Consider the following 57,671-nt stretch of genomic DNA (forward strand, 5'->3'; position numbering starts at 1 on the left):
CATCATCCCTGTATCTTCATGCTCTAAGAGATGGCAATGAGCCATATAAGGGTGCTGTTGTGTTGCAGGGTGTTTAAATTCAACTAAAATTTCACTCACCTGCCCTTCTACTTTGACAATATCTTTCCATCCTTGACGATGAGGCTCTACGGCTTGGCCGTTTTCTTTTAGGATACGAAAACGCGTGCCATGAACGTGGAATGGGTGCAACATCATATCACCACGCCCTGAAACGACCCAAATTTCTTGTTGATTCATAGGAGCGTTGAATGCAGGATGCGTCATTGAGAAAACTTGCCCATTTATAGTATTCGCATTATGAATATCCAAGCCATCAGAGCCTGTACCACAATGGCCGCCACTTCCCATTTTGCTATTCATATTTCCATGATTCATATTTCCATGATTCATATTGCCTGCATTCATGTTGCCGTGGTTCATATTCCCCATCATTGCACCATGACCGCCCATGTTACCCATCGCCTGATCGCCATATTTTTCACGCAACATCATCATGCCTTGCATATCTAAGCGCATATCCATCATTAAATGGAAACGACGGCGATTTAAGCCAGCAAGAGAAGGAATAGCGGGTATAGCTGCAAGTGTTGATGGCAAGTCGCCTTCCCCTTTCGTCAACGTTGTTTCAATACGCAGTACGGGCAAAGGCTGGTCAAATGGTGCAATCGTCATTCCCATTTGCCCGACAGGTAGCGTTACCAAATCAAATGCGCGGCCATCGGAGGCATCAATTAATACCTCAAAACGCTCTCCCATCAAGATAGGTAACTCGGTTAACGCAATCGGCTCAGCTAATAAACCACTATCACTCGCAACGACATACATTTTACGTCCGTCACTGGTGGAAATATTTAAACTTCTAGCATTACAGCCATTTAATAACCTTAATCGTATCCAACCTTTCGGGGCAACATGTTTAGGATAAACAGCACCATTCGTTAGCATGATATCGCCAAACCACCCCACTGCTGCACTCATCACATCAAGTTGATAATCAATTTGGCCATCATCTTTTAGCCGTTTGTCTTGCAAAATGACTGGAATATCATTAACACCCCAATCGTTTGGTAAACCATGCTTTGTACTTTTATCATCTTTAATTAATACAAGGCCGGCTAATCCCATAGCCACTTGATAGCCGGTTTTTCCATGTGTATGAGGATGAAACCAACATGTCGCTTCACTTTGGTTTACCGTAAAATTCACTTTGCGGCTTGCGTTTGGTTGGATTATTGCTTGGGGGCCGCCATCTTGTTCACCTGAAATTTCTAAACCATGCCAATGAACTGTCGTGTCTTCTGCCAGTTGGTTAACAATATTGATATTAACATTCTGTCCATTTTTCAAGCTAATTGCAGGGCCTAATAAATTGCCATTATAACCCCATGTCGTCGTTTGCTTTCCAGGAACAAATTGTGATACGCCCTTCTGAATAACCAACTGAATGTTACCTTGCGCATCAGGCTCCAATAAGGGGGGGATCGCTAATGTAGGATAATTTCCCGCTGCGACCGCGATGCGGCTCCAAATAGGCAGCGCACTTGCAGCATATGTGATAGCACTTAATTTAAGAAAATCGCGACGTAGCATTGATAACCTTCCTTTTATTTATCAAATCAATAATCATTAATAGTGTAATTTATGGCAAATTACACTTTCGAAGCAAAACATGGTTTAATGAAGGTATGATAAAGCCTCCCCTTACAGGAAGGTCAATAAAACCACTCTATAAATGTGGGTTTATTACATGGATTTAAGAAAAATATAGTTGACTAACAATTCTATTCTTATGCTAACGTAACTTGACATAGAAAACAGATAGAATAAAGAATGCGCAAATTTATATTAATGATGTCATGCATAATGACTCTGTTAGGGATAACCAATTCTGCCAGAGCTCTTGCCCCTAACGAAGCTGAAGATCTGGCTGATCTGACGGCTGTTTTTATTTACCTAAAATATGACTGTGGGTACTCACAAATTCCCGATAGAGAAATTGAACGCGCTATCGTGTACTTTGCGAAAAGCAATAAATGGGATTTGAGCAACTACAACTCTGAAAAAATGACTCAGCTAAATAAAGAAAGTTATAACGACTTGAAGGGAATACCACTCACACAAGAGTTTAAATGCCAGTCACTTGCACGGGATTCACTTGGCCTTTTCGCCTACGTAAAATAACCCCATGCTCTAAGTCAAGAAAACATGCAAGGATTTAAGTGCATGTTTTCTTCTCCTACTAAGCACATTTATTGCATTTTTTTAGCCCTACGTTCTTGCCAAAATAAAACAACAGATGGAATGCTTTGAATAATCACCATGCGGATAATATGATTCGACATGACAAATCCTGCATCCAAATTCATTGTAATTGCAGCAAAAGTCATCGCTTCCATACTACCTGGCGCCCAAGCAAGTAATAATACCGAAATATCATACCCCGTTAACCATGCTGCAAATACCGTAATCAAGAATGTCAAAATAATATTGATGACGACAACTTGCGCAGAGGAGTAAATATTTTTAATTAATGATGAAAGCGGAAAAACTACAAAGTGATTACCGATATTCATCCCAATTAATACCATACTCAGTTCAGTCAGCATTAATGGGAAGTTTAATGGAATATCAACCCAACTTTGTATTAATGTTGCTGCGGCTAATGATGTGAGCATATAAGGTGCAGGAACTCTAAAACGCTGCAATATCAAGCCTGTAATCACCCCAACAACAACAATGAGCAATAACCACATTGTTGCAGCCAGCGTTAATGAAGGAAACTCAATAATCGGTTGCGGATCGCCATCGCTCCCAACCACAATCCCAGCTAATAAAATTAATATAATAAGGCGAATAGTATGGGAAATAACAATCTTCTGTGGTGGTGTGTGGGTATGGTCAGTTAAGGCCAAAATGGCAGCCATTGCCCCTGGTACAGACCCCAACATAGCTTCTTGTTTTGTCCAGCCAACCTTGCGGTAAAACCAAAAAAAACTAAAGGAAAATTGCACAGCTAGGCACACAACTAACATCAATAACAGCAAGAATAAATTATCAGCCTCATTGAGCGAAACCTGGTTAAACATCAAACCAACCGAGGTACCTAATGTCACTTGAACAAAAGAAATTGTGTGTTTTGGTATAGCAAAAGAAATGCCAAAGCGATGAAAAATGATAACAGCGATAATTGGGCCAAACATCAGTGCAAGTGGGACACCAAGGTAAGTTAGCCCCCCTCCAATCACTGCGCAAACAACGATCCCAATTATCATATTAAATAATTTCATCATACAACATTAACCGTTAAGATTATTTATAGTCTTAATTTATATCATATTATTAATGCCTGATGACCTTAGTTTTCATTTATTTATTATGATAGTGATCATTCACTGCGGTTTTACCATTATTAGTTTTTGATTTCCTTATTTTTACTGCCTCCCAATCTGTCTTTAAAGAGCCTTATTTTGACATTTAGCATTATCGGTTATGGCTTGGTTAATTATCGCTTTTGCCATCCATTGTGCTAATTCAATGACCTGCTCATTATCCATCTTCCAAATATCCTTTAGCACTAAGAAAATCTCCGAGCCATAAATAACGGAAAATGCTTTGATTACCTTATCAATAATTTCTTGCGGATATTCCGATTTCATCGGTGCTGTGACCATTGTTAAAATATCTTTGCGGTTTCCCCGTTCGAATTGCTTATTTTTTACCTCTTGCGGAGCAGAACGCCCTTGTGCCCATTGCTGCAATGAGGCTTGTAATGCAGCTCTTAAAGCGCCTTCATGCTCAAACATTCTTGGAAAAGCGAAGGCCAGCAGTTCATCAATACGCTCTTCCGTTTTTTCACTCTGAGGCCGCCATGTTAAAATGGGCCCTAAGCTTTCATTAACAGTTGCCGTGATTAAATCACTTTGAGTGGGAAAATACCGATAAGCGGTTGCACGGGAAACCCCCGCTTCAAGTGCTAGCTCAGAAACGGAAGGCATTGCCCCTTTTTCAAATAAATCTAAAGCCGTTGTTACCAATAATAGATAAGTCCGTTTTCGCGTTCCCTTATATCCCTGAGCCGAATTAGTTTTAGGCATTTTATTTATCCTTAAAATACTGTCTCTTACATCAAGTCTAGTCAATAATACTGAGAAAACACAAGCAAAAATAAGTTATCCTTCTCAGTGACATACCGTTAAATGTTTAATCTCCCAAACTATCCTGTATATACAATTAAATATTGTATCCCTATCACAAATTTAGCAACCCTATGATACAAAGCACTAATAATATTTCTGATGTTTTATCAATATGATATGCATAATATCAACTAATTGTTTCTTCAATAAACCCAAAATGAGACTGCAATCTCATTTTACAAACGCAAAAAATGATACTATAGTCTCATTACGGTGAAAAATTCAACGCGAACTCTAATCTGAAAGGATTTTTATATGAAAAAACACCCTGGTTTTATCTATATTGCCACAACGCTGGATACCAAAAGTGCTGAAATATTTTATGTCAGTGAATTAATTAAAAGCGCTGGGTTAGCTGTTCGCACCGTTGATTTAACCACTCAACCAACGCAATTAGAAAAAGAGGCAGATGTCAGCGCACACACCATCGCAAGCTTTCACCCTCTTGGTGTGGATGCGGTTTTTTGTGGTGACCGTGGCAAAGCGATTGAGGCGATGGCTCACGCTTTTAGCCTTTACCTTGCTGCACAAACTGATGTCGCGGCAATCCTTGGTTTAGGGGGCTCGGGCGGGACCGCATTAATCACCCCTGCAATGCAAGTGCTCCCTGTTGGTATTCCTAAGTTAATGGTCTCCACTATGGCGTCTGGGGATATCTCAGGTTATATCGGTGCAAGTGACATCTCGATGATGTACTCAGTCACCGATGTTTCAGGATTAAATATTATTTCTCGTAAAGTGTTAAAAAACGCAGCAAATCAAATAGCAGGTGCCGTCTGGTTTAACCAAGAAGAAGAAAATATTGATATCAAACCTGCCATCGCCCTAACTATGTTTGGCGTAACGACACCTTGCGTTCAACAACTTACCGCACAATTAGAAGAGCAATACGACTGCCTCGTGTTTCATGCCACGGGGAGTGGTGGTAAAGCGATGGAAAAACTGATTGATAGTCAATTACTGCATTCTGTGCTGGATATGACGACAACAGAAGTGTGTGACTATTTATTTGGTGGCGTTTTAGCCTGTGATGAAGACCGTTTTGGTGCCATTCAACGTACACAAATACCTTGCGTCATGTCTTGTGGTGCGTTGGATATGGTGAATTTTGGTCGCCCCACCACAGTACCTGAAAAATACCAAGACCGCTTATTTTACCATCACAATGCACAAGTCACATTGATGAGAACAACCAAAGAAGAAAACCAACAAATGGGTCGTTGGATTGCTGAGAGATTAAATCGCTGTGATGGCGAAATCCGTTTTATTGTTCCAACATCAGGGTTTTCCGCATTAGATACCGAAGGTGCACCGTTCTGGGATCCTATTGCGGACCAAGCGTTTATCGATGCACTGAAAGAAAATTTGATAATAACAGAAAAAAGACAGCTTATTTTGAGTCCTCACCACATAAATTCCCAAGATTTTTGTGAACAGGTTATTCAGCTACACCAGGAAATTTTGAACAAATAATAGAGGTTAATATGAAACATAACCGCGCAGAGTTATTGAAAAAATTCAGAGAAATGATTGCTCGTGGAGAACCAATTATCGGCGGTGGTGCAGGTACAGGTTTATCCGCAAAATGTGAAGAAGCTGGTGGCATTGACTTAATCGTTATCTACAACTCAGGCCGTTACCGCATGGCGGGTCGTGGTTCACTTGCAGGCTTGCTCGCTTATGGCAATGCCAATGAAATCGTTATGGACATGGCAAAAGAAGTCTTGCCTGTTGTTAAGCACACTCCTGTTCTTGCAGGTGTTAACGGTACTGACCCATTTTGCCAGTTTGATAAATTTTTAGATGACATCAAAGCGACAGGCTTTGCGGGCGTGCAAAACTTCCCGACCGTTGGCCTGATTGATGGTAATTTCCGCGCTAATTTGGAAGAGACGGGAATGGGCTATGGCCTAGAAGTAGATATGATCCGCATGGCACACGAAAAAGATTTATTGACCACTCCGTATGTTTTTAGTGCTGATGATGCTGTTGAAATGACCAAAGCAGGTGCGGATATCATTGTGCCACATATGGGGTTAACAACAGGTGGGAATATTGGTGCCGAAACAGCGCTAACGCTCAAAGACTGTGTACCTCTTATCAATGAATGGGCAAAAGCAGCTAAAGCGGTGCGTGATGATGTCATTGTCCTTTGCCACGGCGGCCCTATCGCAACACCTGAAGATGCCGAGTATATTTTAGCAAACTGCCCTGACTGCCATGGTTTTTATGGTGCAAGTTCAATGGAGCGTTTACCTACCGAAGTCGCACTAACAAAGACTACACAGCAATTTAAATCAATAACACGTTAATTTTTTTATTTTTTGCCAACACCAGGCGCCTATTTCGATAGGCGCTTTTTTTATCTCTTTTTTGGGTTTAAAAAACGCCACAAAACCCAAAGTAGCGATGTTGAATAATACAAAACACCGAATTGAATAATCATAAGCGGTTTTTCCGTCATCCCTGTCATTTTTAACATGCCATAATAGTTATTATCTTCAAGGTATTGATCCGTAAGCCCCCCTTCAGGCAAATAATGCGTTAAAAATACAGCAATAATAAAACACGCAACATAATGACGTAATTTAGCAATCCCTTCATCGAAGACATTAAAATTATCAAACTCATTCCCTTGCTGACGCCCAATAATAATTCGGTTTATTAACGTAGCCGCGTAAATATAAAGAATGGCGGAAGAATTAATTTGCGTAGTATGAAAAATATAAGCCACGCCACCTAAAATAGCGGCCACAAAAATAAAGAAAAAACCACGCTGAAGTACTGCCATCATTGTGCCCATATGCACTAGAATAAACTCAAACAACAGTATCAATACCATATTGTAAACCACTTCAACACCTGACCAATCAGGGGAAAACCACAAAGACAATAAAAAACCGATATAAAAAATAGTTAAGCCGTGATCCACCAGAGAAGGTAGAAAGTGCATAACACCTTGAGGTTTACCTGATGCAATAAAATGGCGCTTCCCTTTTACTGAGAATGATGATGAATGCTTATTGGTATTTTTTTTGTTTCTTATCTTCCTTGCCACGAACTTACTTTCCTTTTTCTCGGTAAATAGAGTGACCTTTACACAAGAAATTCATTAAACAGGCCATAAAAATGGGTAACCCAAAGTAGAGCACTCCAAACGCAAAAGCGACATGAGGTTTGTCAGGAAACTCTCCTCCCGTGGAAATACTGGCGTAATAACCAATAGACCGCAAATACTCAGGTGTTAACCCACCATAAGGCACAAGGAAAGATAAAATTAATACGAGAAAAATACAAAACATAAAATTGAGCGCCATTAGCGCCGAATAGCCCATATTTTCATTGCGTTCTTGTTCGCTACGGCTGGTTAAACCAAATAGCATCCGGTTCGCGACTGTCGCACTATATAAATAAAGTATCAAGGGTGAATCCCCTAATACTGACATATTAATTACCAATGCAAATAAGCCATAGAAAAGCGCAAATAAGGTTAATATTCGCCAATCACGAAATACCGCCATAAAGACGCCAGAGTGAATCAAAATAAATTCAAAAATTAGAATAATGGTCAGGTTATAAATAATTTCCACAGTGTAGTACTCAGGAAAGAACCAAACGGATAAAATAAACCCAACATAGAAAAGGGAAAAACCGTAATTAATTATTTTAGAAAAAGCACGAATAAGGCTAAAAGAGTGCGAGCTTTCTTTCACACTTTTTACTGAGGGTTGTTTTGGGAAGAAACCTTGATTTTTATTTTTTCCTGTTTTTAATTGCTCATTCCCTGACGGCTTAACCATGATCTCACTCCAGATTATCAATTTTACTTTCTGAATAAGCTACTTGATAACGCAAAAAATAAATAGTGGCCAAAATCCGAATGACAAAGTACAACCAAGATAAAGTGTAAAAAACATCAGCAAGATGGCATGAACTTAACGTTTCATGCCACAAATAGAAGCGTAATTAGACGAGTTTGGCAATCAATGTGTCTAAATCACCTTGCAGGAAATTCACCGGTGGGATTTCAATTACAGTATAAGCACCCGCCGCCTGCTTCATTGAAGCGCGCGCAGCTGAAACCATAAATTGTGATGTTAATGCAGGGTTATTGATACGCATTGAATATTCGAACAATTGGTTGTGTGTAGCACCCGAAACGCCTTTGTGCGTCATGTGTACACCGTGCCCAACGTCTTTTAATGCGTCAATGCTATCGACCTGGCGAATATGGGTTTCATCAGAGGCAAAATAGCTATCCGCTTTAATCGCTTGAGCAACATCATCAAATTTTGCGCCTGCGTCTAATTCAATGTACACCATACGGCGATGTACCCCAGTTCCTAATGGAATCGTTACCGATAACGCATCTTTCACGCCATCAATCGCTTTTGCCGCAACACTGTGCCCCATGCTCATACCTGGTCCAAAATTGGTGTAAGTCACCCCTTTTGGCGCCATGGCTAACATTAAAGTACGCATGATAGAGTCAGAACCTGGATCCCAGCCAGCTGAGACAACGGCGACGCTATTATGCTGCTTGGCAACATCATCGAGGCTTCTTTTCAGCGCCACAATGTCTGAATGCACATCAAAGCTATCAACAGTATTGATGCCTAATGCTAAAATTTTTACCGCAAGTGGCCCGATTGCACGGGTTGGTGAGCACAGGAGCGCAACATCCACTTTCCCTAGTTTTTCAATATCATCGACGACTTTATACGAGGCAAGTTCAGCAGGGATATCTTGTGTATTGCGACGAACGATACCAACAAGCTCAAAATCATCAGCGGCCAGAACAGCTTCTAGCGCATAATGGCCAATATTGCCATATCCCACTATTGCTGCTTTAATTTTTGTCATTTTTACTCCTATACAGTTCTGATGTTGCTTATTAATTAATTTATAGCGAAATTAAATCTAACAGATTAATTAAAAGTAAACAAAACATTCACTTTACGAAATTGGGGGCATTTTAACCCTATTTTCATTAATGAATTCCATGTAGAATTCCCAGTTCAAACGACTATTCTTAATTCTCATAAATATATAAAGGTTCTCAATGCATCAGTCTGATGTGACTGAGCGGTCACTCTTTTCGCTCAGTTGGCCAATTTTTATCGATATTTTTCTGCATTTGGCCACATTATTAATTAATACTTACATGGTTAGCCATGTATCGACGGCTTACCTTGCTGCAATGGGGGTGGGTAACCAAGTCTTTGATCTTTTTATCACTATTTTTAACTTTATTAGTGTGGGATGCAGTGTGGTTATCGCACAATATTTAGGGGCAGGCCGCCGTGAAAAAGCCAGCCAAGCGATTCACATCTCCATCGCCTTTAACTTTATTCTGGGTTTTTCCAGTGCATTAGTCGCGGTATTCTTTGGCTATACCATCCTAAAAATCATGAATATGCCATCCCATTTAATGGCGGATGGTTATACTTATTTACGTATTTTAGGGATTTGTTTAATTCCTGAAGCAATTTCCATTATTTTAGCGGCATGTTTACGGGTTTATGGCAAAGCACAGCCTGCCATGTGGGTAACATTGATTGCCAACCTGATTACTGTTGTTGGTAATATCATTGTACTTTATGGTTTCTTTGGCTTGCCACAATATGGTTTAGAAGGTGTGGCATGGTCAACCGTAGTCGGACGTATTGTTGCTGTCATCTTACTTTTCTGCTTATTATTCTATGGGTTACGAATAAAGTTTGTCCCAATGATGCTCATTCATTGGTCACGTAAGATGCTCGGTAAAATTTTGCATATCGGTTTACCTTCAGCGGGGGAAAACCTTGTGTGGATTTTACATTTTATGACAGCATCTGCCTTTATTGGGTTAATGGGAGAAACTTCCCTCGCTGCGCAAACGCTTTATTTCCAATTATCTTTATTTATCATGCTGTTTGGTATTTCTGTCAGTATAGGTAATGAGATCATGGTGGGTCATCTGGTTGGCGCAAAACGCTTCCAAGATGCCTATATTCGCGGTATCAAGAGTCTAAAAATGGGCTTTTATGTCACTATCGGTGTTGTTATTGCTTTCTGGTTACTTCGCGATCCTATTCTAAACAACATTACCGATGACCAAGGTATTATCGATCTCTTATTACCCTTATTTTTACTCTCAGTATTTTTAGAGCCAGGGCGCACCATTAATATTGTCATGGTGAATGCGTTACGTGCCTCTGGGGATGCGCGCTTCCCATTATGTACTGCCATTATCTTTATGTGGGGAGTGGCGATTCCACTCGGCTATTTTTTAGGGATAAAAATGGAAATGGGCTTGCTGGGAATTTGGCTCGGCTTCTTTGCCGATGAATGGCTACGTGGCTTAACTAATGCATGGCGCTGGCGCTCACGGAAATGGCAAAGTAAACGCCTTGATGTAGAGAGTTAATCGGTAAAACAATCACAATGTCCTGCCCTGTTTTATAGGCAGGATTTTTGTGACAAAGCTCAAATTTAAAAATATTTTATTTTTATCTCAACATTTGGAGATTTTTTTTCTCCCTCTCCCCAATATATCCCCGAACATAGTGAAGTTTTTCTCCAACAGGTTGTTTAAAATAATAAAATCAAAGAAGATTTCATTAAGGGAAGCTGCCATGTATGCGCAATCACAACCATTACTTTGGCAATATTTTATCAATGCGGTAAAACAAGAAGTTAAGCCAGCTTTAGGTTGTACCGAGCCAATTTCACTGGCTTACGCTGCAGCAAAAGCAGCGTCCTTCCTTGACGGTGACATCACTCGCGTTTGTGCCTTTGTCTCCCCCAACCTGATGAAAAATGGTATGGGTGTCACGGTGCCAGGTACAGGCATGGTAGGGTTACCTATCGCTGCCGCTTTAGGTGCGGTTGGCGGCGATGCGGATGCGGGTTTAGAGGTTCTAAAATCTGCTTCGGCCGATGCCATTGCATTGAGTAAAACTATGTTAGCACAAGGACTAGTGACTGTTGATATCAAACACCCTTGCGAAGACGTTATCTATTCCGAAGCGACGGTACATACCCAAACAGGCTCAGCGACTGTGATTATCACGGGTTCACATACCAATATTGTGAAGATAAGCCATAACAATGAAACTGTGTTTGATACCTTATCAAGAAAACCCCTAGAGGATCTTCCTGTTGATTGTGCAGCAGATATCCCTTTACCGCCCGTTACCGCAAAGGCCGTCTACCAATTTGCAACTGAAGCCCCATTAGACGATATCCGTTTTATTTTAGAAGCCGCCCAGCTAAATGAAGCCCTTTCCCAAGAAGGTCTGCGTAATGTCTATGGCCTACATATTGGGAAAACGTTGCAAACTCAGCGTGATCGCGGTTTGTTATCGAAAGACTTAATGTCCGAAATTATGATCCGCACCTCTGCCGCATCCGATGCCCGTATGGGCGGCGCGGTTTTACCTGCAATGAGCAACTCTGGCTCAGGTAACCAAGGTATTGCCGCAACCATGCCTGTTGTGGTAACTGCAGACTATTTACAATCCTCTGAAGAACAGTTGGCTCGCGCGTTGATGTTATCCCACCTAATGGCTATTTATATTCATAATCAGTTACCTGCGTTATCTGCACTGTGTGCGGCAACAACCGCTGCTATGGGTGCAGCGGCTGGGATTGCATGGCTATTGGAATCACGCTATGAAGTCGTCGCAATGGCGATTTCCAGCATGATTGGTGATGTCAGCGGGATGATTTGTGATGGTGCATCAAACAGTTGTGCAATGAAAGTCTCCACCAGCGCCAGTGCAGCCTATAAAGCTGTCCTCATGGCCTTAGATAATAGCTGTGTGAGAGGATCTGACGGTATTGTGTCGGATGATGTTGACCAGTCGATTGCTAATTTGTGTGCATTAGCAGCAGGGTCAATGAGGCATACTGATGTGCAGATTATTGAGATTATGGCGTCAAAAGCTCGTCCGTAGCGTTGTTGGCTGCATTCACCAACCCTAGTCACATATGGTGTATGCTTCTAGGGCTTGGCTCTTTTGCCGCCTTGCTACGCCGCTAATTCTTCGTCCTTAACGCCGTAGCGTTGTTGGCTGCATTCACCAACCCTAGTCACATACTTGTGTATGCTCCTAGGGATTATTTCTTTTGCCGTCTTGCTACGCCTCTAATGACTTTGAATTTTTTTTGAATTTCTTTTTTTGAATTTCTTTTTTTGAATTTCTTTTTTTAATTGTTCTATTTTGAATTAACTTCTAGGGCGGCGAATTTTTCACGGATCATATCTTCGGGTAGGTCAATACCAATAAATACCAATACACTGCGGCGTTGTTCATCAACTTCCCAGTCTCTATCCCAGTCTGCACTATAGAGGCGCTGAACCCCTTGGAATAACAGACGTTTTGGTTCGCCTTTGATGGATAAAATACCTTTGTAACGCAATAAATTATCCGCAAAGCCGAGCAGTAAATCTTCCATTACCTGTGAAACTTCCATTAATTCAACAGGATAATCGAATTCCACGACAATAGATTCCACTTCATTTTGCTGTTTTGGTGCAAAACGGAAAGTCGGTTTATTCACCTTCAGTTGCGAGTCTAATAAAAAACCTTCAATATCTAATAAAAGCTGTAAGTTAATGTCGCCATGAATAACTGGGTAAATTGGCGCTCTGGCATTAATACGTTGCAATCGCTCTAACAGGGCATCAGTATCTGGATTGATATCGGTTTTGGTTAATAAAATTCGGTCTGCATAGCCAATTTGGGCTTGAGCAATCGCAAAATCATTCAGTTGTTTCTCTGCATGAACTGCATCCACCAACGTAATAATGCCATCTAATAAAAATCGTTCGCATAACACGTCATGGGAAAAAAAAGTCTGCGTAATAGGGCCAGGATCTGCCATTCCTGTACATTCAATGACTAGGCGGTCAAAATCCAATTTGCCACTGTCGAGGCCATCTAATAAATCCAATAATGCATTTTCTAATTCGCTTGAACGAGAACAACAAATACAACCGTTACTCAAGGTAGTGATTTGTGTGGCTCTGTCACCAATAATGGCATTATCAATGGGGACTTCACCAAATTCATTTTCAATGACTGCAATTTTATGCCCATGTTCTGCATGAAGAATATGGCTAAGGAGCGTGGTTTTACCCGCACCGAGAAAACCGGTTAGGATTGTGACATTAATTGGTTTCATTATTATCCTCTTTGCATCATTGTTTCACTGTGAGCATCAACAGCAGCGGAATCCGCCTTTACCACTTCCACCATACCGCGCATCTTGTCTTTCACGAAAAAATTCTTTGTAAGTCATGACAGGCTTATCAGGGTGATTGTCACTCATATGTTGAACATAAGTATCATAATCAGGAATACCAATCAGCATACGAGCTGCCTGCCCTAAATATTTGCCTGTTTTACCAAGGTTTCCAAACATCAGCCTCTCCAAATACAAATGCCCTACATCATGAACACACAATGTAGGGCTACCGTTCAGTTATCGAGCCACATTAGCCGCTCGATGGTGTCGAATGGTCACTAGTGTGTAGATGAAACTTTCACGCCCTCTTTCGGTACAGGGACATATGGTGTTTCTTTGTCTGTACGCTCTGGGTTTTTGTGTGCTTTCATTCCCACGCGGATACCATAGAAAATGATACCGTAAACAACCACTAAGAATAGGATACTCAGGCCAGCATTGGTGTAGTTATTAATAATAATGTGATTCATATTAGTAATTTCTTGTGCTGTCAGCTCTGCACCACCTGCGGCAATCTTATCTTTATAAGATTTCGCTAAGTACAGGAAGCCTTCAAGCTGCGGGTTATCACTGAATAATTTCAGTCCTAACGCCCAAGTGGTACAAATCAATAACCATACCGCAGGTAATACTGTCACCATGATGTATTTACTGCGTTTCATCTTAATCAGGACAACCGTACTTAAGACTAACGCAACTGCGGCTAACATTTGGTTCGAGATACCGAACAGTGGCCACAGGCTCTTAACGCCGCCCAGTGGGTCAACAACGCCTTGATACAGTAAGTAACCCCATAAGCCAACACAACCTGCCGTACCAATGATCCCTGCAACCAGTGAGTCAGTTTTCTTCAAGAATGGAACGAAGTTACCCAATAAGTCTTGCAGCATAAAGCGGCCAGAACGGGTTCCTGCATCCAATGCAGTTAAGATAAACAGCGCTTCAAACAGAATACCAAAGTGATACCAGAAGCCCATATTTGCCGCAGGCATGATTTCGTGGAATACGAATGCAATACCAACAGCTAATGTTGGGGCACCACCTGCACGGTTCAGAACAGACGGTTCGCCGATATCTTTCGCCGTTTGCATGATTTGCTCAGGTGAAATCACAAAGCCCCATGAACTGACCGTTGCCGCTGCGTGAACAGAAACATCTTTCAGTTGAGCCATAATAGCCGCGCCATCTGGGCCACCCAATTCATGCAGGTTAGGCATTGTAATGCCTAATGCTGCTGGTGGGGTGTTCATCGCAAAGTATAAACCTGGTTCGATAATCGATGCAGCAACCAATGCCATAATCGCAACGAAAGATTCCATTAACATTGCACCGTAACCGATGTAACGTGCATCTTTTTCGTTTGCTAACAGTTTCGGTGTTGTACCGGAAGAAATTAAGGCGTGGAAACCAGATACCGCACCACAGGCAATGGTAATGAACAGGAATGGGAACAGCGTACCTTTCCAAACTGGACCTGAACCATCAACAAATTGCGTCACAGCTGGCATTTTTAACTCAGGGTTTAGAATAACGATACCAATCGCTAATCCAACAATAACCCCTATTTTCAAGAAAGTCGCCAGATAGTCACGAGGTGCTAAAATTAGCCATACAGGTAATAGTGCAGAAACAAATGCATAACCAACCAGCGCATAAGTGATCGTAGTGTCTTTAAATGTCAGTGCAGGACCCCAGTATGGGTCGTGAGCAATAACGCCACCGAACCAAATGGATGCCACCAGCAACACGATACCGATGACGGAAACCTCACCAACACGCCCTGGTCGGAGATATCGCATGTATATCCCCATAAACAAAGCAATTGGTACCGTCGACACCACGGTGAATACACCCCATGGACTTTCTGCCAAGGCTTTTACGACGATCAACGCCAATACGGCAAGGATAATGATCATAATGAGGAAACAGCCAAAGAGTGCTAGCGTTCCTGGAATTGGGCCTAACTCTTCTTTAACGATTTCCCCGAGTGAAGCACCATTACGGCGAGACGAAATAAACAACACCATAAAGTCTTGTACCGCACCCGCTAATACAACCCCTGCCAGTAACCATAGCGTACCTGGTAAATACCCTACTTGCGCTGCCAGTACAGGCCCAACTAATGGCCCTGCCCCTGCGATTGCCGCAAAGTGGTGACCGAATAGGACATTTTTATTAGTTGGAACATAGTTTAAACCGTCATTATTAATGACCGCTGGAGTCGCACGGGTTTCATCCAGCTTCATCACTTTTTTCGCGATATACAAGCTGTAATAGCGATAAGCAATAAGGTAAACCGCCACCGATGCGACGACTATCCATAGCGCACTAATGTGCTCGCCGCGCCTTAGCGCAACAACCCCTAAACAAATTGCACCGATGATCCCAAGGATCATCCACGGAACGTGCTTTAAAATACCATTTTTGTTCATAGAACACCCTTCTGAGGTAAAACGAACATGCCTTTGATTTTGTATTTACCATCACGCTAACAACATCATAGTGCTGCTTGTCATTGATGGTTTTTTAATTGGCAGTGGTTGAACTGTATTAAATCGAAAATTTTGAGCTCTGCCATGGTGTCTATGGTAAGAAATTACACTCTGCAAATGACTAAAGTTACACTAAGCGGTGCCATACAGAATTAAGCGGTTTGAATTTTGCCGTGAATGGTTTTAAGGAAGGTTTAACAGGATGAAAACTGTGATCTACATAACAATAACAACTGTTTTTCAATAAGTTAAGTAATATAAATAATATGGTTAAAATCGAATTAATTGTAAATAAATATCATAAAAATCGTAAAAAACGTCTTAGATACCCGGAAAAAGCGTATCTAAGTACTTAGTCCCCTTAGGGTAGTGTGATTGTTGTCCAATCCCCGCCAACCCACCAGCTGTGTTCACCATCTGTTTGCGTTTTACACCCTACCCCAACTTTAGCTTTGCCGTCTTCAAAGGGATAGGCGCAATCATATGTTGCCTCAATAACCACCTTCCCTGTTACAGCATCTGCAAAACCAATTTTATTTCCCTTTCGAATACGATAAACCCCCTCTTGGGCTTCGTCAGGCCAATTATCAAAATAGTAAATTTGATAAACTTCTTGATTATGTTTATCCGCAACAATTAACTTGCCATCTTCTGATTGTTGTAAACAATATTGAAAAGGCGATTTGGCTTCAAAGCAACGAATTTGGCTTTTTTGGTCATCCACCCATAGGCTGTACTGTTGATCCAGATTTTGTGCAAACAAAGGTGCAGAGCCAAATAAGGCAAGTAACACAGCAATTTTAGATCGGTTCATCCTATTCCTTATTCCTTTATGGCTTATAATTTAGCGAAGCATCGCTGGATTGGTTAAAAGTCACTGGAATTAATAACACTTTATTTTGAGACGCTGAATTAAACCGCCACTGATAGGCAACTGAAATTAAATCATCATCAAAATAATCCACACCACTACTCTGCTGTAACATGATAGAGCTTGGCACGCCCCCTTTTGGTACATCAATTTTCAAAATTGCTTCACCTTGCTTATTCCCCACAAATTCGGTTGAGATAATAGGAAGTTTCAATGTTTTTTCTTGAATACCAAAAGCCGAAGCATCTACATTTACTATCACTCTGTCAGTCAGGTTTTCATTTCTCATAGGCGAAATGCGGGGGGATGAAACAAAAGGTACTGCCGCAGGCATCACTTGTTGAGCCAACGCCTTTTGTTCTTCAAGCTCTTGACGTTCCTGCTCTGTAGCTGATGCAGGCAATTCACTTTTACTATACAGCAGTGCCATACGCGCATTAATAATATTCACCCGCGCTTTGGTTTCATCAGGCAAACCAAATAAAAAGAAACGAGATTGCGCCACCATCAAACGCTGATCTAGGCTATTACCCGCATTATAATGCATTAATGCAAATGCACCTGCCGCCAACTCAGGGTCTTCATCTATCATCGTCACCCCCCAAGCAAACCAGGCGTCAATGCGGTTTGGGTTAATGGTGATAATTTGTAGGTAGTGTGCCCGTGCACTCAACAGTAAATTACGCCAATGTTGCTCATCATCAACAAAGCCATCTTTTATGGCAGATGCTTTATTTTCGGTTAATAACGTGCGCGCCGCATTGAAATGCATTAATTCCATTCTTGCCGTTGTACTCAGCACTTCAATGTTATTTGGGTACTTTAGTAATAATGAACGAACTCTTTGCGTGTTACTTTCCCACGCTTCACCGTTGGATTTAGAACGGCTATCCGCTTGTCGCAATGTTGCGCGTATCTCTTTTGAGATCTCCTGCTGCTGCTGGTAATATTCATAAGATGAACCAGCGCTGCGTGTATATTTAGCGGGGACTGTATTATTCACATAACTCACGAGTCTTTTGATCACATATCCGAACGATTTTTCATTATGCCTTGCTAAAGCCTTACTGGCGCTCTCCACTAAAAGCCCAACTTCTTGCGCATAATCATCCAGGCTTTTCACCGTACTTTTAAAGCTAACAGTGACTAGGTGGCGAGCTGGCTGCTTTGTCGGCTCAAATCGTAATTGACTCACTGCATATTCTGCTGCGATATCATAATTTTTTACACCACTGGTGGTATCGATTAACGTGAACGCAGGAACACCTTCTTCATTCACATCTACCGCAACAGTTGCGGTAACATTATCGATGTCATATTTAATCGAAAGGTAACGAACGTCATTAACAGAGCTAGGCACAATTGCAGTTCCCTCTGTATTAATCGTTATTTTCCCAGGGTAACGAGGGTCACTTCGATCATAGTACGTCGCAAGCTCTACAACCCCATATATTCCTTTAATTGATAATGGTTGTTTTGCCAATACTTGTGTTTGTTCATCCACGGTTTCTCTGAACCAATCTAATACCTGTATATTGCTCCTTGCCTGCAAGATAAAAAAGTTTTGGCGTTCCACTGTAGAAAGATGTTGAATTTCTTTTGCAAATATTGCGGCGCTTTGCGTATCAAATAATTCAGAGGGGGATTCTGACCATTTATCACTGAGACTCAGATATTGTGCAAAAATAAGTGCAGCATACGCATTCTTTAAATTCGCATCGCTATTATCGACTTGGCTTTTTATCAAGCTATATGCGAGCCCCAAACCTTTCCAATAAGTGGTGTTATTCGGCTGCGCAGCAATAGCACGAATAAAGAAAATAAGGCTATCTTCTGCGGTCTCAGTTTTGCGTAATGTAAGCAAACCAACGGCGAAAGCAAGCGCCCCATCTTGCGGCAAATATTGGCTCGCATTTTGTAATTGAAAAATTTCGTCGTTTGAAACTGGCGCATTTGTTTGCAATAAGGGTTGCCATATTGCACGCATTGCTGCGCTTTGTGGCTCTAATTCTGCAAGCTTATCCATCTTATCAATACGCGCTTGCAATTCATGGTATCGCGCTTCAACTTCAGTGTTAGCTTCATGGTTATAAATAATTCCTGATAACACACCACTCACAGCCGTGTTTTGTTCATTCTGGAATAATTGCCAATCACGCTGTTCAATGAGTGTTTGTGCCCGCCAACGTTGGTTTGATTCCGAACTTAACGGAATATTTAAAAGTGTAATAACGCTAAATACTGCCAATGTAATAATAGCTGCCCGCCAATATTGCCTCGCTTGAAAGCGAACAGCACCTATCGACAATGCAATAATAAACGTCAATCCAAATAACCACATCACTGTCAGGAATAAGTTATCACTGACATTCAAAGCACTCGGCCAAATTAATTCACCGAGTTCAAATAACGCAATAAACACACCATAGCTAAAGAAAAAAGGCAATGCAGGCACAGCAAACAACAAGACCAAAGGTAATAAAAGAAGTGGGCTCAGTTTTATTTTCAACGTCATCCTTCCTTATGGCTTTTTGGTCAAAATCGATTTGATGGGTAAAAAGAGCCCCAACCAGAAAAATAAGCCCAGTCCCAATATGCTGACTAAAGTAATAAGACTCAGAGCCATATCAGCCCCTAAATTTTCCTGCGCCCAATGTTGATAAAAAGTCGCAGGTGATAATGTTTCGGGTTTCATGTTTTGAGTAATGCTACTAATAATAAACGCCATCAATAAGGGAACAGCGATAGCAAAAAATGTGTAAATATGTACCTTTTTAATCGCCGTAAACCACGCTGGTGGTGTAAAGGTAATTGGCGGTGCAGGTTGAGGACGAACAACTCGACGAGTTTGCGTTTGCCCCCTAACTTGTGTTTTATACACATTTTTTTGCTGCCGTGTTTTTTGTAATGCTTCACTGGCAACTTTTAATTGCTTAACCCGTTCACAGGCAGCACATTTCAATCCAACAAAATATTGATGTTCTTTATTTTTGCTACATACCACCATCTTTTTCTGGCTACGCAGTGCATAAGTGCGTAAACACTGTACCCACTCGGCTGCACTTGGCCTTTGCGCTGGAGAGCCACTAAACGCTTTATCAAATAATTGGCGAATATCATTAGGTAAGAAAGTATGTCCACTGGTTGGCACAGGGCTTATCCCTTGATGCGCCTTTACCCCATAGGCATAATATTTTCCTGCAATTCGGCTGGGTAAATCATTTGGCACTTGATTATGCAAAGGTCGACCAGAAAATGGATGAATGCCAAAATTCAATAATTGAAATAAAATCACGGCCAAAGAAAATCGGTCTTGCTGGGATTCTTGAGATTGAGGAACACTTTTGGCGTGTTGAAATTCAGGGGCAAGGTAATCGACCGTAAATTGACCTGCGGCAAAACGTTCTTTTTCCCCTTGAATACTAAAGCCATCACAATCTAACATTGATACATATAAGCTTTCCCGATAAAAACGCAAATTCACGGGTTTCATGTCAATGATAAAGTGGTTTTGTTGATGAATCGCCTCAACCAATATTGCCAAATTGGTTGCGAGTTGAATTTTAGCCCCCAATCCAACGGGTAAATTATTTTCCCTCGCCTGCCTTTCTTGCAAAATATATTCAAGCTCAATGGATGCTCTCACATCCAGCTCAGGCATAACGAAACCAACAAACTGTTTTTTCTGGTTAAATAACTGGCTGATTGGCCATGCCAACTGAACGACGGGAATTGCAGTATCAGTAATCGGCGGTAAACTCGGCTTTAATGCTAACATTGCTGATGTCTTTCGACGATATAACGCTTTATCAATTTTATCGTGGTAAAGCTTAGCGACTTGCCCCTTCGCTGATGCAATATGATAAACACTGCCCGCCCCACCGCTTTTAATTAATTTACCCAGCTGGATAACTTGCCCTTGCCCATCGACAAGTTTTATCTTATTAACCACCGCCATTACATTTCCCTAAATGCTACAAATAAGGTTTTATCATCCCCAGTGATTGAATAAGTGCGAGGGTCATCAAGCGTCCCTTTTAGTGCTTCACTTCCCGTTTGCTCATCATTTTGCTGTAAAAAACGAGTGACAGGCTCAATAAAAGGGAGATAAAGCGCGTCACATTGTTTATTCATAGCAAAGGGTTGTACGCCATCAGACATTAAAATGATCCGCTCTATTTTTGTAACGATAGGCGTAATACGTAAGTGTTCCTGCCAATCACTTGAGGTTAAAAACCACGTTTGATTGGCATACTCCCCATTTTCTGGCACGGAAACCTTATCAATAAGACGCCCATTTTGTTGGTAAGAAGCGATGGCTACCCCATCGCCTAAATGAAAAAGAAAGCCTTGGCGTTTGCCAACCCATGCAGCGACAAGCGTGCAAGCAAAATCCTTTAACTCACCCTGCTTATCATTTGCAAGGGAAACCAATTGTTCACGAATAGCACTCAGTGTACGAAGAATAACAGGTTGTATTTCTTCAACACTTAAATAGTCAACATGACCAAATTCAGAAATTCGCTGAACAAATAACCTTGAAACATAACGTGAACCAATCTCACTATAACGAGCAGACCCTGCGCCATCACATACACAAGCCGCTAAGCCATTTGTGGTATGCTCCACAGACCATGCATCTTGACAAGGCTGGTTATTTTCCCGATGAGAGTGCCCTTGAACTGATGCGCAATAAATTGACCAACTCATACGTTATACCGACACTGTAGACCAGCTATCCGTTGAAGGGAGTTGAGCTTGCCCACCTGGTGTCGATTGGGAAACCACTTGCATACTCGCACTCAACCACAAAAAGAGTTCTTTAAATTGCAATCCTTTTAGCTTTTTCACGCCATTCAAGCCTGCAATACTGAACTCCCCCATAACTTGCGCACTTGCCCCATCAACCATAATAGGGAACATCGCCACTTTTTGATCTTTTTGCGCTTGGCGACAAACTTGTGCCGATTCTTCCCATAAATCTGTAGGAGCACCATCTGACATTAAAAATAACCAAGGACGGGTATAAGCGACGCCCGCTTGGCGAAAACGTTGTTTTTCAGCTTCTATTTCATCTAACGCCACCATAACAGCTTGCCCTGTTGGTGTTGTCCCATTCGCTTCTAATATAGGTGCAGTAAAATCCATGGCATCACACCAATCACCAATAATCGAACATTGGTCGTTTCCACCATATTGAATAACAAGGATCCTAACCCGCTTTGCCGCAATAACATCATCCTTCAATTCTTTTTCGAGTATCTGTAAACCTGCATTTAATTCATTTATCGGCTCGCCGTACATACTGCCAGAACAATCTAATACTAAAACCAATGGTGTTCGTTGCTCACTGTTATCAACTAGAGCAACATCAGGAATGATAAGTTGACTCATGCACTTTCCTTATTTTATTGGGACGAAAATACCAATATACAGAATCACACCACGAATGAAACTAAGAAAAAAAGAGGAATAGATAAATATAATAAGAATAATCTCAAGAATATGATAACTTTTATCTCTTATATATTTTATCTTAAATGAGAATCCTCCTAAGTATTTAAACCTAAAAAATTAACCAATATAATTAAAAAAAAGAAAAATAATGAATATTTATAAAAATACCAGCTTAAAACTAAATGTTTCTAACATCCATTATTCATTAGTAACATCCCTTACCTATACGCATGATAAGCGTAAAAAAGAGAGGCAAATTATGAATAATTGTTAATATCAGATTCATAGTCTTTATTAACAACCAAAATGGACATTTTTCAGAACAAAAACCCAATAAGGACAATGAAATTTAACTTAAGAAAATGAATAAAATTACAATGCATTGAAATAAAACAAAAATAACATTTAGAAAACTATTAAAAAGCACTATAAAATTATTTTCACCTAGTTTGACAACAATAATGAGTACAACTAATATTAACCCCGTAGTCAGCGAGCAAGAGTTCGCAAATACTCAGAAAAAAACAAACTTTAAATTAAGCCGAAATAAATACTGTCTATTTAAATGAGATGGAAAATAAATTTAAATATTTATAATTTTCAAATCAAAAAAAAATAGCAAGATTTAATGCTATTAAAGCAAATAAAAGCTTAATTGATATCTCTAAAAATTAGATACAAGAAACTTTAAATTTTTAAATTATCTATCTCACATACTTAGGAATGATTATTATGAAATTAAATAAACTTGCTTTCATCGGTGCTTTAACCGTTGCAACTCTTTCTTCACAAGCTTTTGCTGCACAAGACGCAACAGTAAACTTCAATGCTCGTTTAGTTGCTGCAACATGTGATATCAGCGCATCTAAATCTTTAGTTAATTTAGGTACGCACTCAATTGAAAAAATTACTGATATCAACAAAGCATTAGCAGAATCAAACTTCAACTTAGTATTAAACAAATGTACTAAAACTTATTCTGATGACACTACTGCAACAGAAGTTTCAATTCTAGCAACAGGTGAAGCTTTAACAGGTCACTCTGATATGTTTGCAGATGCTCAAGCATCACAAGTTGGTGTTAAATTAAAAGCAGGTACAACTGAGTTAACACCTAATGCAGAAACTACTATCAATAACCTGAAAATTTTAGGTGAGAACGACTATATCGTTGAAGTAACTGCTGGTTTATATGCAACAACTAAAGATGCAGTCGCTCAAACGTTAAATGTTCCAGTAACTTTCAGCGTTGCATACGACTAATAACTACTTTTGTTAATTAGCTAGTTGAGCAGGCAGTATTTATTTACTGCCTGCAATAAAGGAAATAAAAATGACAAAATTAAAATCCTTATTTTTTATCTTATTAACTTTTTCATTTGCAACCCAAGCGGGTGTTGGCTTAAGCCAAACACGTATCGTTATTGAGGAAGCAACGAATTCAGCCTCTATTTCAGCACGAAATGAAGATGACAAGTCTTATTTAGTCGCTAATTTTATTACACAACAATTAGATAGCAAAACAGCTACTGAAGGTTTATTTGTTATTACGCCTTCAATTTTCAAATTAACGCCGAAACAACGCAATATCATTAAAATTAAGGCTATTACAAGTAAGTTTCCAAAAGATAGAGAGTCAATGTACTACTTTCACTCTCGTAATGTACCCGAATTAAACGAAAATGATGGTGTGAAAGTCGGCTTAGAAAATGTCATTAAGGTTTTCTATCGCCCAACAAATTTATCGATGCCACAAGAAACAGCTTTTAAAAATATAAAAACAAAAAGTACTGCAAACGGTATTAAGTTAATTAATGATTCACCTTACTACGTCAATTTAGCTGGATTATTTGTTAACAATAAAAGCATCAAACTCAATAAACAAAATAATGTGTTGGCCCCATTCTCTGAAATAAGCTATCCAAGCCAAATAAAGAATGGAGCAGTGAAATGGGCTGTTATCAATGATCTTGGAGGATATAATGAATACCATGGGACGGTTCAGTAAAATAGTACTCGCTCTATGTGTTATCCTATTTTCAAGTCAACTTGTTGCCCAAAACGGACAAATACAGTTCAAAACCCGGATTACAAAAGGAACTTGCGAATTCGACGATAACAGTGATTTAAATAAAACTATCGACTTTAATAAAATTGGAGTCCTTATTGCATCAGAGGTTGATGGGCAACCAATTAAAAAACCGATTTTAACTGAAAATTTCTCTTACACCATTATTTGTAAAAACTTCCCTGCTAATACTGAGAAGAATATAAAAGTAAAATCAAAATCAGCTGCTTCAACACTATTTAGCAATGGAATGTTTTACGGATCAAATGATACAACTAAAACGGGTTTTTTACTTGAATCATGTAACAAAAGCAACCAAACTTGTAAGGAAGTGAATGAAGAAGGTGTTGCTACTTTTCCATCCACAACCAGTGACTCAGTTGAAGTTAATTACCGAGTAAGTCTAGTAAAACGCGAAAATGGTGTAAAACCAGGTGATTCTAACGCTGCCGTGATTTTTGAATTTTATCAGGATTAGGTGTCATGAAAAAAATAGAACAAGTATTAATCACTTTTTTAATGTTTTTCATGTATTTCCCTGCAATAGCGGCTGATGATTACATGGTTAGATATGAATTCTCTGTTTTATTTTTAGCTAAAACTTGTGATATTGATGTTCCTTCTGAAATATTACTGGGTAATCAAGCAGGTATCACCACCGTAACAGAAATTAAAAATGATAGCGTAACCAAAAGCTTTACCATTGGTTTGAAAAACTGTAACAACCAATCGCAAAGTACGGCACTGGTTTATCTGTCATCAGGTAATACATTGAACGGAAGTAATAATTTTTTCAATGATGATCCAAACGGTGTTATTGGGGTTCAATTATTAGATGGAAATCGTGTTATCAATATTAACGGAAACCCTTTGGGTAAACCCAGTCCAGCATCAGTTATCTGGGAGAATATTGAAAGCACCAGCGCAACGAAAAACATCAATGCTAAGTTACGTTGTGTAGTAGATAATTGTGAACCTAATGAAGGTGATTTCTCTGCAACATTAACTATTGGTTATTACGCCGATTAATAATAAAGCGGAAATTTACATGAAGAAGATGGTAAAAGCTTTACTGGGAATTTTTTTTATTACCCAAAGTTCTGTTGCTGCTGTTTCACTAGATCACTCAAGAGTTATATTTACTCAAGATGATAAAAGTCAAAGTGTAAGCGCTTATAACACAGCAAATAAAAAATACCTGATTCAAAGCTTAGTTTTTTCTGACTTAAGTTCAGAAAACGAACCAAGCCATAATTTTACGGTAATACCACCAATCGTAACATTAAATGAAAACTCTAATAATGCATTAAAAATCCTGCCAAAGGGATTGAATGAACTACCACAAGATAGAGAGTCGTTATTTTATTTGATGGTTAATTTTATACCTGAGACAACAAAAAAAATAATGATCAAAATAATCAAATAAATACAAAATTTAATTTATCTACAAAGATAGTCATAAAAATGTTTTACCGTCCAACTGGCATTAAAGGTAATGTAAAAAACTATATTAATGAACTAACAGCTAAGCAGTCTGGGAATAAAATTATTATCAACAACCCATCTCCTTATCATTTTACGTTAGTTAATATCAAAATGGACAATGAGTCATATAACAGTGATAGAGCACCTATGGTCGCCCCTTTTTCTACAATTGAGATACCAGCAAATAAAAAAGTATCGAAATTAGAATGGGACATGATTAATGACTACGGAGGGGAAACCCCACTACAGCCAGTAATATTAGGTGGAACTAAATAATGATAAAAAATAAATTACTAATATTTTTTCTTTTGTCTGTTTGCTTGCCAGTAGCCGTATTAGCAAAATCGCCTACAGGCTTTGATTTTCTGCTTAAAAGATACGTCTATAACGAAAGTAATAAAAGTGGTATCAGTATCGAGATACTGAATGGAAACGACAAAAGTTATTTAATGGAAGCCTGGATAGCAAACGTTGATAAAGAAACGTTACTACCAAAAGAAAAAAAAGAGACTGAAATAGTTCCTTTTATTATCTTACCACCATTAAAAAATATGGGGCCAGGATCCCAAACTTCATGGAATATAAGGCGTACAGGTATTGATATTAATGGCGTTAATATGCCAAAAGATAGAGAAAGTCTCTTTTGGATTGGAATCAGGGGCATTCCTAGTGAAGAAAAATCAAAAGAAGAAAATAGTATTCAGTTAAATGTTATCCCTAATTTCTACTTTAAACTACTGTACCGTCCAAAAGAAATTCAAAATTTAAAAACGGGTGACTTAGCTAAAAAAGTTAAACTAACTCAAAATAGCAGTGTATTAACAATAGAAAACCCAACACCTTTTTATTTAACATTTGATTATTTAAAAGTTGCAGGGCATGAAATTAAAAATGGCGAAAGAGAAATAACATTGACACCTTTTTCAACAAAGGAAGTCACGCTACCAAACAATAAAGTTGGAAAGATCGAGTGGCGATTCACGGATGAATATTTGATGGAATTAGATAAAGAGTCCTCAAATTAAATTTCAGTTGAAATATTATTAACTATAACGATTGACGATGAATGGTGATGCTGTGAAAGGGATGAAATTTAAAATAATAGCATTAGAAGTTTTTGCATGTTGTTATGCAATGACTCCTGCTTTTGCACACGCCGAATCTTATTTCGATCCCGGCCTGTTAATGCATGGTAGTGGTATTGATATCAATCAAATCAATTTAAACGATTTCGTACAAAACAATACCCTAACACCTGGTACTTATGACGTCACCATCAACGTTAATATGATCCCTTCAGGGGAGTTGAGTATCCCATTTACTAAAGCTGATGGTGATAAAGTTTCTCCCGTTTTTACTATTGAGCAATTGCAAAAACTCGGTATTAATACCTCTGCAGTGCCAAGTTTAAGGGGCTTAGCTGAAACCACCGAGATTACTAACTTATCTGACTATATTACTGATGCTTCGGTCACTTTTGATGTGCAAACCTTGACTATCAATTTGTCTATCCCACAAATTGCGATGGTACCTAATTTTACAGGTTATGTTCCGCCAGATGCTCGCGATGATGGTGTAACAGCGTTAATTATGAATTATGTACTTAACTACAGTAATAACCGTCAGCTTTCCAAATACCACCAAAAAGCAAGCACCTCAGATTCAATATTTACGAATATTAACGTGGGGATTAACTTTGGTGCATGGCGCTTAAGAACGAGTTATTTGTACAACTACAGTAAAAATAGCGGGGCCTCAAGTTACAGTGATTCTGATTTCTCAAATACTTATGTATACAGAACCATTAATGCGATTAAATCAACCTTAAGAGCCGGTGAAATTTCATCTGGTGGTACAATTTTTGATTCAATCCCAATGAAAGGGGCGAGTTTAAAGTCAAACCCAAACCTTAATCCGAATAGCATGCAAGGGTATGCCCCTGTTGTTGAGGGTTTTGCCAACTCAAATGCGACAGTGACTGTACGTCAAAATGGTAGTGTTGTTTACCAAACGTTCGTTGCACCAGGTAGATTTGTGATCCGAGATATTCCTGCCAGTGGTTTAGCTGGGGATATGGAGGTCACCATTGAAGAAGAAAATGGTAAGCAAACGGTTTATACACAAGCTTATTCATCATTACCAATGATGGAAAGACAGGGTATGTACAACTATGAAATTGTTGCAGGCCGCTATAACGGAGGTATCGCTACGGACTCCAAAAGAAAAACATTTACCTTAGGTACGTTCAGTGTTGGTTTACCATACAACATAACGAGTTACGGTGGTTTATTGGTCTCCAATGGTTATAACTCTATCGTGGGGGGGCTTGGCTTTTCTTTAGGTGCACTCGGCGCTTTATCTACGGACGTGACTCATTCTGATGCGAAATTTTCTAATCAGCGCTTAAAAGGGCAATCTTACCGTATTCGTTATTCGAAAAGTTTACTCTCAACAGGAACATCGTTTGACTTAACAGCATTACGTTATACCACAGAAAATTTTTATTCATTCTCTGACTATAACAATACGGGTTACGATATTAAAGAGGGGTTAGCGCCGTGGACAGGCTCAAGGCAGCGTTATAGTTTCCAAACATCAATTAGCCAGTCCTTTGATTCTTATGGTTCTTTATCATTAAGAGCAGCGAAAAATACCTATTGGGGTGGGCAAAGCTCAAACACCTCTGTTGGTATGTCATACAATAATAACTACAAAGGTGTATCTTACAGCTTAAGTTATATGGTTGACCGCGTGAAAAGCTACAATAACTCATGGCCAGAAAACCGTGTTGTTTCTTTAGATATTTCAGTACCTTTAAGCTTACTGACGAATAGCGAGATGGCTCAAACCATGAGTGCTCGCTATGGTATCAGCGTTGATAACCATGGTGAAACACGAAACCAAGCAGGTTTGACGGGAAGTGCGCTGGAAAATAAATTCAGCTACGGTTTATACCAAAACTATAACAGCCAAGGCAGTAACTACGGCGGTAGCGTAAATGGCACATACTCAGCAGATAACTCCACATTATCAGCAGGTTATAGTTATTCTGACTCGAACCGTACAATGAATGCAAGTATGAGCGGCGGAATGATCGCCCATTCAGATGGTATCTCACTATCCCCAAGTGTGGGTGATACTCTCGCTATCATCACTGCGGATGGTGCTAGAGGTGCAGAACTCACCATGGGTGCCAAGTTTGACCGTTTTGGGAACGCGATTATTCCACAGTTAGCAAGCAACGCGGCGAACCAGATTTCAGTCAACGTTAATACGTTGCCAGATGATACTACCTTTAAAGATACCTCAATGATGGTGTACCCAACGGAAGGGGCAATCATCAAACGTAACTTTAAAACGAAAATTGGTTACCAAGCCATGATTAATATTAACACAACGGGAAAAATGCCACCATTTGGGGCGATTGCAACACTCGTCTCTACTGATAAAAATAATGATATTAATACAGGTATTGTTGGCTCTAATCATCAGCTGTACATGAGCGGTTTACCTGATTCAGGAAAACTGAATATCAAGTGGGGTAATCAAGGTGATCAATGTTCAATCAGCTATGCTTCATTGGAAAGTATTGCTGTCACCGCTGACTCACCAGTTAGAACAATAACAGCTGAGTGTAAATAATAAATATTCACTGTCAAATTGACGAGCAAAAGAATAACTATGAAAAAAATGACATCCTATTTCTCATTTTCACACAAAGTGGCATCTGGCTTTCTACTAGCGCTTTTATTTGGAGCACGCACTTCTGGTATTCGCAGCAGATAAGCTAACCATTCGTGCGGGGCAGATAGGTTATTTAGTACCCAATTGGCGGGTAATAGAACCAACCAGTTGCTAGAAACGCGTCCTGCGTCAATGTCAATAGACTGTGTTACCACGGGTAAATTGCTGATGGTGTTATCCGCTAACCAACAACTGCATGGACAAAGCAATGCAGGAACTGGATCAAGTACTAACCTTGCAGGTATGGCATTAGACTCGGTGACAGGTAACTCATCTAACTCGACTGAACGCCCTTATATCGTGACGTCGAAAGTTCCACCGTCTTCAGATATCTGTAGAAGAGGAAACTCAGATGCTTTAGTGTATTATAACCGCATAAAGCTAGGGGATATTGCCACGACCAATTTACGCCAAAACCTATACTTTAACCTTTGCCAAAATGGGAACGTACAAGCGGGTGGCTATAGAGGTAGCATCGACGTCTCTTTCTACCTTGAATAATCGCTTGTTATTATTTTCATTTTTTGGCCCATTAATTTTTATATTAAAGGGCCATTTTTCATATCATATCTAACCTGACACATTTACTGCACTTGCCGCTTTTTTTGCCCTTTCGAGTGCTTTTTCGATTGAATCTGCAATGGCTAACGCAACCCCCAACCTGCGAGTTCCTGCAATTTCAGGCTTACCAAATAAACGCAGTTGGATATCAGAATCGAATGCATTCTTAATATTAGAGAACACCACATTTTGGCTATGAAGTTCAGGTAAAATAACCGCAGAAGCACTTGGGCCATATTGGCGAACGTTACCAATAGGGAAGCCTAGAAATGCACGTACATGTAAGGCAAATTCAGAAAGATTTTGCGAAATCAGCGTCACCATTCCTGTATCATGAGGGCGTGGGGATACTTCATTAAAAATGATGTCATCACCACACACAAATAACTCAACGCCAAACAAGCCGTAACCACCTAACGCAGAAACGATTTTTGCAGCAACATCTTGAGCCTTTTTCAGCGCTTTCTCGCTCATCACTTGCGGCTGCCAAGATTCGCGATAGTCACCTTTTTCTTGACGATGTCCTACAGGAGCACAAAAATGGATCCCATCTACAGCGCTAACCGTTAACAGGGTAATTTCAAAATCAAAATTGACCATTTTCTCAACAATGACTCGACCTTGCCCTGCGCGCCCCCCCTCTTGAGAATAATGCCACGCCTTTTCTAAGTCCGCATTTGAACGAATGACACTTTGCCCTTTTCCTGATGAACTCATGACGGGCTTTACAATACATGGGAAACCCATTTTTTCAGCGGCTTCAATAAAATCTGATTTATTTTCTACGAAATAATATTCCGATGTAGGTAAACCTAATGTTTCAGCAGCAAGACGACGGATACCTTCTCTATCCATTGTTAAAAAAACGGCTTTTGCAGAAGGGACGATTTTTTGCCCTTGCTCTTCGAGTTCAACTAACGTTTGGGTCGCAATTGCTTCAATTTCAGGCACAATAAAATCAGGCTTTTCTGCGATCACTAACTGTTTTAGTGCCTCACCATCCAGCATATTGATGACGTGGCTACGGTGAGCAATGTGCATAGCGGGTGCATTTTTATAGCGGTCTACTGCAATCACTTCGATACCTAAGCGTTGGCATTCAATGGCAACTTCCTTACCTAACTCCCCTGCGCCCAGTAACATAACTTTTGTTGCAGATGCACAAAGTGCCGTACCTAACTGTTCCATGATTGATGACCTTATATGCGAAAATAATACCGATGATTATATACGCAAACGTTTGCTTTTGCTATCCACGTAATAAAAAGGCCATGATAAAACATATTCGTGTCTTGAAATTAAATGAAATATTGTCTAATTCTGCGGGGTTTCATCTCGCCCAGTAATAAAAGGTTCTTTTTGGGAAAATTTGGCATATTGCTTATGCAATAAAGCCAAAATACAAAATAGTAAACCAATCCAGATTAATGCAAAGCTAATCCCTTTAACCCAATCAAACAGTTCATTAAACAAGAACACAGCGAGTAAAAATTGGATAGTTGGCTCTATATATTGGGCCAAACCAATAACAGTGAGTGATGTGCGTTTGATAGCCGCAGTAAAAAACAGCAAGGGAATAATCGTCACAGGTGCCGCTAACATATACAAAATACGAAGCTGCCAATCTCCCGCCTCCACTGCGCTTAACCCTTTTGACGATAACCACCAAGTAATACCCATTGCAATAGGCAACAACCATAATGCTTCTAAAAACAATGAAGTAATAACATCAAACCGAATAAATTTACGGATCAATCCATATACCGCAAACGCACTCCCCATCACGAGTGCTAAAATAGGCAATTCACCATATTGCCAGATTTGATAACCAACCCCAGACAAAATAAACGTAACGGCCATTTTTTCCGCAAAAACTAACCTTTCACGTAAAAAAACAACACCGAGCAAAATAGAGAATAATGGATTGATAAAATAGCCCAAACTTGCGGCTAACACTTGCCCATGAGTGAGTGCATAAGTGAATGTGGTCCAAGAGATAGCCATAATGGACGAACTAAAAAGGCAAAGGATAATGGACTTTTTATCAACCCATACTTGTTTCCATATTGTTTTATTTTTAATGACTAAACGGATTAAAAATAGCAATGGAATTGACCAAATAAGACGTTGGGCAAGGAGTTCTAGCGGTTCAGCTTCAGGAAGCAGCCGATAAAATAAGGGCGTTATTCCCCATAAAATATAGGAAAAAATAGCTAGAGCCACACCTGAACGCAGCAACATAATATAGCCTACAATAAAGTCAAATAAGGTAAAATTTGCTCCACATCATACGCCAATATAAAGAAAATAAAATGTTACTAACGCTCATTCTAAAGCTATCTATTTAAGATTATATGCAAATAAAAAATAGCATATAAAGCCAAATTTTATTTGCACGTTAACTCTTCACATTAAAAAATCTGTTTTTGGTGCAATGGCGGCTGCTGCTGCATAAATTCAACAAGCTCTTGAGACGTTGGCGCTGCGGAAATTGCCCCTTTTTTAGTTGTGGCTAAAGCCCCACAAGCTGTTGCCTGAGAAATAATCTTCATCAAATTATCTTTTGTATTAGCCATGCCATATTGATTAATTGCCGCTAACAATCCAGCCATAAAAGCATCTCCAGCGCCCGTGGTATCAATACTATCGACTAAATAAGCACTTACTGAAAAATGATACTCTGTCGTAAATACCCTGCACCCTTGCGAACCTTGCGTCACGACCTTAAGCTCCGCAGGATAATCACGCAATTTTTCAACCGCCTTATCAAATAGGCTCTCACCCGTTAACCAAAGTAATTCATCATCAGAAAGCTTTAAAATGTCAGCCTGTTTTGCAAAGGTGTCCACAACTTGATGCATTTCTTCGTGATCTTCCCACATTTGTGGACGAATATTTACATCAAAACTTAATCGGCCCCCAGCTTGCTTAATTTGAATTAACCCTTCCGTTAATGATGTACGGCATATTGGGTGAACAAGCGCGAGTGAGCAAAAATGCAATATATCCTGACCAAACTGAGGTAAGTTTTTTGAACTTAAAAATTGATCTGCTGAAGGCGAAACTAAAAAAGTAAACTCACGTTCGCCATTTTCATGTAATGAAACTAATACTGTACTTGTTCGATATTCTTCATCAAATTCCATGGCCTGTGTATCAACACCTAAGTCAAATAAGGTTTTTTGCATAAAATGACCAAATGTATCTTCTCCGACTCTACCAATAAATCCGCTTGGATGGCCAAGCTTAGCAACGCCAGCCGCAACATTGACAGGGGCCCCCCCTGCACAAGCTTGATACCGCATATTTTCTAATGGAATTAAATCAATAACAGCATCGCCCAATGACCATATTTTCATATTTTCACCTTTTTAGTTTCCGACCAGGAAAATTTAAGCTAGTAAATCTAAGTTGTTAACGTTAACATAAAGTATAAAGTGATCGATTAGAAAACACACGTATTATCTCACCCCATTTTATCCATTTCAGATTTGTTATAGCAAAAAAGGTTAGGGATCCATTATGGAAAAACAGATTGAACGAGCAAATCAAGCCATTAAAAAAAATGCAAAACAGCTAAATACCCTGTTTTATCCGCACTATCATTTAGCACCACAATCAGGTTGGATGAATGACCCTAATGGATTAATTTATCATCAAAACCTATACCATGCTTTTTACCAACATCATCCTTACAGTTCCGTGTGGGGGCCAATGCACTGGGGTCATGCAACAAGCACTGATATGGTACATTGGCAACACCAACCGATAGCGCTTGCTCCGAGTGAGGACTATGACCGTGATGGCTGTTTTTCTGGCTCAGCCGTCAGTCACGAAGGTAAACTGTATTTATTTTACACGGGCCATATTTGGCTAGCCGAAGAAGGCGATGACAGCCAAATTCAGCAATCTCAATGCTTAGCAGTAAGTAATGATGGCATTCATTTTGTGAAAAAAGGTATTGTTCTTCCCGCCCCTGAGGGATACATGCACTTTCGCGATCCAAAAGTGTGGCAACAAGAGGGCAAATGGTGGATGGTTGTTGGTGCAAGGGATACATTTGACCAAGGGAAAATTCTGTTATTTAGCTCAATGGATTTACTTCACTGGGATCCTAATTTTCAGATACTCGCTAAAACAGATGACAAAAATGTCTACATGTGGGAATGCCCTGACTTCTTTCCACTCGATGACCAATTTATTGCTTTATTTTCTCCTCAAGGAAAAAAAGCAATAAATTTCCAATACAGAAACCTCTATCAAAATGGTTACCTTATTGGGCGTTGGTCTCCCAATTCACCTTATAAGATTACCCAACCCTTTACTGAATTAGATTTTGGACAAGATTTTTATGCACCCCAAACTTTTTTAGCAAAAGATGGACGCCGTATTGCGATCGCATGGATGGATATGTGGGAAAGTCATATGCCTTCAAATAAACATGGATGGTCAGGTTGTTTCACATTACCAAGGGAGCTTACCTTATCAAAACAAGGTAAAATTATCGCAAAGCCCATTCGTGAATTAAAAAAATTGCGGCGGTCAGCGGTCCATTTTCCAGAAATGTGCTTGCAAAAAAACACCACACTTTTGCTAAGTGAAGATGCGAGTAGCTGTGAAATTGAATTAATTTGGGACTTAACACAAAGTGCTTCAGCAGAAAAATTTGGTTTCTGGATTGGAAATGGGCTGCAATTTTATGTTGATAACCAAAGCCAGCAGTTAACATTAATGCGACACTATCCTGAATATATTATCAGTGATAGTCGTTGCGCACCTTTACCACAAGTCAAACAACTCAAAATTCATGCCTTCGTTGACCAATCTTGCCTCGAGATTTTCATCAATGAGGGTGCAATAAATTTTAGTTGCCGCATCTATCCAGAGCTACAGCAGAGAAAACTACAACTATTTACGATAAACCAGTCAGCACACTTGAAAGAAGCTACTTATTGGCCGATAAACAACGCGATTGAATAAGTCGTTATGTTCGTTGGAATAGTTTGAATACCGTTAAAATGAGCTGCGCTCAAGAAGGTCACATGCCACATATTGAATATCTTGTTGCTGACGCCCTTCTATTATGTGAAGCGCAGCTTGTTGCCCCAACTGATAGTGCGGCAATACAACTGTGCTCAATGGGGGATAAAATAAATGCCCCACCCCAATCATGTTATCGTAACCAAGAATGGCAATATCATTTGGGATATGTAAACCCCGACTTAATAAAATTTGATATGCTAAAAAAGCAACACGGTCATTTCCACAAATAATAACATCAAAATCAGGCTTATTATTTTGAAAATGAGAATCAATTAGAGAAATAATATCAATATAATGCTCATCGCCAAGCTCAAGATGATATTGCATCAAGTCTTCGTGCGGTAAATTAGCATTTCGCCATGCTGTTTCCACTGCTTCACGGCGTATTTTCCCTGCTAACGTCTCATATGGAATATATAAACATAATGGCTTTCGGTAACCTTTCTCTATTAATCGCTCCACCGCTCTGTATTGACCATTAAAGTCATCAGGAATATAAGCAGGGAACAATTTATTTTTATCAACGCAGTTCGCTAAAACCAACGGGCTTTGATGCAAAGCTTCAGGAATTGTGACTTCCCTTAACCCCATTGTCGTAAAAATAATACCATCAGGACGTTGAGACAATAGCTGTCGAACCGCCCTGTCGTTATCTTCCTTTGATGTAATATTCACAACAAAACTGTTCCAACCATATTGCCTAGCTGTTTGCTCTATTGACAAAATAATTTCAACAGAAAAAGGCGTCGTTGCTGTATCTAAAGCTAGTACCCCTACCGTTGAAACCTTAGAACTTTTTCCTCTAATTTTTCGCGCTGAAAAATCAGGAATGTAGTTGAGTGCATTAATTGCTAGCTGAACTTGTTTTAATGTATCTGGTTTTAACAATTCAGGGCTATTAATTGCCCTAGAAACTGTCATTAAAGATACATTTGCAAGTCGAGCAACATCTTTTAAAGAAGCCATTAAGTATATTCACTCAGTTAAAAAGGTTTGTAATAAATTCTACCATGTCAGAAGCAAAAAGCACCTTAACTTCCAAAACTACATATCGCCCCCCTTACTTAATAAAATCGCATAAAATATACTCCTTAGGCTTTTTATGACTTACTATTTAAGATATTATTGAGCCAGTCATAAAAATTTCAATCTGATTTTTGAGCCTAAAAAACTCGCCAAACAAGTAAAAGCACCTAAAATGTTACATAAGATTAATCGATTCTTACGCATTGACACAAAATTTAACCATTGTTTCTATTTTATATTAAATTTAACTAGATGATAATTTTAATATAAATTAAGGTCAGTAATACATTAATAAAAAAAACAACGTTCTGTAGAAAACATTATCGCTAAATTTATTTTTAACGATATTTATCTACTTATTTTATCAAATTAATATGAATATCAAATCAGTTCAACAGGAGTATGGTGATGAATAACACCATTCACGTAATCATAGATAGTGATAATGTCTTTAAGAATAAACTGAAATTAATGATGGAATCATTTGGTTTTGTCTTTAATTTTTATAATAACGAAGATACATTTATTAGTAATTATACTTACCCTTTAGAAAGCAATGTAAGGGAATGTATTTTGTTATTTTTAAAAAATAACGAAAATCGTATTAGCCGATTAACCAATATAAATAACTCTTTTGGTATTGTTCCTTTTATTGTCCTTGCTGAAGAACCTTCGGTTAGCCTCTGTAAAGAAAGCTTTAAGTCTGGCGCTTATGACTTCTTCCCTTTTCCATTCAAAGACATTGAGATTCTCAATGCAATCAATAGTGCCACAGAGCAATTTTTAAGTTCATATGAAAAGCACAAGAAATATACCTATCTATCTGACAAATTTGAGCGTTTATCCGTCAGGGAAAGAGAAATAATGGATATGATCTTAGAAGGTAATACCAGTAAAGAAACTGCTGAAAAACTTTCATTATCTCCGAGAACTGTTGAAGTACATCGTTCGAACATCTATACAAAATTAGGTATAAAATCACTCCCTCAACTTATTCAAGAATACGAATATATTAATACCTATTCAAAATATAGGTAATATATACTATATGCTTTTACAATCTAGTAGTCATTATATCTGATGGTTTTATTTTAAGCCGTCAGATATTATTTCTCACAAAATATTAACACATAAGAATTTTGATAAACATAGATTAATATGCTATTAATTTCACAATTTATCCTTACTCTCATGAATAAGGGCAATTTGATTACACGACTATTACACAAAATGCACTTAAGTTAATTAATGATTACAGATGTAATAATTACATAGATTATTTACTATTTTAGATGGAGTAATATTGTTTATATTGCACATTTCCATTAAGCCCTCATTGATAAAAATCTAAATTTCACCTCTCATGCATTATTTTGACATCTATTTTCTTAAACTAAAAAAATAAGGCTGCTATTAACATACTGACAAGTAATATTGAAAGATAATGCAGTCTCTTTTTCATTGCTCTTTATCTCAATACAGCCAACTTCAGAGGCTATTTGCAGTAAGTGTTGGTCAGCCTTTTACGCTTCAGCTATTTTAGATGATACATCTCCATCCAAAATACGCCGAAGCATTTTTTTTACATAACCACATGAAAAAACACCGAGCGTGACTACTTATATTCTTTAATATTAATGTCATATTGCTTCAGTTTTCGCCACAGCGTCGTTCTTCCCATGTTCAAAATCTGATGCATTTGCTGAACTTTACCTCGACAGTTTTTTGCCACTTCAATAATGAGAGCTTTTTCAACCGACTGAATATTCAAATCTGCAATGCTTGGAGCCTGAAATGGTTTCGTTGAGGATGGTTGTATATAAGATTGGCATTTCAGCTTTGCAGTAGATTCTCTTGCCAATGATTGCAAAAGAGCAAGAAGAATATTGCTATTCATTTGAGCTGTTGATAAAGCCACAATCAACCACAACTCGCCAAATTGCGAATATATCGGCGCTAAATAATAAAATTTCCCATGTAATTCAATAGGATTAGCAAAAAGACGCTCCTGAGCGTTCTTGCTCATTTCACCTGATAGTAAATCAGCTATTGCAAAATAGTCTTGTGGCTTTTGGCTTAACCACAATGTTTCACCTTGAATATTCAGCAAAGAAACATCGGCGTTAAGTTCATGAAGTGAAGACAACCCTGATAAAACAGTATCTCGTATTAACGAGATTAGAAGCTCCTTATCATCTAAATAAGCTGTATTTTCTTCTATTGGTGTATTTGTAAATAATGAATGAGCCGACATAGTTATCCTTATTCTTCGATAAGAGTTATCTGATTATGTCAACTTGCCATTTAATTTTTATATTCTAGATCAAGTTATTCTTTAATAGATTTTCGGCGCTTGATCTACGTCAATTTTGAACAAAAGATAAGGAATGATTTCAAAATGAAACCAAAAAAGCCTACTTATTAAACAATAAGTAGGCTCGAAAAGATACAAACAATCTTTGTCTATTATTTAGTAACGATTGCGCCCCATAGGTCATACTCATCAGCGTGCTCAACAAGCACTTTAACGATATCCCCGACTTTTACATCAAACTCACCGTTTAAATACACCATCCCATCAATTTCAGGTGCATCTGCCATGCTACGGCCAACAGCCCCCTCATTATCAACCTCATCAATAATCACCCAAATTTCACGACCAATTTTATCTTGCAGCCTCTGCGTTGAAATTTGTTGCTGTAATTGCATAAAGCGATGATAACGTTCTTCTTTGACGTCTTCAGGAACTTGATCGGCAAGTTCGTTAGCTTTCGCGCCTTCCACTGGGCTATATTTAAAGCAACCAACGCGGTCTAATTTAGCTTCAGTTAAGAAATCCAACAACATTTGGAAGTCTTCTTCTGTTTCGCCTGGAAAGCCCACAATAAAGGTTGAACGTAATGTTAATTCAGGGCAAATTTCACGCCAGCGCTTAATACGCTCTAACGTCCTTTCCACCGCACCTGGGCGTTTCATTAATTTTAATATTTTAGGGCTTGCATGCTGCAAAGGAATATCCAAATAAGGTAAAACCTTACCTTCTGCCATAAGTGGAATAACGTCATCCACATGCGGATAAGGGTAAACATAATGCAAACGAACCCAAACACCCATAGAAGCGAGTTGTTCACATAACCCAATCATGCTTGTTTTAACTGGCTGACCATCCCAAAAACCTGTGCGATGCTTAACATCCACACCATAGGCAGAGGTATCTTGTGAAATAACCAAGAGTTCCTTCACACCAGAAGCGACTAAACGTTTCGCTTCATTTAATACATCACCAATTGGGCGGCTATCTAAATCACCACGCATCGAAGGAATAATACAGAAGGTGCAACGGTGATTACAACCCTCTGATATTTTTAAATAAGCATAATGCTTCGGCGTTAACTTAACGCCTTGTTCAGGCACTAAACTCAAGAAAGGATCATGTTCTGGTTTCGGGACATAATGATGAACATGGTTTAATACTTGCTCATAACTATGCGGCCCCGTTATCTCCAAAACTTTTGGATGAACTTCACGAATTTGGTTTTCTTTTGCACCAAGGCATCCTGTCACAATGACTTTACCGTTTTCATTTAACGCTTCGCCAATCGCTTCTAACGATTCTTGTACCGCGCTATCGATAAAACCACAGGTGTTTACAATGACCAAATCAGCATCATCATAGCTTGGGACAACTTGATAACCATCAGTACGCAATTCAGTTAAAATACGTTCTGAGTCCACCAAGTTTTTTGGGCAGCCGAGTGAAACGAAGCCAATTTTTGGCACCGGATTAGTATTTTGCGACATAACTCACTTCTTTTATTGTTTTAAAAAATGGGCGAAATTTTACCTGAAGAATAGTGGAAATTGTATAATTTTCTGCCAAAAAAATGATTTTCCGAACGAAAAATAGATTGTCATTCGCTCGGAAATAAAAGAGATTTAGCGGTTAATTGACCGCGCAATTCGAGCGTAAGTATGGCGAACACCACGGATAACAATGCCATAATTTAAAATATTTTCAGGTAAGGCAATTCCGTTGTACCCTGAGTCACCAATGTGGTGCAAATCAGTCCCTGCCATTTTGCACATCAGGGCAATTTGACGGATCGTCTGTATATCCGCACCTTCCTGTGAAGTACCAATTGCCGTCATTGTCATCACACCTTGGGAATGGCAGTAACTCACCATTTTTTGCACAAATTCTAATGAAATACCTGGAACCGTTCCTGGCGCTGGCAATAAAATAATATCTGCGCCACTGGCAATAAATGCCCGAATATCATCCTCAGTGATAAGTTGCTCTGCCGATGCATTTAACACACCTGCGGCATGCATTTTTCCTGTAATCAAAATGACATCATTGCCAACAACCGCCTTCAATTCTTTCAAGCTTTGATTAATTTCTTGGTTGGTGACACCATTGCCAGGATTCCCCGTCAGAACAATAATATCGACCCCCATTTCTTTTAATTTCATCGCATTTTTAACGGTTGCTAAACGCCCTTCAGACATTTTCCACTGAGCATCTTGAGTTGGGTTATTAAACCCAGCAGGGACCGGCTCTAAATTAACACCTATCGCACGCCCTGTTAAATGTTTCAATGTGCGGATAATTTCCTCTGGTGCAATACCTTGGGGTAAACCTTGCATAATAGGTTGATTAACATCGAAAACGTTTAACAACAAAATATCAGCGCCTTGGCTTGCTGCAAGTTCTGCATTCGTTACCGTCATTAAAACAGGCTGAATCGTCCCGATAGTTTCAGAGACGAGTAACCGCCCTTCACTGGCTTTTATTGCTTCTAACAGACTCTTTTTACTTAAATTTGCAATCTCTGAAGCTGAACAATCAAGATAACGTTTTTGCATTTGCAACACCTTTATTTATCAACAGATTTCTCAGTAAAATAATTTCCTTTAATGGAATATATCATGTAATAAATAATAAACTGTTTTACAGTGCACATTCTGTATAAAGTTATTTTTCAAAGAATAATAACTTTATCTAACACCTAGATTTTTATCAAAAAACAACCATTTCGTACATTTAAATGGCCACTCATCGAAAATACTCACTTGTAATCTTACAATAGTAATGATTATCATTACGACTCTAACTTAAATAATGGTAAGGACGTAATAATGAAACTCGCCTACAAAGCTGCTGTTTCGGGTCTCGCGTTGTTTTCAATTTCTGCATTTGCTCAAGAGTATCCGCTTGGCCACCCAGTGATTAAAAACGGAATGGAAATTCAAGGTGTCTATTTACAACCCATTACAATGGATACTGAAGAAGGGCATCATAAAATGGCCCACTTAGCGGCAGATAAAGCCGATATCCACTTAGAAGCTGACATCCATGCAGTAGAAGATAATCCGAATGGCTTCGCAGAAGGCGATTGGATCCCTTACCTAACTATCGAATACTCCGTGACGAAACTGGGTGATAAACCGCAAACTCAAACAGGCACTTTTATGCCTATGGTTGCCAGTGATGGCCCTCACTATGGGGAAAACATCAAGTTAGATGGCAATGGGAAATATCGTGTGACCTATAAAATTTACCCACCTTCACATAATAAAGATGTTGCCTTTGGTCGCCACATTGATAAAGAAACGGGTGTTGCTCCTTGGTTCCAACCCTTTGAAGTCTCCTGGGACTTTGACTACGCAGGTGTAGGCCGCAAAGGAAGCTACTAGTTTTATCTAAAGTGAGCAAAGGGTCTTGTAGGAACTCTCATTGTCTGCAAGCCCTTTTTCTGTTTGCGCTAATAAATGGACTCCCTAAGCCAAAATGAAAATATTACTGAGCTTTTTACTGGTTATTGCCTGCTCTTTTTTGCCTCAATCTGTTTTTGCGGCAGAAAAATACACCGTGGAATTAGAAATGAAAAATGGCGATTTAATTCCACGCGTACTGGAAGTTCCTGCAAAAACAATCATCCGTATTAAAATAACCAACACAGGAACTGAACCCGCTGAATTTGAAAGCATTCAACTACGTAAAGAAAAAGTGTTAGCGCCAGGAGCCAGCTCCGTCGTTGTTATTGCGCCTCTCAAACCAGGTACATATACCTTCTTTGATGATTTCCATCTTTCTAGCCCTAAAGGCGAAATTGTAGCTAAATAGAGGGGTTAAATATGGGACAAGTTCTGTTTGTTGTTTGGCGAGAAAGCTTTGAAGCCCTACTCGTTATTGGCATTATCTATGCGTGGATAAAACGCCACCCAGATGCCCGTAATGGTATGAAATTCCTGTGGGGTGGTGTCGCTCTTGGTGTCATCATCTCAGTCTTGCTCGCCTTGCTTATTTATGGCGTGTTTAATGTTCTTGATGATACTGGCCAATCCTTATTCATGATCTTCATGGAATTACTTGCCTGTATATTAATCGTCCAAATGGTGTACTGGATGAATAAACACGGCAGCTCGATGAAATCAGAAATAGAATCGGGTATTAACCGTAATGCTGCACACCATAATTGGTGGGGAGCCGCATTGATTATTGCCATTGCTATCGCACGTGAAGGCAGCGAAATTGTGGTGTTTCTCTCCAGCTTTATCATGTCGCTTACATCAGCAAATGCATCTGCATTTTTTGCCGAAGTGGGAGGAGGAATTGCCATTGCAGGCTTAACGTTATATCTATTCCTTCTCACCAACCGCCTTATTTCATGGGCAATTTTCTTCCGAGTAACTGGCGTTATCCTGTTATTTTTAGCCCTATCCTTGCTACTTAAAGGTGTCGAAGAAAGCGCGAATTTGTTCATTGAATATGATTATTCAATCCCTGAGTTTTTAATCTATCCTGCATGGGATACCACTGGATTACTCGATGATTCAGGCATTGCAGGGAACTTTATTTCATCTTTCTTCGCATATCGTTCTCAGCCTATTTGGTTAAGCGTAATCACTTTTGTCCTTTATTGGCTCATTGTAATTCCATTATTTGCACGGAGCAAAAAACATGTACAGCTCGCTAAGGCATAAGACGAGATGGATTTTTTTTAGTTTAATACTCACCATAACCATTTCAACAACGGTTCAAGGTAAGGCGCTACGCTCCCCTGTGCAAACAGGGGATGAGATTATTGTTGCCAAAGGGGATATCCCAACCCCCGAAAAATACCAAACGAGTATCCAAACTTATCTTAATTTTGCCAACGCTGAGTTGGCAGAAATGGTTGAAGAATTAAACCTACTACAACAGTCGCTAAAAAAAGGGGATTTAGCCAAAGCCCAAGCCGCCTATATTGCGGCCCACCAGCATTATGAAACAGTGCGTCCAATCATTGTGCTATTTGGTAATACAGATAGAACCATTAACCCTCGTGCTGATTATTTTCTCGATAAAGAAAAAGATTATCGCTTCACTGGTTTTCATCTCGTTGAATACCAATTATTTGACCAAAAACCTGCCCAACAAGCGCTTGCTCCTGCCGAAGAACTATTATTAAAAGGGCATGACTTACAAAAGCGACTCATGACAGAAACGATTGAAATTCCTAAGCTAGTTCAGGCCTCTGCTGACTTTATGGAAATGATTATTGAAACAAAGTTAGACGGTAAAGAAAATATCTACAGTTTGTCAGATTTAACCGATATTGCAGCAAACCTCAAAGGTTCTCAAGAAATCATTGAAATTCTTAGCCCTTTTATTGAGCCTAAAACCTTAGATCAAATAAAAGAAAATGACCAAAAAATGAATAAGATTGTGCAGGCCTATCAAGTTTCAAATGGTCTGTATCAACCTCACAGCCAATTACAACAAAAAGACAAAATGGCACTCTACTCCTTATTAACTCAACAAGCTGAAATCTTAGCGACATTAAGAGCGCAGCTCGATGTTGATGTTTACTATAAATATTAAGGCATAAATTTATGCAAGCTAAACTTAGAAGCCAACCCCCTGCCAATGGGCTATCTCGCCGTTCTGCATTAAAAGCCCTCGCGATTGGTAGTGCCATTTTTGCAGCCCCTGCGTTAAAAGCGAAAGAGCAAATCGCTAACTGCCAGTTAAATTACGATAAAACAATAAATTATCTCGGTCAGCACCAAGCTGGGGTATTGACACCCGAGCAAAAAAATGCCTCTTTTATTGCTTTCAATATCACCACGACCAAGTTTGATGAACTACAAACTGTTTTTTCGCTTTTATCGCAGAGGATAGCCTACCTAACACAACCTCAGCAGGCACCATCAACCACAAATGATAAAATGCCACCTGCTGAATCAGGTATTCTTGGTACCCACCTACAACCTGATTCGCTCACCGTCACCGTAGCACTTGGAAATAGCCTGTTTGATTCACGCTTTGGATTAGACAAAATAAAACCAAAACAGCTCGTGGAAATGGCCAGCTTCCCAAATGATCGGTTAGAAGCAAAATGGTGCGGTGGTGATATCATGCTGCAAATTTGTGCGAACAGCCAAGAAAGCGTCATCTATGCCTTAAGAGACATCTTGCGTCATATTTCACCTTACAGTTTTCCACTGTGGAAAATTGATGGTTTCTTGCCTTCCCGTGACATCGATAACCACAGTACACCTATTAACCTATTTGGTTTCAAAGATGGTACAGGAAATGCTTCAACCGATGATGCCGCGCTGATGAATGAATTAATTTGGATCTCTGGCGGTAAAGAGCCCGCATGGTGTGATGGTGGGACTTATCAGGCTGTGCGCTTGATACGTTTTAACCTTGAATTTTGGGATAGAACGCCTTTAGAAGACCAAGAAAATGACTTTGGTCGCCATAAAGCTACTGGGGCACCAATGGGCATGAAGCAGGAACATGACGATCCTGCTTTTGATAAAGACCCTCATGGCGATCGTGTGTTATTTGATTCCCACATGCGTCGTGCTGAGCCGCGTAATCCTGAACGCCATACCGCCAAGTTAAGACGCCGAAGTTACAGTTATTCATTAGGATTAACAGACGCTGGCGCTCTGGATATGGGGTTAATTTTTATTTCTTACCAAAGCAATTTAAAAGCAGGCTTTATTGATACTCAAAAACGGTTAAATGGTGAACCGCTTGAGCGCTATATTAAACCATTTGGCGGGGGATATTATTTTGTTTTACCAGGCATGCAATCACCACAAGATAGCCTTGCAAAAACAATGTTTAACGCACTAAAACAAGTAAACTAATTGATAAATGCCCTTAGGATATAAACTATTCTTAAGGGCATTTTAGTCTACAACTTCACATTCATTTATGGATCCAATCTTATATTAGCCTATCTCCTGCGGCTACTCATCCCTGATTCCCCATCCTTGATAAACTCCCTCTAGGCTTGGTTACCTTATTATTTTTTGCGTTCCTTCACATCAGCTTCAACTTCCTGTTTCCAATCCTCTGATATTGGTGCAGCTTGTTGCTTCGCTTCGACGGCTTTATTTACAGCGCGATACGCTTTATCGTACCCTTCACCGTCTTGTACATATCCCGTTGCATTCGAACTTTTAATACCAATATTTTCAGCTTCCGAAATCGCATCAATATTGGCACCTAAGAAAATAAAGTCCCATTTATCTTCTGTTTCTGCCGACTTAATCATGGCTTTAATTTTAGAAGATGAATATTTGCGGCTACTATTCTCTTGTCCGTCTGTAATAATGACAAAAAGAACATTATTGTTTTTGGTGATTTTTCTATTTTCACGCATTTTTTCGATGCCCTCACCAATAGCATCAAGTAATGCGGTATATCCACCAACAGGATAATCATTCAGCGTTAAGTTAGCCACTTTGCCAATTGGTTCACGATTATGCAATAAACTTGTTTTGTCATTAAATAAAATAGTCGTGATATAAGTTTTTGATTTTTTATCTTTGTTTTCAGCAAGTACGCTATTGTACCCACCAATAGTGTCTGACTCGAAACCAGACATCGAACCGCTTTTATCGAGAATAAAAACTAAATCTAATACTTCAGGATCTTGTTTCGTCTCAATCACAGTTTTACTGCTTGAAACCGAAGAAAACAGCAATAAAAATGCTGTTGATATGACGGTGAAAATTGATTGTTTAGATAGGTTCATCGCCGAGTTCCTTGGTGAGATTAATATGAGTATTGCCACACCAATGTCTCGTTTTATGACATTATTTCACATAAGATTACTCTGCTTGCTGAATAAGCATATTCTGAATTAAAAACAAACAAAATAGATTACCTTAAACACGCAACATTAAGGTAATCAACGAGAAATATCTATAATAAACTTAATTATTGGATTTTACCCATATACCATTTCCTCTAAGCATATTAACTTCTTGAATAAAATCGTTATATTTTATATTTTCCTCAACTGTATTATTGGTGGCACTCACAGCATGCTTATCGACTAACTCAATCGTTGCCTGATGAAATTCTTTATTTAATTTTTTATGAATATCAACATCATCTGTATTTTTCAACTGTTCAGTAAGCGCAACAAGTTGCTGCGCTTTTAATTGTACATTTTTATCATTAAATATAACTTTCGGTATGTCATAATTAAAAACCATATTAATAGAATTAATACCTTCGTCACCGAGCGTAGCTGGCATTAAATTTTGGTCATATTCATTAGCCATATACTTAACCAATTCAAGTTGGTCAAAACATTTAGATTTAATATTACCATCTGAGTTATCATCATAAAGTGTAATTGAATCAGGAAAAGCTTCTCCTATTGGGTAACTACATCTAAATAAATTAGTATCAATGATTACTGCATTAGCACTGCGGATCGGTAAATCTAACTTATGACCATTAATAGTAATAGGGTAGCTTACAGGTTTAAAGCTGTCTGACTTTCCATCTACGGCATAAACCTCAGATAAGGTATAATAGATAAAATGATTTGGGTTAAGGATACCCCCAGAGTTATTTTCAAAAATCATAAACTCGGTCATTTCGCCTTTATCATTTTCTAAATGATGGACACCACTAGAGAGCATAATAACGCCACTTCCATTAGGTAAAATTTCATAGCGTTTCCCATCAACTTTAAACCAAATATTACTGGTACTTGGGTTGCTATAATAAAACTTACCTTTACTTCCAATGGTATCAAAATCGTCACAAGCTGAAAGTAGTAGCAACGAAACCGTTAAGCAGCTGAATCTCAGGAGTGTTTTCATTAAATATTCTCAATAGACTGAGCATTATAGTAATATATTTAAAATCAATTGGTTATATTTTATAATATTAAACATCTACTAAAATGCATTTTTATTCATCTATACGATTTAAATATAAATAGACAAAAATAACTTTACGTTAAATGCTTTAATCTTGAGTGTGTACTGAGTTATGTTTTTATAATAATAAATAGCGTTACACTCAATAAGAAAAAAGTGTAATAATTTCGTTACCCTCTCTTATCCTTTAATGCATTTAAAAGCACCTGAAAAATAGACTCTATCATTGGTGTCTCCGCTGCATTATTGCGAATTAACGCTACAGTTCGAGCAAGTTCAGGTTGTTGTAGTTGCAGTACTTTTAGTTCAGGGTCACGTAAATTGACAGTATACAGTTGAGGCAAAATCGCAATGGCTAATTTTGATCGTACCAAACCATACAGCGTTTCAATATAATCCACTTGATAGCGTGGATTTAGTTTCAATCGATGACTTTCAATTGTTGCAGTCACCAACCGCTGGATATTTCCTTTTGAAAAAACAGCGATATCACGACCATTAAGTAATTTCCAAGGTAAATGAAATTCATTACTAGCCAATACATCATCGGAATGAATTACCGCTACAAATGGGTCATCTTGTAGAGGGAAAATACGTAAGTCTTGTGGAACAAAGCTATCAATGACCCCTATCCCAAAATCTATTTCATGATTAACCAATTGGTTTACCAGCGAATCATTGGTTTGGTCATAAAATTCAATTTTTAACCTCGGAAAATGTTGGCTTAATAATTCAGGCACCGCAGGAAACAATAATGAACTCACTGAAGGAACAAGGCCAATCCGTAGTGTGCCATCGCCCCCCTCTTCGATAATTTTTTGAATTTCACTAAATGCGCGATGGGAAACACTCAATATCTGTTGAGCATGAGGCAAAATAGCAATCCCTAATTCTGTTAAAGAGACGGATGAAGCCGTTCGGTTGATCAATTTCCCGCCTAAAACAGACTCGATTTGCCGTATCGCGCTACTCAACGCAGGCTGACTGACAGATAAGCGGCTTGCCGTTTCTGTGAAATGACGTAACTTTGCCAACGTGACAAAATACTGAAGTTGCTTAAGCGTGAGCGCGGGCAAGCGTTGCCGAGGTTCAGTCATAGCGGCCTATTATTAAATTGATTAAATATTCCTGAAGTATTCATCTCATTATAACCTTTTCTTATGAACTGATAAATTTTATCATCTTGGCAAACGTTTGCGTTGCTCATAAAGTAACTGTCATAAATTATAGGGATGGTGTCTTATGTGCAAAAAAGAGCAAAGTCGACGTCACGTCGTTCAGTCTGCAAAAGGGGATATTCCTTTTGACCTTTTACTGACCAATGCCAATATCATTGATATGGTCACGGGGGAAATTCGCCCCGCGGATATCGGGATCACGGGTAATCTTATCGCTAGCGTTCATCCAACAGGTACACGTACAGATGCAAAAGAGACTCATAATTTATCTGGCTATTTTATCTCTCCAGGGCTGATTGACACACACGTGCATTTAGAAAGCTCCCATTTGCCTCCTGTACGCTACGCAGAAATTGTCTTAACACAAGGCACGACAACCGTCTTTTGGGATCCCCATGAGCTTGCTAATGTATTAGGCCTTGACGGTGTACGTTATGCCATTGATGCTAGTCGAAATTTACCACTGGATGTCATGGTCGCCGCACCGTCTTCAGTGCCTTCCACTCCTGGACTAGAAATGTCAGGTGCCGATTTCGAAGGCGAAGAGATGTCGACTATGCTGAGCTGGTCAGAAGTCCACGGCGTCGCTGAAGTCATGGACATGTTTGGTGTGCTTCATGGCAGTGAACGCATGGAAGAAATCTTAGAAGCGGGATTACGCTCAGGGAAATTGATTGAAGGGCATGCCCGCGGGCTAAAAGGGGCGGATTTACAAGCCTATCTTGCAGCAGGTGTCACATCTGATCATGAGCTGACGTCAGCGGAAGATGCCCTCGAAAAATTACGCGCAGGGCTCACTCTCGAAATTCGCGGTTCACACCCTTACCTGTTACCCGACATTGTCACCACGTTGAAATCACTGCCCCATTTATCTTCACAAATTACCGTGTGCACGGATGATGTACCACCCGATATGTTATTGGAAAAAGGCGGTATTATTGCGCTACTTAACTTATTAATTGAACACGGAATGCCCGTGACTGATGCACTACGCTTTGCGACACTGAATGGCGCAATCCGTTTACAACGTAATGACTTAGGTTTAATTGCTGCAGGTCGAAAAGCCAACTTGGTGACTTTTGATTCACTACAAACATTAAAAGCCCATTCAGTGTATGTTGCAGGCCAAAAAATTGCCGAAAAGGGTAAGCTACTCACCACTATCCATTCACCAAGTGATGTTTTACCTCCTCGTGAAACGATGCGACTTTCCCCGATTACTGCTGATGATTGCCAACTTAGAATTGATGGAGTCAATAACGGTACGGCGCGTTTACGCCATATTCAAGGCGCCCGTTTTACCCAATGGGGGGAAGTTGATGTAGAAATTAATGAGGGTGTTGTCCAGCTTCCTGATAATTTTAGCCTTATTAGAGTTCAACACCGCCATGCACGCCATGAATCAAAGCCCCAAATCGCGCTACTAGCAGGTTGGGGAGAGCTCCGCGGAGCCATAGCAACAAGTTACTCCCATGATTCCCATAACCTTGTTGCATTAGGCCGTGATCCACAAGATATGGCCATTGCATGTAACTTACTAATTGAAAGCGGCGGTGGTATGGCATTAGTGCAAAATGGCAAAGTCTTAGCCCATGTTGCGATGCCAATTGCAGGAATGTTATCAGACCTCCCAGCTCCTGAGCTTGCAGCACAATTTCGACAACTCCGTGATTTAAGCAGTGAAATTGCGGATTGGGAGCCACCTTACCGTGTATTTAAAGCGATTGAAGGCACTTGTCTTGCGTGTAATGCAGGGCCGCACTTAACCGATTTAGGGCTCACCGATGGCACAACGCGCCAAATTGTTGATGCAGTTATCCACCGTAATGAACATGCATAACGTAATTAAAATAATAAAAGGAGAGCCAACTCATGGCTGACAATTCAATTAATAAGCCAGTATCAGGGAATTGGCTTGAAAAACGCTTTGCCTTGCGTGAACGCGGCAGTTCAGTCAAAACGGAATGTTTAGCGGGGATCACAGGTTTTTTGGCTGCGGCTTACCTTCTTGTGGTGATCCCTGGGTTACTGGCTGCGGGCGGGATGGATAAAGGCGCTGCAACCACTGGCACTATTATTGTGTTCGTACTCGCGAGCTTATTAATGGCTTTTTATGCGAATTTACCTTTTATTGTCGGCCCTGGAATTGGCGGTTCAGTCTTAGTCGGGATCACCCTTGCTGGCAGTGAAGGCATTGATTGGCAAATCGGTTTAGGTATCGCTTGTTGGTCGGGTATTTTATTTTTCCTGCTCACTAAATTTGGCTTGCGTGAGGTCGTGACGCGCTCTGTACCGCAATCCATAAAGCTTGGGCTTACCGCATCAATAGGCTTGTTTGTCGCGATATTAGGCTTTCGTAATGCAGGGTTAGTCCTTGCTAACCCAAAAACAAATGCACTGATGTTAGGGGATTTTTTGTCGCCTGGAGCCCTGGTTGCACTTGCAGGATTTTTTGTCGCCATAGCCTTGCAAGCTCGTAAAATTCCAGGCGGTATTTTGTGGGCCATCTTATTTGCCACCCTTTTAGGTATCCCTTTTGGTGTGACAAAACTACCTGAAAGCTTTATTGGCGTGCCACATTCTGTTGCCCCAGTATTAGGCCAAGTGGACTTAATTGGCGCCTTGAATATTGCCTTTTTACCGTTCTTATTTGTCTTTTTTGCCGCCGAATTCTTTTCCACAATGGGCACCACCTTAGCCGTCGGCGGGGAAGCAGGTTTATTAGATAAAGAAGGCAATATGCCTAATATTAACCGCCCGTTTATTGTGGACTCCATTGCGGCAGCATTAGGGCCATGGGTAGGAATTCCTGCAGCAACAGCATTAATTGAATCATCCGCTGCCGCAGAAGCGGGTGGCAAAACAGGGATGACTGCGCTGGCCGCTGCAATTATGTTTTTATTGATGCTACTATTTACCCCAATCGCATTAATGATCCCTGCGCAAGCCACTGCACCAGCCCTGATTTTAATCGGCTTAAATATGTTCAGCGGATTACGGAAAGTCGATTTAGCTAACTTTACCGACGGATTGCCTGTATTAATGATGGTAATGATTACGTTAATCGCCAATAGTTTCGGGACAGGCATTGCTGGTGGGCTGCTATTTTACATTTTAATTAAAGCCGTTGCAGGGCAATGGCGAGAAATTCCAATTAGTTTGTGGATACTTGCAGTTCCGTTAGTTTACTACTTCTCAACGCTCGTTAAACACTAATAAGCTGTGATATGAAAAAGCTGATTTGATTATCGGCTTTTTCAATTTTTTCGGGTTAATTTAAGACCGCATGGGCTTCAATTTCAATTAGCCACTCAGGTAATGAAAGTCCTGTAACAATAATCCAAGAAGAAGCGGGTGGTGCATCACCAAACTTTTCTTTTAATGCCTTAGCGATGTCTAATTGTTCTTCGTGGCTATTCGCCCCATCTTTAATGTAAATACGCAAAACAGTCACATTCGATAAGTTTCCCCCCACCTCACGCAGCACATGTTCGATATTTACCAGTGACTGAACAGTTTGTTCATAAATTCCCCCCGCCACTGTTTCTTGATTAGCGTTTACGCCCACTTGGCCTGATAAAAATAATTGGCGAGTTCCCGTTGTTTCTATTGCTTGGCTAAAGCCATACTGCAAAGAATTAAAGACAGTTGTAGGGTTAATTGATTTTTTTTCCACGTTTATGTTCCCTCGTTAGTCAAACAGCAAAGCAGTATAAATCATGTATTTTTTAGATTCTTTAAACATCCAACAAACAGGTTTTTAATCGCACTTAAAGAGCACCAAAACACACATCCATTGAGATCATCTAAGAACAAGTACGAATACATTCAGCTAAATAATCAACACACGTCTTAATGCCCTCTGTTTGGTCTGCCCAGTCAGTAGAAGCCCCCGTTAAATAGTCATTTTTGGCCATTATAATTATTGAGGATAACGCCGTAGGCATTAAATCTATTGCCCAATTGGCAGCCCCATCCTTTGAAATAAATAACCCTGTCTTCATGGTGTACCACATTCGCACAAGGGTGAGTAACACATTGCGTTCATCCCCCTTCAAAGATAACAGTAAGTTAGGAAGAGCATCTAATATCACTTTTCGTATATCAGGCTGGCCTATCATGGGTAAACTGTGCATTTCCTTATGCCATAAAGCGACCGCATCTTGTGCAGCTTGCGCTAACATCAATGTAAATTCAGGGTCTTGGGTTTGCCCTTCAAATACCCCTTGTTCATACTCTGTGCGTAACCACTCCCCGTACATTAATTCACATTTTGCTGGGGAAGAAAGCATGTTTAATTCACTTGATAAAAACACGGCAACTTCAAGTGGTCGGCGCCCTTCTGGATCAATCGGGTATAAGCCAGAAATCGCCATTAGCCCTCGCACAAGCTGTTCACGGCATATCTCTGTCAGCGGCTTATCAACCACAACAAGTAAATCAATATCACTCGTTGGTCTTAGGCCACTCGAAACAGCCGATCCATGCAGATAAACTGCAATTAATGAATCAGATAAATATTTTTGCAAAATAGCTAAAGCGAGCTTTGCTTGAGGATGGGGCGTCATAAATATCGAGTCCTGTCTAACTTTATTAAATAAACATCATAATTTATCGACTCTATCTATTCCTTGAATAAAACATAGATAAAAAAATAGCCCCTAACGAGGAGCTATCCAATAAAGTCACTAACATTAAATGAGTGGTGGAATTGAAGGCAAAATAGGGACTTCAATTACCGTCGGCCCATTACGCTTAAACGCCTCTTCACACGTTTTTTTCACATCCTCCACCGTCTCAGCTCTCACTGCAGTGCAACCATACCCCTTACCTAAAGCCACAATATCTAAGTTTGGAATATCAAGCCCTGGCACGCCTGGGGTCTCTTCCAATACCGCAAATGATTTTAAAATTGCATATTCATTGTTTTTCACAATGATAAACACAATTGGTAAATTCTGCTGCGCTGCACTCCATAAACCTTGAATAGAGTACTGCATGGAGCCATCTCCAATAATGGCCATCACTGGGCGATGACGCCCACTATCCCTTTCTGCTAATGCAATCCCCACACTTGCAGGTAAATTCCAACCTAATGAACCGCTTGCAAATGTATAAAATGAATCAGGGGATTCAATTGGCCATTCACGATGAAGCTCACCTAGGTTTGAAGGTGATTCTTCTACTAAGACAGTCTCTTTCGGTGAAACTTCCCTTAACGTGCGAAATAACTCTGTTGCACTCAATATTGAGCTCTGGCTCGTTTGTTCAGGTGCTGCTGGGTGCGGCGCCAAACCATGAGGCTGTTTCACCACACTGTTTGATGCAGCACGCGGTGCAACTAAGTTGATTAACCCTTCTAGAGCAAGCACCGCATCACTTAATAAGCTATCGCCAACAGGGGCTCTCCCAGCTTCTATGGGGTCATCCGTGATATGCAATAATCGCAACTTTTCAGGAATATAACTCCCTGCAACATAAGGGTAATATCTAAATACTGGCGCACCAATAACAATGGCTAAGTCATGTCCTTCCAGTTTTTCAGATAATGGTTTAGTCGCAAAAGGTAACCCGCCTGCATATAACGGGTGCGTCTCAGGGAATGGCGGGCGTTCAGAAGCAGGCGCCGCCCACACGGGGACATTTAATTTCTCTGCAAACTTAATGCCGATATCCCACCCTTGCCCTCGAGCAATGGCGGAACCATAAATTAGCACGGGGTTCTTTGCATTAGATAACGCAGTGGCAAACTCTTGTAATCGAACAGGATCATAACCAATACGCTGTGGCACTGAACGAACGACTGCCTCTTGTGCTAATGCAGGTTTATCCCAATCATCCAGCGGGATTGACAAAAATACGGGCCCTGCAGGCGGTTGCAGCGCCATCGCATAAGCACGCATAAAAGCCGCGGGGACATCTTCTGCACGTACTGGCTGATAGCTCCATTTTACCCATGGTTTCGGTAAGGTTTCTGGCTCAATATTGGTAAGCCAAGGTTCCATTAATAACATTTCTCGCGTTTGGTTCCCCGCTGTAATGATTAATGGCGTGCGGTTCATATATGCCGTCAAAATATTACTCATGGCGTTGCTTAAACCTGCAGAAGTATGTACGTTGACCATTGCAACCTTACGCATTCCTTGAGCATAACCATCAGCGGCAGCGACAGCGGAGGCTTCTTGCAAGGTTTGGATATAACGAAAATCACTTGGGAAATCTTTCAAGAATGTTTCTTCTGTTGAACCTGGGTTCCCAAAAACGGTTGTAATATCCAACTTACGCAATAAATCAAAGGTGACTTGGCGGATCGTTTTTTGCATTTAAAACACTCCATAAAACAATATTAAAAACACCTAATAAAAAAGAAATTTTGAATTAAAGATATGCTTTTAGATTTGCACACCACTGCATGATTAAACAACCTAAATATAACCTAACCTATTGTAATTAGGCCATCATAGCAAATAATTGACTGACGAGATATCCGAGTAAATTTGACTTTTATATAGGTTTAAAACAATTTAAATAATAATAATCTTATAAAAACAATCTATTAATAAATAAGCCAAATTCGACAGCCTTAATAAGATGGTAAAATAAACCAAATATAAGCCTGAAACAAAATTATCAAATAACGTTTGTTTATTATATTTGTACTTATTCCATTTAAAAGTAACCATCCACAATTTATCATCGATAAAAGATTGATGTATATTACTTAAAATCAAGAGGTTAACAAAATACCTGACACTTAATTGTCGATGTTTTTTTAGACGATGCTTTCGACAAAATTTGCACAATGCATCAAAAATAGATTATGTGCCCCATATTCCACTCCTACCTGTCTATTTTCTTTTATGTTGTACATCACATTTCTTATAATTACTTATGCTGCATGGCGTTCAGATACATCCGTTTAAATTTCATTGTTATATCGCCACCTTCAAATAAATAAGTTCTTTGGAAACCTGCTATTCACGCTACTTCTCGCGATTTTCGCTTAATAAATACCATATTTTCATCCTGCCTAATACACAGCCTAGAGTTAACTAAAGGTTATAGATACCCAAACAAAACTCATTGTTAAACAAAGGTTGCGCAAAGTAGCTTAATTTATCATTAATGTTAAATAACGATAAAAGAAGCTCTGGTAAGCTTATTTGAGGTAAAATAATGATTTTAGATGCCAGCTACACATTATTAGTCGCTTGTTTAGCGCTATTGATTGGGATGTTTGTTGTTAAATACACGCCCTTTTTACAGAAAAACCATATTCCTGAAGCCGTTGTTGGCGGTTTTATTGTGGCCATTATTTTATTGATTATCGATAAAACTGCAGGGTATTCTTTTACTTTCGATGCATCCTTACAAAGTATTCTGATGATCACCTTCTTCTCATCCATTGGGCTAAGTTCGGATTTTTCACGATTAATAAAAGGCGGCAAGCCACTGGTATTATTAACTATCGCCGTCACCATTTTAATTGCAATTCAAAATACTGTGGGTATGGGCATGGCAGTCATGCTAAATGAGAGCCCATTTATTGGCTTAATCGCGGGTTCAATCACCTTAACGGGTGGCCACGGAAACGCGGGGGCTTGGGGGCCAGTATTAGCCGATAAATATGGTGTTACAGGTGCCGTTGAATTAGCGATGGCATGTGCTACTTTAGGTTTAGTATTGGGTGGTTTAATTGGTGGTCCAGTAGCTCGCCATTTATTGAAAAAAGTGACAATCCCAAAAGCCACTGAATTAGAAAAAGAAACGATTGTTGAAGCATTTGAACAACCTAGCGTTAAACGTAAAATCAATGCCAACAATGTCATTGAAACTATCTCAATGCTGATTATCTGTATTGTTGTTGGTGGGTATATTAGTGCCTTATTCAAAGATACAGTTCTGCAATTACCGACCTTCGTTTGGTGTTTATTTGTCGGTATTATCATCCGAAATGTATTAACGCATGTATTTAAACATGAAGTGTTTGAGCCTACCGTTGATGTTCTTGGTAGCGTTGCCTTGTCATTATTCTTAGCGATGGCATTGATGTCTTTAAAATTCGGTCAATTAGCCAGCATGGCAGGCCCTGTTTTATTAATTATTGCTGTGCAAACTGTAGTTATGGTGCTGTTCGCCTGCTTTGTGACCTTTAAGATGATGGGCAAAGACTATGATGCGGTAGTGATTAGCGCGGGACATTGTGGATTCGGTATGGGGGCAACGCCTACTGCTATTGCAAATATGCAAACCGTCACAAAAGCATTTAGCCCGTCCCATAAAGCTTTCTTAGTCGTGCCAATGGTGGGGGCATTTATCGTGGATATTTCAAACAGTATCTTAATTAAAATATTCATCGAAATAGGTACCTATTTCGCCTAACCTACTTTATAAAGTGCCAGTTTATAACCAAAAGGTATAGACTGGCATTTTCCTTTCTCGTTAAAGTATCTCCTTATGCAAAAAATTCTTTTCTCGTATCCCATCACAAAATGACGACCGCATCGGATTAAATAGGATTAATTCGGTAAAATACCTTGATAAACAAAAATGGTAGGTTTCATAGCATGAAATTACGGCATCTTGATATATTTTACGCAGTCATGACTTGTGGTTCTTTAACACGAGCGGCAGAAGTCCTTCATATTTCTCAACCCGCGGCGAGTAAAGCGTTAAAACATGCAGAACAGCAGCTTGGATTGGTTTTATTTCAACGAATTAGAGGAAAACTAATCCCTACAGATGAAGCGAATTTATTGTTTGAAGAGGCAAAAGAAGTTTATCAAAATTTAGATAAGCTCAGAATTTTAGCACAAAATTTATCCCGTAATCCGCAAGGTAAATTAGCTATCGGCTGTTTGCCAAGCCTAGGGTTAAACCTAGTACCCGAAGTCACCGCCCTGTTTATTAAAAAACATCCCAATATAAAACTCACGATTGGAACCCACCACACAACAGATATTCTGCAATTATTAACACAGCAAGATTTGGACATTGGTATTGGCTTTAATCTTGAAATCGAAGGGGGGATTACTGTGCTGCCAATTGCTGATATTCCCTTAGTCTATGTTGACAGTCAGCCACCATTACACACCCCCGTTTCCTTAG

The 57,671-nt window shown here is 39.5% G+C and carries 52 protein-coding genes (2 of these 52 cut by a window edge); 25 read left to right on the forward strand and 27 right to left on the reverse strand.

The features are described from left to right. Positions 1 to 1,611, reverse strand: the 5' portion of a protein-coding gene (gene cueO / locus PSF27_RS14765; protein WP_272681762.1) for a multicopper oxidase CueO. The gene continues 21 nt to the left of window position 1, outside the view; only the first 1,611 of its 1,632 coding nucleotides appear in the window; it begins with the start codon at positions 1,609 to 1,611; its stop codon lies off the left edge, out of view. 240 nt (positions 1,612 to 1,851) lie between these two features. Between cueO and PSF27_RS14770 the strand changes: the two genes are divergently transcribed. Further along, positions 1,852 to 2,202: a YacC family pilotin-like protein gene (locus tag PSF27_RS14770; protein ID WP_206082966.1), complete on the forward strand. Its 351-nt coding sequence runs from the start codon at positions 1,852 to 1,854 to the stop codon at positions 2,200 to 2,202. A 68-nt stretch (positions 2,203 to 2,270) separates the two neighbouring features. Here the strand turns inward: PSF27_RS14770 and PSF27_RS14775 are convergent, their stop codons facing one another. Together PSF27_RS14775 and PSF27_RS14780 are read right to left on the reverse strand one after the other, a co-directional pair. Continuing rightward, positions 2,271 to 3,311, reverse strand: coding sequence for an AbrB family transcriptional regulator (locus PSF27_RS14775; RefSeq protein ID WP_206082967.1), 1,041 nt, complete (start codon positions 3,309 to 3,311; stop codon positions 2,271 to 2,273). 162 nt (positions 3,312 to 3,473) lie between these two features. Beyond that, positions 3,474 to 4,115, reverse strand: a complete 642-nt coding sequence (locus tag PSF27_RS14780; RefSeq protein ID WP_272681763.1) for a TetR/AcrR family transcriptional regulator — start codon at positions 4,113 to 4,115, stop codon at positions 3,474 to 3,476. A gap of 357 nt (positions 4,116 to 4,472) precedes the next feature. Here PSF27_RS14780 and PSF27_RS14785 point away from each other — a divergent pair, with 357 nt between their 5' ends. Then, positions 4,473 to 5,690: a Tm-1-like ATP-binding domain-containing protein gene (locus PSF27_RS14785; RefSeq protein WP_272681764.1), complete on the forward strand. Its 1,218-nt coding sequence runs from the start codon at positions 4,473 to 4,475 to the stop codon at positions 5,688 to 5,690. Between the two features lie 11 nt (positions 5,691 to 5,701). After that, positions 5,702 to 6,529, forward strand: coding sequence for a phosphoenolpyruvate hydrolase family protein (locus tag PSF27_RS14790; RefSeq protein ID WP_206082970.1), 828 nt, complete (start codon positions 5,702 to 5,704; stop codon positions 6,527 to 6,529). Positions 6,530 to 6,579: 50 nt separating this feature from the next. On the opposite strand, the gene PSF27_RS14795 is transcribed toward PSF27_RS14790, so the two are convergent. The 3 genes from PSF27_RS14795 to PSF27_RS14805 all read right to left on the reverse strand — a co-directional run bounded on the left by PSF27_RS14795 (position 6,580) and on the right by PSF27_RS14805 (position 9,080). Continuing rightward, on the reverse strand, positions 6,580 to 7,275 hold the full coding sequence (locus tag PSF27_RS14795; protein WP_272681765.1) for a hypothetical protein: 696 nt from the start codon (positions 7,273 to 7,275) through the stop codon (positions 6,580 to 6,582). Between the two features lie 4 nt (positions 7,276 to 7,279). Next, the gene (locus PSF27_RS14800; RefSeq protein ID WP_206082972.1) at positions 7,280 to 8,017 is read right to left on the reverse strand and encodes a hypothetical protein; all 738 of its coding nucleotides are present in this window, start codon (positions 8,015 to 8,017) and stop codon (positions 7,280 to 7,282) included. Positions 8,018 to 8,183: 166 nt separating this feature from the next. After that, positions 8,184 to 9,080, reverse strand: coding sequence for a diaminopimelate dehydrogenase (locus PSF27_RS14805; protein WP_272681766.1), 897 nt, complete (start codon positions 9,078 to 9,080; stop codon positions 8,184 to 8,186). A 199-nt stretch (positions 9,081 to 9,279) separates the two neighbouring features. Between PSF27_RS14805 and PSF27_RS14810 the strand changes: the two genes are divergently transcribed. Both PSF27_RS14810 and PSF27_RS14815 read left to right on the forward strand, forming a co-directional pair. Continuing rightward, on the forward strand, positions 9,280 to 10,626 hold the full coding sequence (locus PSF27_RS14810; protein WP_206082974.1) for an MATE family efflux transporter: 1,347 nt from the start codon (positions 9,280 to 9,282) through the stop codon (positions 10,624 to 10,626). Between the two features lie 208 nt (positions 10,627 to 10,834). Continuing rightward, a complete protein-coding gene (locus PSF27_RS14815) occupies positions 10,835 to 12,157 on the forward strand; it encodes an L-cysteine desulfidase family protein (protein ID WP_272681767.1) in 1,323 nt (440 codons plus the stop codon). A 262-nt stretch (positions 12,158 to 12,419) separates the two neighbouring features. Here PSF27_RS14815 and yjiA read toward each other — a convergent pair whose 3' ends face one another. The 8 genes from yjiA to PSF27_RS14855 all read right to left on the reverse strand — a co-directional run bounded on the left by yjiA (position 12,420) and on the right by PSF27_RS14855 (position 22,208). Next, positions 12,420 to 13,388: a GTPase gene (yjiA, locus tag PSF27_RS14820; RefSeq protein WP_206082976.1), complete on the reverse strand. Its 969-nt coding sequence runs from the start codon at positions 13,386 to 13,388 to the stop codon at positions 12,420 to 12,422. Between the two features lie 36 nt (positions 13,389 to 13,424). Continuing rightward, positions 13,425 to 13,628 (reverse strand): YbdD/YjiX family protein, encoded by a 204-nt coding sequence (locus tag PSF27_RS21085; RefSeq protein ID WP_004260586.1) that lies wholly within the window; start codon positions 13,626 to 13,628, stop codon positions 13,425 to 13,427. 101 nt (positions 13,629 to 13,729) lie between these two features. Next, positions 13,730 to 15,883, reverse strand: a complete 2,154-nt coding sequence (locus PSF27_RS14830; RefSeq protein ID WP_206082977.1) for a carbon starvation CstA family protein — start codon at positions 15,881 to 15,883, stop codon at positions 13,730 to 13,732. A 421-nt stretch (positions 15,884 to 16,304) separates the two neighbouring features. Then, complete coding sequence (locus PSF27_RS14835; protein WP_272539479.1) at positions 16,305 to 16,757, reverse strand: WG repeat-containing protein; 453 nt, start codon at positions 16,755 to 16,757, stop codon at positions 16,305 to 16,307. Positions 16,758 to 16,773: 16 nt separating this feature from the next. Continuing rightward, on the reverse strand, positions 16,774 to 19,323 hold the full coding sequence (locus tag PSF27_RS14840) for an energy transducer TonB family protein (RefSeq protein ID WP_272681768.1): 2,550 nt from the start codon (positions 19,321 to 19,323) through the stop codon (positions 16,774 to 16,776). 12 nt (positions 19,324 to 19,335) lie between these two features. Further along, complete coding sequence (locus PSF27_RS14845) at positions 19,336 to 20,772, reverse strand: protein kinase domain-containing protein (RefSeq protein WP_272681769.1); 1,437 nt, start codon at positions 20,770 to 20,772, stop codon at positions 19,336 to 19,338. Beyond that, complete coding sequence (locus PSF27_RS14850) at positions 20,772 to 21,524, reverse strand: PP2C family serine/threonine-protein phosphatase (RefSeq protein WP_206082981.1); 753 nt, start codon at positions 21,522 to 21,524, stop codon at positions 20,772 to 20,774. The genes PSF27_RS14845 and PSF27_RS14850 overlap by 1 nt, the downstream gene beginning before the upstream one ends. 3 nt (positions 21,525 to 21,527) lie before the next feature. Beyond that, positions 21,528 to 22,208 carry a vWA domain-containing protein gene (locus PSF27_RS14855; RefSeq protein ID WP_206082982.1) on the reverse strand — a complete coding sequence of 227 codons (681 nt, stop codon included), beginning with the start codon at positions 22,206 to 22,208 and terminating at the stop codon, positions 21,528 to 21,530. 795 nt (positions 22,209 to 23,003) lie between these two features. Between PSF27_RS14855 and PSF27_RS14860 the strand changes: the two genes are divergently transcribed. The 9 genes from PSF27_RS14860 (at position 23,004) to PSF27_RS14900 (ending at position 30,069) form a co-directional block, all read left to right on the forward strand. After that, positions 23,004 to 23,534, forward strand: a complete 531-nt coding sequence (locus PSF27_RS14860; protein WP_272539482.1) for a fimbrial protein — start codon at positions 23,004 to 23,006, stop codon at positions 23,532 to 23,534. A 70-nt stretch (positions 23,535 to 23,604) separates the two neighbouring features. Then, on the forward strand, positions 23,605 to 24,279 hold the full coding sequence (locus PSF27_RS14865; RefSeq protein ID WP_206082984.1) for a fimbrial biogenesis chaperone: 675 nt from the start codon (positions 23,605 to 23,607) through the stop codon (positions 24,277 to 24,279). After that, on the forward strand, positions 24,254 to 24,817 hold the full coding sequence (locus tag PSF27_RS14870; protein ID WP_272681770.1) for a fimbrial protein: 564 nt from the start codon (positions 24,254 to 24,256) through the stop codon (positions 24,815 to 24,817). Before PSF27_RS14865 ends, PSF27_RS14870 begins: the two co-directional genes overlap by 26 nt. Before the next feature lie 5 nt (positions 24,818 to 24,822). After that, positions 24,823 to 25,368 carry a fimbrial protein gene (locus PSF27_RS14875; RefSeq protein WP_272539483.1) on the forward strand — a complete coding sequence of 182 codons (546 nt, stop codon included), beginning with the start codon at positions 24,823 to 24,825 and terminating at the stop codon, positions 25,366 to 25,368. Positions 25,369 to 25,387: 19 nt separating this feature from the next. Next, positions 25,388 to 25,765: a fimbrial biogenesis chaperone gene (locus PSF27_RS14880; RefSeq protein WP_272681771.1), complete on the forward strand. Its 378-nt coding sequence runs from the start codon at positions 25,388 to 25,390 to the stop codon at positions 25,763 to 25,765. A 38-nt stretch (positions 25,766 to 25,803) separates the two neighbouring features. After that, a complete protein-coding gene (locus PSF27_RS14885) occupies positions 25,804 to 26,100 on the forward strand; it encodes a fimbrial biogenesis chaperone (protein ID WP_272681772.1) in 297 nt (98 codons plus the stop codon). Then, on the forward strand, positions 26,100 to 26,849 hold the full coding sequence (locus tag PSF27_RS14890; protein ID WP_272681773.1) for a fimbrial biogenesis chaperone: 750 nt from the start codon (positions 26,100 to 26,102) through the stop codon (positions 26,847 to 26,849). Before PSF27_RS14885 ends, PSF27_RS14890 begins: the two co-directional genes overlap by 1 nt. A gap of 37 nt (positions 26,850 to 26,886) precedes the next feature. After that, entirely contained in the window at positions 26,887 to 29,466 is a 2,580-nt protein-coding gene (locus PSF27_RS14895) for a fimbria/pilus outer membrane usher protein (RefSeq protein ID WP_272681774.1), read from the forward strand. A 186-nt stretch (positions 29,467 to 29,652) separates the two neighbouring features. Continuing rightward, positions 29,653 to 30,069 (forward strand): hypothetical protein, encoded by a 417-nt coding sequence (locus tag PSF27_RS14900; RefSeq protein ID WP_272681775.1) that lies wholly within the window; start codon positions 29,653 to 29,655, stop codon positions 30,067 to 30,069. Positions 30,070 to 30,138: 69 nt separating this feature from the next. Here the strand turns inward: PSF27_RS14900 and purT are convergent, their stop codons facing one another. From purT to PSF27_RS14915, 3 genes are all read right to left on the reverse strand, one after another. Further along, positions 30,139 to 31,317 (reverse strand): formate-dependent phosphoribosylglycinamide formyltransferase, encoded by a 1,179-nt coding sequence (gene purT / locus PSF27_RS14905; protein WP_206082990.1) that lies wholly within the window; start codon positions 31,315 to 31,317, stop codon positions 30,139 to 30,141. Between the two features lie 126 nt (positions 31,318 to 31,443). Next, a complete protein-coding gene (gene rarD, locus PSF27_RS14910; protein WP_272539489.1) occupies positions 31,444 to 32,370 on the reverse strand; it encodes an EamA family transporter RarD in 927 nt (308 codons plus the stop codon). A 170-nt stretch (positions 32,371 to 32,540) separates the two neighbouring features. Next, positions 32,541 to 33,488 carry an aminoimidazole riboside kinase gene (locus tag PSF27_RS14915; protein ID WP_272574253.1) on the reverse strand — a complete coding sequence of 316 codons (948 nt, stop codon included), beginning with the start codon at positions 33,486 to 33,488 and terminating at the stop codon, positions 32,541 to 32,543. A 163-nt stretch (positions 33,489 to 33,651) separates the two neighbouring features. Between PSF27_RS14915 and PSF27_RS14920 the strand changes: the two genes are divergently transcribed. Then, positions 33,652 to 35,109, forward strand: coding sequence for a glycoside hydrolase family 32 protein (locus tag PSF27_RS14920; RefSeq protein WP_206082993.1), 1,458 nt, complete (start codon positions 33,652 to 33,654; stop codon positions 35,107 to 35,109). 33 nt (positions 35,110 to 35,142) lie between these two features. On the opposite strand, the gene PSF27_RS14925 is transcribed toward PSF27_RS14920, so the two are convergent. Beyond that, positions 35,143 to 36,138: a LacI family DNA-binding transcriptional regulator gene (locus PSF27_RS14925; protein WP_272681776.1), complete on the reverse strand. Its 996-nt coding sequence runs from the start codon at positions 36,136 to 36,138 to the stop codon at positions 35,143 to 35,145. 468 nt (positions 36,139 to 36,606) lie between these two features. Between PSF27_RS14925 and PSF27_RS14930 the strand changes: the two genes are divergently transcribed. Then, entirely contained in the window at positions 36,607 to 37,236 is a 630-nt protein-coding gene (locus PSF27_RS14930) for a response regulator transcription factor (RefSeq protein ID WP_272681777.1), read from the forward strand. Between the two features lie 577 nt (positions 37,237 to 37,813). On the opposite strand, the gene PSF27_RS14935 is transcribed toward PSF27_RS14930, so the two are convergent. The 3 genes from PSF27_RS14935 to PSF27_RS14945 form a co-directional block, all read right to left on the reverse strand. Next, positions 37,814 to 38,452: a helix-turn-helix domain-containing protein gene (locus PSF27_RS14935; RefSeq protein WP_272681778.1), complete on the reverse strand. Its 639-nt coding sequence runs from the start codon at positions 38,450 to 38,452 to the stop codon at positions 37,814 to 37,816. A 212-nt stretch (positions 38,453 to 38,664) separates the two neighbouring features. Then, complete coding sequence (gene rimO, locus PSF27_RS14940; RefSeq protein ID WP_272681779.1) at positions 38,665 to 39,999, reverse strand: 30S ribosomal protein S12 methylthiotransferase RimO; 1,335 nt, start codon at positions 39,997 to 39,999, stop codon at positions 38,665 to 38,667. A gap of 135 nt (positions 40,000 to 40,134) precedes the next feature. Then, on the reverse strand, positions 40,135 to 41,064 hold the full coding sequence (locus tag PSF27_RS14945; RefSeq protein WP_206082998.1) for a DUF7916 family protein: 930 nt from the start codon (positions 41,062 to 41,064) through the stop codon (positions 40,135 to 40,137). A gap of 273 nt (positions 41,065 to 41,337) precedes the next feature. On the opposite strand from PSF27_RS14945, the gene PSF27_RS14950 reads away from it, so the two are divergent. The 5 genes from PSF27_RS14950 (at position 41,338) to efeB (ending at position 45,348) form a co-directional block, all read left to right on the forward strand. After that, the gene (locus tag PSF27_RS14950; RefSeq protein WP_206082999.1) at positions 41,338 to 41,895 is read left to right on the forward strand and encodes an iron transporter; all 558 of its coding nucleotides are present in this window, start codon (positions 41,338 to 41,340) and stop codon (positions 41,893 to 41,895) included. Between the two features lie 94 nt (positions 41,896 to 41,989). After that, positions 41,990 to 42,325 (forward strand): cupredoxin domain-containing protein, encoded by a 336-nt coding sequence (locus tag PSF27_RS14955; RefSeq protein WP_206083000.1) that lies wholly within the window; start codon positions 41,990 to 41,992, stop codon positions 42,323 to 42,325. An 11-nt stretch (positions 42,326 to 42,336) separates the two neighbouring features. Beyond that, positions 42,337 to 43,185, forward strand: a complete 849-nt coding sequence (locus PSF27_RS14960) for an FTR1 family iron permease (RefSeq protein ID WP_206083001.1) — start codon at positions 42,337 to 42,339, stop codon at positions 43,183 to 43,185. Next, a complete protein-coding gene (locus PSF27_RS14965) occupies positions 43,163 to 44,065 on the forward strand; it encodes an EfeM/EfeO family lipoprotein (RefSeq protein WP_272681780.1) in 903 nt (300 codons plus the stop codon). Before PSF27_RS14960 ends, PSF27_RS14965 begins: the two co-directional genes overlap by 23 nt. Before the next feature lie 11 nt (positions 44,066 to 44,076). Then, a complete protein-coding gene (gene efeB, locus PSF27_RS14970; protein ID WP_272681781.1) occupies positions 44,077 to 45,348 on the forward strand; it encodes an iron uptake transporter deferrochelatase/peroxidase subunit in 1,272 nt (423 codons plus the stop codon). Positions 45,349 to 45,506: 158 nt separating this feature from the next. Here efeB and PSF27_RS14975 read toward each other — a convergent pair whose 3' ends face one another. The 3 genes from PSF27_RS14975 to PSF27_RS14985 form a co-directional block, all read right to left on the reverse strand. Then, entirely contained in the window at positions 45,507 to 46,241 is a 735-nt protein-coding gene (locus PSF27_RS14975; RefSeq protein WP_225819555.1) for a vWA domain-containing protein, read from the reverse strand. Positions 46,242 to 46,422: 181 nt separating this feature from the next. After that, on the reverse strand, positions 46,423 to 47,325 hold the full coding sequence (locus tag PSF27_RS14980; protein WP_272681782.1) for a hypothetical protein: 903 nt from the start codon (positions 47,323 to 47,325) through the stop codon (positions 46,423 to 46,425). A gap of 230 nt (positions 47,326 to 47,555) precedes the next feature. Beyond that, positions 47,556 to 48,482, reverse strand: a complete 927-nt coding sequence (locus PSF27_RS14985) for a LysR family transcriptional regulator (RefSeq protein ID WP_272681783.1) — start codon at positions 48,480 to 48,482, stop codon at positions 47,556 to 47,558. Between the two features lie 145 nt (positions 48,483 to 48,627). On the opposite strand from PSF27_RS14985, the gene PSF27_RS14990 reads away from it, so the two are divergent. After that, positions 48,628 to 50,403 (forward strand): adenine deaminase, encoded by a 1,776-nt coding sequence (locus tag PSF27_RS14990; RefSeq protein WP_272681784.1) that lies wholly within the window; start codon positions 48,628 to 48,630, stop codon positions 50,401 to 50,403. A gap of 32 nt (positions 50,404 to 50,435) precedes the next feature. Then, positions 50,436 to 51,779 (forward strand): NCS2 family permease, encoded by a 1,344-nt coding sequence (locus PSF27_RS14995; protein WP_206086836.1) that lies wholly within the window; start codon positions 50,436 to 50,438, stop codon positions 51,777 to 51,779. Between the two features lie 55 nt (positions 51,780 to 51,834). Here the strand turns inward: PSF27_RS14995 and PSF27_RS15000 are convergent, their stop codons facing one another. From PSF27_RS15000 to mdlC, 3 genes are all read right to left on the reverse strand, one after another. Beyond that, a complete protein-coding gene (locus PSF27_RS15000; protein ID WP_206086837.1) occupies positions 51,835 to 52,239 on the reverse strand; it encodes a RidA family protein in 405 nt (134 codons plus the stop codon). A 130-nt stretch (positions 52,240 to 52,369) separates the two neighbouring features. Beyond that, complete coding sequence (locus PSF27_RS15005) at positions 52,370 to 53,131, reverse strand: aminoglycoside adenylyltransferase domain-containing protein (RefSeq protein WP_272681785.1); 762 nt, start codon at positions 53,129 to 53,131, stop codon at positions 52,370 to 52,372. A gap of 126 nt (positions 53,132 to 53,257) precedes the next feature. Further along, positions 53,258 to 54,886 carry a benzoylformate decarboxylase gene (gene mdlC / locus PSF27_RS15010; RefSeq protein WP_272681786.1) on the reverse strand — a complete coding sequence of 543 codons (1,629 nt, stop codon included), beginning with the start codon at positions 54,884 to 54,886 and terminating at the stop codon, positions 53,258 to 53,260. A gap of 853 nt (positions 54,887 to 55,739) precedes the next feature. On the opposite strand from mdlC, the gene gltS reads away from it, so the two are divergent. Continuing rightward, entirely contained in the window at positions 55,740 to 56,945 is a 1,206-nt protein-coding gene (gene gltS, locus PSF27_RS15015) for a sodium/glutamate symporter (RefSeq protein WP_206086840.1), read from the forward strand. Between the two features lie 185 nt (positions 56,946 to 57,130). Further along, positions 57,131 to 57,671: the 5' portion of a LysR family transcriptional regulator gene (locus PSF27_RS15020; protein ID WP_206086841.1), read on the forward strand. It continues 368 nt past the right edge of the window; only the first 541 of its 909 coding nucleotides appear in the window; its start codon is at positions 57,131 to 57,133; the stop codon falls past the right edge of the window.

This window comes from Providencia sp. PROV129 (assembly GCF_028482245.1).
Lineage (GTDB): Bacteria > Pseudomonadota > Gammaproteobacteria > Enterobacterales > Enterobacteriaceae > Providencia > Providencia vermicola.

Excerpts from the sequence above, each read along its gene's own strand:
- PSF27_RS14770 (WP_206082966.1), top strand. The coding sequence starts at position 1,852 with ATGCGCAAATTTATATTAATGATGTCATGCATAATGACTCTGTTAGGG.
- PSF27_RS14775 (WP_206082967.1), bottom strand. The coding sequence starts at position 3,311 with ATGATGAAATTATTTAATATGATAATTGGGATCGTTGTTTGCGCAGTG.
- PSF27_RS14780 (WP_272681763.1), bottom strand. The coding sequence starts at position 4,115 with ATGCCTAAAACTAATTCGGCTCAGGGATATAAGGGAACGCGAAAACGG.
- PSF27_RS14785 (WP_272681764.1), top strand. The coding sequence starts at position 4,473 with ATGAAAAAACACCCTGGTTTTATCTATATTGCCACAACGCTGGATACC.
- PSF27_RS14790 (WP_206082970.1), top strand. The coding sequence starts at position 5,702 with ATGAAACATAACCGCGCAGAGTTATTGAAAAAATTCAGAGAAATGATT.
- PSF27_RS14800 (WP_206082972.1), bottom strand. The coding sequence starts at position 8,017 with ATGGTTAAGCCGTCAGGGAATGAGCAATTAAAAACAGGAAAAAATAAA.
- PSF27_RS14805 (WP_272681766.1), bottom strand. The coding sequence starts at position 9,080 with ATGACAAAAATTAAAGCAGCAATAGTGGGATATGGCAATATTGGCCAT.
- PSF27_RS14810 (WP_206082974.1), top strand. The coding sequence starts at position 9,280 with ATGCATCAGTCTGATGTGACTGAGCGGTCACTCTTTTCGCTCAGTTGG.
- PSF27_RS14815 (WP_272681767.1), top strand. The coding sequence starts at position 10,835 with ATGTATGCGCAATCACAACCATTACTTTGGCAATATTTTATCAATGCG.
- yjiA (WP_206082976.1), bottom strand. The coding sequence starts at position 13,388 with ATGAAACCAATTAATGTCACAATCCTAACCGGTTTTCTCGGTGCGGGT.
- PSF27_RS21085 (WP_004260586.1), bottom strand. The coding sequence starts at position 13,628 with ATGTTTGGAAACCTTGGTAAAACAGGCAAATATTTAGGGCAGGCAGCT.
- PSF27_RS14830 (WP_206082977.1), bottom strand. The coding sequence starts at position 15,883 with ATGAACAAAAATGGTATTTTAAAGCACGTTCCGTGGATGATCCTTGGG.
- PSF27_RS14835 (WP_272539479.1), bottom strand. The coding sequence starts at position 16,757 with ATGAACCGATCTAAAATTGCTGTGTTACTTGCCTTATTTGGCTCTGCA.
- PSF27_RS14845 (WP_272681769.1), bottom strand. The coding sequence starts at position 20,772 with ATGGCGGTGGTTAATAAGATAAAACTTGTCGATGGGCAAGGGCAAGTT.
- PSF27_RS14850 (WP_206082981.1), bottom strand. The coding sequence starts at position 21,524 with ATGAGTTGGTCAATTTATTGCGCATCAGTTCAAGGGCACTCTCATCGG.
- PSF27_RS14855 (WP_206082982.1), bottom strand. The coding sequence starts at position 22,208 with ATGAGTCAACTTATCATTCCTGATGTTGCTCTAGTTGATAACAGTGAG.
- PSF27_RS14860 (WP_272539482.1), top strand. The coding sequence starts at position 23,004 with ATGAAATTAAATAAACTTGCTTTCATCGGTGCTTTAACCGTTGCAACT.
- PSF27_RS14865 (WP_206082984.1), top strand. The coding sequence starts at position 23,605 with ATGACAAAATTAAAATCCTTATTTTTTATCTTATTAACTTTTTCATTT.
- PSF27_RS14870 (WP_272681770.1), top strand. The coding sequence starts at position 24,254 with ATGAATACCATGGGACGGTTCAGTAAAATAGTACTCGCTCTATGTGTT.
- PSF27_RS14875 (WP_272539483.1), top strand. The coding sequence starts at position 24,823 with ATGAAAAAAATAGAACAAGTATTAATCACTTTTTTAATGTTTTTCATG.
- PSF27_RS14880 (WP_272681771.1), top strand. The coding sequence starts at position 25,388 with ATGAAGAAGATGGTAAAAGCTTTACTGGGAATTTTTTTTATTACCCAA.
- PSF27_RS14885 (WP_272681772.1), top strand. The coding sequence starts at position 25,804 with ATGTTTTACCGTCCAACTGGCATTAAAGGTAATGTAAAAAACTATATT.
- PSF27_RS14890 (WP_272681773.1), top strand. The coding sequence starts at position 26,100 with ATGATAAAAAATAAATTACTAATATTTTTTCTTTTGTCTGTTTGCTTG.
- PSF27_RS14895 (WP_272681774.1), top strand. The coding sequence starts at position 26,887 with ATGAATGGTGATGCTGTGAAAGGGATGAAATTTAAAATAATAGCATTA.
- purT (WP_206082990.1), bottom strand. The coding sequence starts at position 31,317 with ATGGAACAGTTAGGTACGGCACTTTGTGCATCTGCAACAAAAGTTATG.
- rarD (WP_272539489.1), bottom strand. The coding sequence starts at position 32,370 with ATGTTGCTGCGTTCAGGTGTGGCTCTAGCTATTTTTTCCTATATTTTA.
- PSF27_RS14915 (WP_272574253.1), bottom strand. The coding sequence starts at position 33,488 with ATGAAAATATGGTCATTGGGCGATGCTGTTATTGATTTAATTCCATTA.
- PSF27_RS14920 (WP_206082993.1), top strand. The coding sequence starts at position 33,652 with ATGGAAAAACAGATTGAACGAGCAAATCAAGCCATTAAAAAAAATGCA.
- PSF27_RS14925 (WP_272681776.1), bottom strand. The coding sequence starts at position 36,138 with ATGGCTTCTTTAAAAGATGTTGCTCGACTTGCAAATGTATCTTTAATG.
- PSF27_RS14930 (WP_272681777.1), top strand. The coding sequence starts at position 36,607 with ATGAATAACACCATTCACGTAATCATAGATAGTGATAATGTCTTTAAG.
- PSF27_RS14935 (WP_272681778.1), bottom strand. The coding sequence starts at position 38,452 with ATGTCGGCTCATTCATTATTTACAAATACACCAATAGAAGAAAATACA.
- rimO (WP_272681779.1), bottom strand. The coding sequence starts at position 39,999 with ATGTCGCAAAATACTAATCCGGTGCCAAAAATTGGCTTCGTTTCACTC.
- PSF27_RS14945 (WP_206082998.1), bottom strand. The coding sequence starts at position 41,064 with ATGCAAAAACGTTATCTTGATTGTTCAGCTTCAGAGATTGCAAATTTA.
- PSF27_RS14950 (WP_206082999.1), top strand. The coding sequence starts at position 41,338 with ATGAAACTCGCCTACAAAGCTGCTGTTTCGGGTCTCGCGTTGTTTTCA.
- PSF27_RS14955 (WP_206083000.1), top strand. The coding sequence starts at position 41,990 with ATGAAAATATTACTGAGCTTTTTACTGGTTATTGCCTGCTCTTTTTTG.
- PSF27_RS14960 (WP_206083001.1), top strand. The coding sequence starts at position 42,337 with ATGGGACAAGTTCTGTTTGTTGTTTGGCGAGAAAGCTTTGAAGCCCTA.
- PSF27_RS14965 (WP_272681780.1), top strand. The coding sequence starts at position 43,163 with ATGTACAGCTCGCTAAGGCATAAGACGAGATGGATTTTTTTTAGTTTA.
- efeB (WP_272681781.1), top strand. The coding sequence starts at position 44,077 with ATGCAAGCTAAACTTAGAAGCCAACCCCCTGCCAATGGGCTATCTCGC.
- PSF27_RS14975 (WP_225819555.1), bottom strand. The coding sequence starts at position 46,241 with ATGAACCTATCTAAACAATCAATTTTCACCGTCATATCAACAGCATTT.
- PSF27_RS14980 (WP_272681782.1), bottom strand. The coding sequence starts at position 47,325 with ATGAAAACACTCCTGAGATTCAGCTGCTTAACGGTTTCGTTGCTACTA.
- PSF27_RS14985 (WP_272681783.1), bottom strand. The coding sequence starts at position 48,482 with ATGACTGAACCTCGGCAACGCTTGCCCGCGCTCACGCTTAAGCAACTT.
- PSF27_RS14990 (WP_272681784.1), top strand. The coding sequence starts at position 48,628 with ATGTGCAAAAAAGAGCAAAGTCGACGTCACGTCGTTCAGTCTGCAAAA.
- PSF27_RS14995 (WP_206086836.1), top strand. The coding sequence starts at position 50,436 with ATGGCTGACAATTCAATTAATAAGCCAGTATCAGGGAATTGGCTTGAA.
- PSF27_RS15005 (WP_272681785.1), bottom strand. The coding sequence starts at position 53,131 with ATGACGCCCCATCCTCAAGCAAAGCTCGCTTTAGCTATTTTGCAAAAA.
- mdlC (WP_272681786.1), bottom strand. The coding sequence starts at position 54,886 with ATGCAAAAAACGATCCGCCAAGTCACCTTTGATTTATTGCGTAAGTTG.
- gltS (WP_206086840.1), top strand. The coding sequence starts at position 55,740 with ATGATTTTAGATGCCAGCTACACATTATTAGTCGCTTGTTTAGCGCTA.